The following is a 56,541-nucleotide window of genomic DNA, read 5'->3' on the forward strand; positions in this document are numbered from 1 at the left end:
TGGGGGTGAGCGGGTAGATGTCCTCCACCGCCCCGCCGTTCCCGGCCAGCCGGTCCACGGCGGCCTGGTCGAGGGCGGCGAGCGGGAAGTCGGACGGGGTGCGGCCGCCGGCGCCGGGCGCACTGCCGTGCCGGGCGATCTCGCACAGCGCCTCGCGGAACTCCCCGGCGAGCCGGGCGACCGTCTCCTCCCGGTGCAGCCGCGCGGAGTAGAACCAGGTGAACTCCAGCTCGTCTCCCTCGACCCGGCCCACCACCTCCAGCGGATGCGGGCGCGGCGAGGTGGGGTCGGCGTCCAGGGCCAGCTCCCGGTGCAGACCGCGGAAGAGCCCGTCGCCGCCGCCCGGTGCCTCGAACCGGCCGAGGTAGTTGAAGCTGATCCCGGCCGTGGGGCCGTCGGGGAGGCCCGCGCCGTCGAGCAGATGGCGGTGCACCCCGTAGCCCAGACCACGCCGCGGTACGGCCCGCAGCTGCTCCTTGACGGACTTGAGGACCTCGCCCCAGCCGCCGTCCGGGAGGTCGAGCGCCACTGGGAAGCGGGTGGTGAACCAGCCGACCGTACGGGACAGATCCAGGTCCGCGAAGAGCTCCTCGCGGCCGTGGCCCTCCACGTCCACCGGCACCCGGGCGCGCCCGGTCCACCGGCGCAGCACCTGGGTCAGTGCGCTCAGCAGCACATCGTTGACCTGTGTGCGGTAGACCTCGGGGAGCGTCTGGAGGAGTGCGGCGGTCTCCTCAGGGCCGAGCCGGACGGTGACCGACCGGGCCGAGGCATAGGTGTTCTCCGCCTCGTTCGCCCCGTTCAGGTCCGTCGGCAGCGAGGGGTCGCAGGCCCCGGCCAGGCCGGTCCAGTACGCCTCCTCGTCGGCGAACCCGCCTTCCCCGGCAAGGGTGGTGAGCCGCAGCGCCCAGCGGCGCAGCGGGGAGGACTTCGCGGGAAGCCCGGCGCCCTCGCCCCGGGCCGCCCGCCGGTAGGCGCTGTCGAGATCCTCCAGGACGACGCGCCAGGACACCCCGTCCACCACCGCGTGGTGGATGGTGAGGTGGAGGACCGGGTGCGGCCCGGCGTCCCGGTCGAGCACCGCCCGCAGCAGCGGCCCCTCGGCCAGGTCGAAGCGGCCCAGATGCCCGGCGCCGGTGGTCTCGAGCGGTACCCGGACGGCCGCCGCGTCCTCGATCCGCTGGTACCAGCCGCCGTCCCGGCGGTGGAAGCGGGAGCGCAGGGCGTCATGGTGGTCCACCAGCGCGTCCAGGGCGTGCCGCAGCGCGTCCTCGTCCACGTCCTCGGGCAGTACCAGCGAGATGGTCTGGTTGAAGTGGCCGGCCCGCTCGGGGTCGGTGGTGAACAGCCAGTGCTGAATGGGGGTCAGCGGCAGTTCCCCGGTGGCCGTCCCGTCTCCCTCGGAGGTGGGCCCGGCCGGGGCCGTGCTGGTGTCCAGGTGCAGGGCCAGCGCGGCGATCGTCTGATGGCGGTAGACATCGCGCGAGGTGACGGCGAGACCGGCCTGCCGTGCCTGGGAGACCAGCTGGATGCTGAGGATCGAATCGCCGCCGAGGGAGAAGAAGTTGTCCTCCATCCCCACGCGGTCCACCCGCAGGGTCCGGGCCCAGACCGCCGCCAGGGTCCGCTCGGTGGCGGTCCGGGGCGCCACATAGCCCGGTGCCGCGGCCTCGGCCCAGTCCGGCTCGGGGAGCCGGGCGCGGTCCAGCTTGCCGTTGGGGTTGAGCGGCATCCGCTCCAGGACGACGACGGAGGCGGGCACCATGTAGTCGGGCAGCGAGCGCCGCAGGAACCGCCGCAGCCCCGCCGGGTCGGACTCGGCGCCCGCGGTGGCCACCACATAGGCGATCAGCCGCTGATGGCCGTCCGTCTCCCGGGCGACGGCCGCCGCCTCGGCGATGTCGGGGTGGCGCAGCAGCGCGGTCTCCACCTCGCCCAGTTCGATGCGGAAGCCGCGGATCTTCACCTGGTCATCGGCTCTGCCCACGTACTCCAGCTGGCCCTCGCCGTTCCAGCGGACCAGGTCACCGGTGCGGTACATCCGGCTGCCGGGCGGCCCCAAGGGGTCCGCGAGAAAGCGGTGGGCGGTCAGCCCGGGCCGCCGCAGATAGCCCCGGGCCAGGCCCTGCCCGCCCAGATACAGCTCACCGGTCACCCCGGGCGGCACCAGCCGCAGCGTCGGGTCCAGGACGTACGCGCGGGCGCCCGCGACCGGGCGGCCGATGGGCGGGGCCTGCGCGGGCGCCGGGCCGTCGCAGAACCAGCCGGTGGCGTACACCGTGGCCTCGGTCGGCCCGTACAGATTGGCGATCCGGCAGGACGGCATGGCCTCCCGGATGTCCCGTACGGTCTGGGCGGGCAGCGCCTCGCCCGCCAGGACGACGGTCCGGGCCCAGTCCGCCGGGCGGTCCTCGCCCAGCAGCCGGGAGAACACCGAGGGCACCCCGCTGAGCAGCCCCGTCGCCCGCGGCCGCCCCTCGGGATCTATGAGGGCGAGCAGGTCGCGCACCACCTCGACGCTGCCGCCAGCCAGCAGTGGGCAGAGGATCTCGAAGACCGACACATCGAAGTTGAGCGAGGTCGAGGCGACCACATCGGTCAGCCGCTCCCGCCCCAGCTCCGCCTCGGCCCAGGCCGCGAGCCCCGCCACACCGCGGTGGGTGGCCACCACGCCCTTGGGCCGGCCGGTGGATCCGGAGGTGTAGATGACATAGGCGGGATGGGCCGGGTCCAGCGGCCGGAGCCGCTCGGCGTCGGTGATGTCGCCGTCCGCGAGCCCGGCCAGCCGGGCGCGCACCTCCGGGTCGTCCAGCAGCAGCGGTGCGGCGTCCGCGGGCAGGCAGCCGGCCGCCCCGGTGGTGGTGAGGACAGTGGAGGGCGCGGCGTCCGCCAGCATGAACGCGATGCGTTCGGCGGGGTATCCGGGGTCCACCGGCAGATATCCGGCGCCCGCCTTGAGCACCGCCAGCAGGACGACGACGAGCTCGGCCGAGCGGGGCAGGGCGAGGGCCACCAGCCGCTCGGGACCGGCCCCCCGGTCGATGAGCAGCCGCGCCAGCCGGTTGGCGCGCCGGTTCACCTCGTCGTAGGAGAGGCTGGTGTCCCCGCAGGTCACGGCGGTGGCGGTGGGCCGCCGCGCCACCTGGGCGGCGAACAGGCCGGGCAGGGTGGCGTCGACCGCGGGCCGCTCAGGACCGTTCCAGGCGTCGAGCATCGCATGCCACTCGGCGTCGGCCAGCATCCGCAGCTCGATCAGGGTGGCGCCGGGGTCGGCCACCATGGCGGTCAGCAGCCGGTGCAGATGCCCGGCCATCCGCTTGATCGTGGCCGCGTCGAACAGATCGGAGTTGAATTCCACGGTCAGCCCCAGCGAGCCGTCCTCGCGGGGCAGGAACTCCAGCACCAGATCGAACCGCGCGGCCGGGCGCGGCAGGGCGTGCTCGGTGATCCGCACGCCCCCCGCCTCCCGGCCGGGCACCATGGCGCTCTGCTGCACGACCAGCGCCTGCACCAGCGGATTGCGGCTGGGGTCGCGGCGCGGCGCCAGCTCCTCGACGACCCGCTCGAACGGCAGCCGGTCATGGCTGAAGGCGTCCAGCACCGTCTCGCGCATCGCGTCCAGGAACCGCTCGACCGTGCTGTCCCCGTCCACATCGGCGCGCAGCACCAGGGTGTTGACGAAGAACCCGGCGACCGACTCCAGCTCCTTGCGGTGGCGCCCGGCGGTCACCGTCCCGAAGGCGATGTCCCGCTGGCCCGAGTAGCGGGAGAACAGCACCGCGACGGCGGCCGCGAGCAGGGTGAACTGCGTGGTGTCCCGCTCCCTGCCGAGCCGCGCCAGCCCCGCCACCAGCTCGGCGGGCAGCTCACGCCGGTGCACCGCGCCCGCCGTGGTGCGCACCGGCGGGCGCGGGCGGTCGGTGGGCAGCTCCAGCGTCTGCATCCCGGCCAGCCGGCCCCGCCAGTACGCCAGATCGGCGTCCTCACCCGCGGTGGTGGTACGGCTCCGCTCCCACACCGCGAAGTCCGGGTACTGGAGGGCGGGTTCGGGGAGCGCGGCATCGGCGCCGGACACCTCGGCGGCGTAGAGCGCGGCCAGTTCGCGCACCAGCAGCCCGACCGACCAGCCGTCGGTGACGATGTGGTGCTGCGCCAGCAGCAGGATGTGCTCCCCGTCGGCGAGCCGGATCAGCAGCGCCCTGGTCAGCGGGCCCTGTCTCAGGTCGTAGGGGCGGTTCAGCTCGGCGGTCAGCGTGGCGTCCAGCTCCTCGGCGCGCCGCCGCGCCGGATGTCCGCCGAGGTCGAGCCGTTCGAGCGGTACGGTGCCGTGCGCGGCCACCTGCTGCACCCCGTGCCCGTCCACGGTGGCGAAGGTGGTGCGCAGGGCGTCATGGCGGGCGGTGAGCCGGTCCAGCGCCCGGCGCAGCGCGGCCGCGTCCAGCGGGCCGTCGAGCCGCAGCCCGGCCCCGGTGTTGTACTCGGTTCCGCCCGAGGTCAGATCGTCCAGGAACCACAGCCGCCGCTGGGCGGAGGACAGCGGCAGCGGACGGTCGCGCGGTGCGGGCGGGATCGGCGCCTCGGGCGCCTCGGCCGCCGCGGCGGGCAGTTTGCCGGCCAGCCGCGCCACCGTCCTGGCGTCGAGCAGATCGCGCAGCGAGAGCTCCACGCCCAGCTCGGCCCGGATCCGGGTCAGCAGCCGCACGCCGAGGATGGAGTCGCCGCCCAGGCCCAGGAAGTCGTCCTCCACGCCCACGGTGTCCACCGGCAGCACCTCGGACCAGATGCGGGCCAGGGCCTCCTCGGCGGGGGTGCGGGGGGCGATGTGGCGCGAGTCGCCGTCCGGCGCGGAGCGCGGGGCGGGCAGCGCCCGCCGGTCGATCTTGCGGTGCTGGGTGAGGGGGAACGCGTCCAGTACGACGTAGGCGGACGGCACCATATGGGCCGGTAGCACCCGGGCCACCGCGGCGCGCACCTCCGCGGCCTTCGGCGCGGTCCCGCCGCTCGGCGGCACCACATAGGCGACCAGCCGCTTCTGCCCGGGCTCGTCCTCCCGTACGGTGACCACGGCGGACCCCACCTGGGGGTGGCGGGCCAACGCGGCCTCCACCTCGCCCAGTTCGATGCGGAAGCCGCGTATCTTGACCTGGTGGTCGGCCCGGCCGAGGAATTCCAGTTCGCCGTCGGCACTCCAGCGGACCAGGTCACCGGTGCGGTACATCCGGGAGCCGGGCGGGCCGAACGGGCAGGCGGTGAACCGCTCGGCGGTCAGCCCCGGCCGGTCGAGATAGCCGCGGGCCAGGCCCGCGCCGCTGACGCACAGCTCTCCCGTGACGCCGACCGGCACCTGCCGCGCTGCCTCGTCCAGTACGAATGCCCGGGTGTTGGGCAGCGGACGGCCGATCGGCGGGGCGCCGGTCCCCGCCGTCAGGGCGTCCGTCCAGGAGGCCACGACCGTGGCCTCGGTCGGGCCGTAGGAGTTGACCATCCGCCGCCCGGGTGCCCACAGGTCCACCAGATCGGCGGGGCAGGCCTCGGCGCCGACGATCAGCGTACGGAAGTCGGGCAGCCCGTCGTGGAGCTCCTCCGGGGGCACGGTGGCGAGCGCCGCCGGGGGGATCAGGGCGTGGGTCACCCGCCTCTCCCGCAGGACCGCCGCCAGCTCGGCGCCCAGCAGCGGCCCTTCCGGGGGCACCACCAGCGCCGCCCCGGCCAGCAGGGACGAGCACAGCTCCAGCACGGAGGCGTCGAAGCTCGGCGAGGAGAACTGGAGCACCCGGTCGCCGGGCCGGACCCGGTAGTGGGCCGCCGTCGCGGCCGAGAAGTTCCCCAGACCGGCGTGCGGCACCAGCACGCCCTTGGGCACGCCCGTGGAGCCGGAGGTGTAGATGACATACGCGGGATGCTCGGGGCACAGCGGGCCGAGCAGCTCCCCCCGGCCGGGCGCGTGATCCGGGCCCGCCCCGGCCCCCAGCTCCCGGATCCGCGCCGGGTCGTCCAGCACGGCCACCGGCCGGGCGTCGGCCAGCATCATGGCCCGGCGCTCCTCGGGGTGCGCGGGGTCGATCGGGAGGTAGGCGCCGCCCGCCTTCGCCACCGCCAGCTCGGCCACCACCAGTTCGGCCGAGCGGGGCAGCACCAGCGCCACCACGCGCTCCGGTCCCACGCCCTGCCCGATGAGCTGGTGGGCCAGCCGGTTCGCCCAGCGCTCGACCTCCCCGAAGGACCACTCGCGCCCGTCCGCCACCAGGGCCGGCGCCTTGGGGGTGCGCTCCGCCCAGACGGCGAAGAGCTCGCCGAGCGGCGCGCGGGAGACGGCGCGGTCCGTGGCGTTCCACGCCTCCGGAGGGAGGGTCGGTACGGGTTGGGTCGCGGACACCGATGAGGTCTCGTAGTGGTCCGTCATGGTGGGTTGTGGCCCTTCAGAGCGGTTGAACGGGCGGATATGGGGGGCGGCTCGGGCCGGCCGGCGCCGAGCCGGTGCGCCCGCGCCCGGCCGGGGGAGATGTGGGGAGAACGGCCGTGTGCGGGGCGGTGGGACCTCAGACCAGGGCGCTCTTACGGGCCATCCGGCCCGAGAGCTGGATCCGGTCCACGGCACCGGTCCGCGGATCGCGGACGAAGCGTCCGCCGGGGAGCCGGCGTCCGGAGGAGGGGTCCACCAGATCGCAGGTGAGGTCCTCGTGGCAGACCAGCGGCGCGGGGAGGTCGCCGTCCACGGACAGGGCGAGACCGCCGCCGTCGCCGATGGTCACCTGGTACTCGATGTCGCCGTTGAGGTAGATCCCGGTGCACTGCGAGGTCGCGGCCATGGGGATGGCCAGGCGCCGTGGAGTGGGTGTGGGGGGCACCCGGACGCCGGTGATCTCGCCGAGGACATCGGTCAGTTCGTGCCACAGCTCGGTGCCGGTGCCCGCGTTGGCGGTGAGGCCGACCACCGTGCCCGTGGCGGGATCGGCCCGCAGGAAGCAGGAGGTGCCCTGGGCGTTGCCGTCGTGCCCGAACCACAGGGTGTCGCCCTGCCGGAAGAGCCCCCAGCCCAGGCCCCAGCCGTCGGCCAGCACACCGGGGTCGGCGCCGGGCACCGGGCGGCGCATCTCCTCCGCGAGCTCGCGGGGCAGCCATCCCGCGGCCCCGTCACCGAGATGGGCCCGGCCCAGCGCCACCAGATCGAGGGCACTGGCGCTCAGGGCGCCGGCCGCGGCCTCGGCGGGGGCGAGGTTCTGCCGCACCGGACGCGTTCTGCCGGTGGCCTTGTTGGCCGAGTGGCCGCGCGCCGTGGGCCGGTGCGGGGCGCCGGCCGTGTCGATGAAGGACGGCACGGTGCCCAGCGGATCGAGCAGCACGGACCGCATGGCCTCCTGCCAGCTCATCCCGGTGACCGTCTCGATCAGCCGGCCCGCGGCCACGAAGCCCGCGTTGGAGTAGGAGAAGTCCGTCCCCGGGGGCATCACCAGGGTGCGGTCGGTGCAGTGGTCCAGCAGATAGCGCGCGGCGGTCAGCGAGGCCACCTGGTCGGAGTCGGGTCCGGCCGGAAGCCCCGCGGTGTGGCTGAGCACCTGGCGCACCGTGCACGGCAAACCGGCCCGCCGCAGCTCCGGCACATGGTCGCCGAGCCGGTCGCCCAGCTCCACATCGCCGTCCGCCACCAGGAGCATCACCACGGTCGCGGTGTACGCCTTGGTGATGGAGCCGATGGGCACGGCCGCGTCGGCGGTGCACGGCTCGCCGGTGTCCACGTCCAGGACGCCGGTCTCCACGGCGAGGGTCAATCCGCCGCTGTGCACGGCGAGTTGGGCTCCGGGCACCTGATGGGCGCGGGCCAGGGCGGTCAGTCGGTCCTCGAGGACGCGGCGTATCTTCGACCGCTCCTCGACGGACGGTGCCGGGGTCGTACGTAACACGGTGCACTCCTTGCCGGGGGACGGGACGGGCGACGGGGGCCGGGTCATGGCAGCTGGCTCGTGGCCGTGACGTCCCGGGGCACGATCCTGAAGCCCTGCCAGTGGGTGGGCATGGGGTCCTGGTCCTCGTCCCTGGGCACATGGTGGAAGTCGACGCTGACCCAGGCCACCGGGTCGGTCAGCTTCTCGTCGCCGGTGTACTTGTCGACCGAGGTGGCGCAGTCCGGGGCGGTGTTGCCGTAGGCCAGCCGCTCGCACTCCCGGTACTGCGTGAAGTACATGTCGTGGTGGGTGAACTCCTCGGTCTCGCGCGGCCCCCGGTACTGATCGCTCTGATGGTTGTCGATCTCCCAGGACTTGGCGTGGCCGTCGGAGTTCTCGGTGGCGGGGTTCACCACCCGCCAGAAGCGGGTGGGCGCGAGGTCCGCCGCGGTCTCACGGGAGAACACGGTGCGCTTGGTGGTGCGCGCGGCCGTGCCGCTGCCCAGGTAGTCGTACTGCTCCACGGTGTTCTTCGACGCTCCGTCGACGTCGAAGTCCAGCCGCCAGAAGACGTTGTGCGAGTGGTTCTCGCTGAACCGGGTGGACCCCACCCCGGTCGGCCAGCCGCTGCTCGCGTCGGAGAACTGGAACGGGGAGAGGCTTCCGGTGGCGCCGGACCGGGGGGTGATGGAGCCGTCGTCCGAGAAGCGCCACTCGGTGATGTAGTCGTACCAGCCGATCTCGGAGACCGAGAAGACGGCCAGATCGGTGCCGTGCAGTACGCCCTTCTCCACCGCGCTCTTGTAGGCGAACGGTCGCGGCTGCTCCTCGACGCACAGCACCGGGGTGTCACGGAAGTCGCGCAGCCGTCCGTCGGGGCAGTCCTTGGCGCTGAGCGGGGCGAGCGTGCCCTGCTCCAGATCGCCGAAGCCGATGGACGAGACATCGTAGAAGCGCGGCTGACCGCTGTCGTAGGGCACATGCACCTCGGCCAGCGAGGCGCTCTTGAGGACCCGGGTGGGGGTGCCACGGTTCGGGGTGTAGATCACATCGCTCAGCACCGCGCCGGTGTTGCGGTCGATGTCCCAGCACATCTGCCACCGGGCGCCGTTCTTCAGGGTCGTGTCGATGCGATCCGCGGCGGGGCAGGACGGGTCCGCCGCGGCCCCCGCGCGTGCGGCGGAGGCCGGGCCCGGCACCCACAGGGCCAGCAATCCCACCACGGCGATCAGCACCCGGGCACGCCACAGTGGACGGGCCCGCCGAAACACTCGGGCACGCGGAAACACCCGGGCACGCCGAAACAGACTGGACACGGACAAGGCTCCCCTCACAGGCCGATGACGGCGGCGCGCCTGGCCGACAGATCGATGACGATCCGGCTGGTGTCGATCCACTTGCCACCCGGAATGCGCACGAACAGCTGCACACACCGGTGCTCACCGCACCGGGACACCTTCCGGGCGCCGTCCACCCCCTCGGCCCGTGAACCGAGGAACGACATGCTCTGGAGGCGCAGTTGGGCGGGCGAGGTCAGCCGCTTCCCGGTCTGCGAGGCGTAGGACTCGCGCATCCCCGGGCCGAGCCGGCGGTCGGCGAGGATGACCTTCACCGCCTCGCGGGCCTCGGCCAGGGTGGGAGGCGGCTGGACGCCGTGCCGGCGGGTGGAGTCGAGGACCTTCTTGGAGCGCAGATCGACCACCCTGGTGATGAGGGTGTCCGAGGCGTAGTCGTAGAGCTGGACCTCGGCCCGGCTGTCGGTGGCGGAGGACGCCGACTTGGCCCGGAGCGGACGGCGGGTGTCCAGTGGCTCGGCGCCGGGGCCGCCCGCGGCGTTCCGCTCCCCGTCGCCCTTCTCCGCCGCCTTCTGACGGTCCTTCGTGGTCCCGGGCCCGGTGGCGGCGTCGATGGCGATACGGGACGCCTCGCGCGATTCCTCCGATGTCAGCCGGCCGGAGTGTGAGGCGACGGCGGCCGCGGGCTCCGAGGCACCGGACGCGGGCGATCCGGCCGTCCGGAGGGCGGCGATCCCGCCGCCCGCCAGCACCGCCGTCAGACCCAGCGCCGCGGATGCGCGCCATCTCCGGTGATGGCGCCTCCTGGTGTCGGCCGCACCCTTGTCCGTCGCGTTGTCTGTCATCACCCAGCCGTTTCCGTTGTCGGTCAAATGAGCCCGGTGGGCTCGCGGTGACAGCACTCGGCCGGATACCGGATTGTCGCTGGTGCGTTCCCTGTCGTGCAGACGGGATTCAAGCCGATGACTACGGCTCGCGCGGACTCCCCCCGGACTCTTCGCTGTCCACTGTTGGCTCACGCTTTCACCACTCCGGGCGGCGTAACAGTCGCATTTGTCATCAAGCGGCTGTGAGAAACGCATGTCCCACGGGCGGTCGAGCGGCCGCAAAGCGATGACGGGGAAGGCTCTGAGGAAGGCTCTCTGCCATCATGCTCACATGAGCCATTCGATCACCATTCGATGTGACATCTGTGGCGCCACTCATTCCTCCTCAGCGGCCGACAGTGTCGGTGCGCTGCGTGAAGTCATCGTCCAAATGAGCTGGTCGAGGGCGCGATGGGATGGCCGGGTGATCGATATATGCGGTGGCTGCGGCGCCCGGGAAATGACGCCGAGCGCGCCCGGACGGCGCTGCGGCTCCTGTGAGGGAGGCGAACTCTTCGATGTCCTCGGACACGACAGAATCGGACATCGTTTGGCCAATGCATTGCTCAGGGCCGGTATTGACAATCTCGAACTACTCTCCGGTTTCTCCGCGCGTCAGCTTCGTGATCTGGACGGTATCGGTGCGGTGAGCGCACGTCACGCACTCAATCGTCTGCACTCCGCACCGAACGAAAGGCGATCGTGAACGAATATTCCACTGGAACATCCGCGCTGTTATTCCTCGACGCCGCCCGAAAGGGGATCGTGCCGCCCGCCGGTTGACCCCCGGGCGCGGAGCTCAGCTCTGCGCGGTGGGGCGGACCACGATCTCGCCGACGTCGACACCGGCCGGCTGCTCGATGGCGAACGCGATGGCGCGGGCGATGGCGTCCGGGGAGATCGCGATCTTGTCCATGTTGGCCTGGATCCCGCTCCTCGCGTCCGGGTCGGTGATGGAACCCGCGAGCTCCGTCCGGATGAACCCCGGCGAGACGGTGGTCACCCGCAGCGTCTCGCCGGCCTCCTGGCGCAGCCCTTCGGAGATGGCGCGCACGGCGTTCTTGGTGCCGGCGTAGACCGACATCGTCGGGACGATGGTCAGCCCGGCGGTGGAGAGGGTGTGCACGAAATGCCCGGAGCCCTGCTCCCGGAAGACGGGCAGGGCCTCGGCGATGCCGTACAGCACCCCCTTGATGTTGACGTCGACCATCGCCTCCCAGTCCTCGACGCGCAGATCGTCGAGGGCGGAGATCGGGCTGATCCCGGCGTTGCTGACCAGGACGTCCAGCTTTCCGTACCGTTCGCGTGCCGTCGCGACCAGCCGGGACAGATCCGCGCGCCGCTTCACATCCGTGACGACGGCGACGGCCTCGCCGCCCGCCCCGGCGATCCGGGCCGCCAGTGCCTCGATGCGGTCCGACCGCCGCGCCGCGAGGACGACCTTGGCGCCACGCTCGGCCAGCAGCAGCGCGGTCGCCTCGCCGATACCGCTGCTCGCGCCGGTAATGGCGACGACCTTGCCTTCGATACCCGATGTCATGGGGGTTCCTTCCAGGGAAATGTTGCCGGAGGGCAGGGGAAAGGGAGGGGTGGCGATGGCCTACAGTGAGAAGTGGAGGCGCCGCCACTTCCCCCCACACTAAGTGGGTGCGCCTCCACTTAGCAACCGGGGAATGTAAGCAACCGGGGAATGAGGAGAGCCGCCGATGGCCAGGGATCCAGGGCGCCCGCTGCGGGCCGACGCACAGCGCAACCGGGAGAAGATCCTCTCCGCCGCGGTGCGGGTGTTCGCTGAGGAGGGGCTGGACGCCCACCTGGAGCGCATCGCCAAGGAGGCGGGCGTGGGCACCGGCACCCTCTACCGGAACTTCCCGACCCGCGAGCTGCTGATCGAGGCCGCCTACCGCAATGAGCTGGCCAGGCTCTGCGACGCCGCCCCCGAACTGTTGGCGACCCTGCCCCCGCGCGAGGCCCTGCGGGCGTGGCTGGCCCGCTTCATGGACTACGCCAACGCCAAGCTGGGTATGGCGGACGCGCTGCGGGGCGTGGTCGCGTCGGGCGTCAATCCGTACGCCCAGAGCCACGAGATGATCCAGGACGCGCTCGCACGGCTGATGGACGCCGCCGTCACCGCCGGGGTGATCCGGTCGGACATCAGCGCCACCGACATGTTCGCCGCGCTCACCGGCATCGCCCTCGCCTCGGGGAAGCCCGAACAGCGGGAGCAGGCCGACCGCCTCCTCGACCTCACCCTGGACGGGCTGAGCGCCGGATCCGGCGCTCGGTAAAGATTTCTGAGTTTTCAGTTCAGACTCTTGTGCCACCCGCTCAGCGCTCTTAGCGTGTGCGGCCATGGAGAACGAACACGCCACGGACCGGACCGCGGGAACCGCCGACGAGTCCGTGGGCGACCGGACCGCGGGAACCGCCGACGAGTCCGTGGGCGACCGGTTGCGCGCGCTGCGCAAGGCGCGCCGGCTGACGCTGCGGACCGTCGCCGAGGCCGCCGGGATCAGTGAGGGCTATCTCAGCCAGATAGAGCGTGGGCAGGCCAATCCCAGCATCGCCACCCTCCAGCAGGTCGCCGCCGCGCTCGGCCTGAAGGTGGCCGATCTGTTCGGCGACGACTTCACCAGCGGCCCGAGCGTGCTGCGCGCCGAGGAGGCGCCCCGGCTCGCCCTCGGGGTGCTCGGCGGGCGCAAGTTCCGGCTGACCCCGGGGCCGCAGCACCATCTCGAAGTGTTCCTGGGGGAGTTCGACGCCCATGGCTCCACGGGAGAGACCCTCTACAGCCACGGCGACTCGGAGGAGTTCCTTTACGTCCTCGAGGGCACGGTCGGGCTCCAGCTCGGCGAGCGCTCCTTCACCCTCGGGGCCGGTGACAGCATCCGCTACTCCTCGGCCGTACCGCATCGGCTGAGCGAGACGGCCGGGGCGGCCGCCCGGGTGCTGTGGGTGATCAGCCCACCCAGCTACTGACCGCCCCGCTCATCTCACTCACCTCCTCGAGCCACTTCGATCCGCGACGAAACCGGGGCCATCCCAGGCCGCCCGACCAGCGGCCGTTCGACCACGATTGGCTGAGTGCCGCAGTGCTGAACGGAAATGTGTCCTTCTGGTACCGCCAGACCGGCTTCCCCGAACGGCGTCCGCCGCTCGACGGCGACCTCGACACCGATGTGTGCGTCGTGGGCGGGGGCTTCACCGGGCTGTGGACCGCGTACTACCTCAAACAGGCCGCCCCCGATCTCGACATCACCGTCGTGGAGCGGGAGTTCGCCGGATTCGGCGCCTCGGGGCGGAACGCCGGCTGGCTCAGCTGCAAGATCGCCGGGTCGGCCGGGACCTATGCGAGGAAGCGCGGGCGCGAGGCCGTGATCGCCCTCCAGCGGGAGATGATCCACACCGTGGACGAGGTGATCTCGGTGGCCCGTACCGAGGGCATCGAGGCCGACATCGTCAAGAGCGGCTATCTCACCGTCGCCCACGGCGCCGCCCAACTGCCCCGGCTGCGCGCCGCGTACGACCAGCTGCGCCACTGGGGCGGGCAGGACCTGGAGTGGCTGAGCGCACCCCGGCTCGCCGAGCGGCTGCGCCTGGACGGGGCGCTGGCCGGCTACCACAATCCGCACTGTGCCCGGGTCCACCCGGCCAAGCTGGTGCGCGGCCTGGCCGCGGCGGTGGAGGCGCGGGGCGTGCGGATCCTGGAGTCCACCCCGGTCACCACCATCGCCCCCGGCCGGGTCAGCACCCCGTTCGGCACCGTCCGCGCGGGCCGGATCGTCCGCGCCACCGAGGGCTTCACCAGCGGTATCGAGGGCGAGCGGCGCACCTGGCTGCCGATGAACTCCTCGATGATCGTCACCGAGCCGCTCCCCGACGAGCTGTGGAAGCGGCTCGGCTGGGAGGGGCAGGAACTCCTCAGCGACGCCACCCACGCATACACCTACGGACAGCGCACCGCGGACGGCCGTATCGCCATCGGCGGCCGCGGAGTGCCCTACAAGTTCGGCTCCCGCACCGACCGGGCGGGGCAGACCAGCCCGGACACCGTGCGCGCCCTGCGGCGGATCCTCACCGGCCTCTTCCCGGACACCGCCGAGGCCGCCATCGACCACACCTGGTCGGGGGTGCTGGCCGTGCCCCGCGACTGGTGCGCCTCGATCGACTACGACCCCGCCACCGGTATCGGCTTCGCGGGTGGCTACGTCGGCCACGGCGTGGCCGCCACCAACCTCGCCGGGCGCACCCTGAGCGATCTGCTGCTCGGCCGGTCCACCGAGCTGACCGCGCTGCCCTGGGTCGGCCACCGCACCCGGCGCTGGGAGCCCGAACCGTTCCGGTGGCTCGGGGTGCACGGCATGTACGCCGCGTACCGCGCCGCCGACCGCTCCGAGGCCTCCGGCCGCACCACCACATCGCCCATCGCCCGTCTCGCCGACCGCATATCTGGACGCTGACCATGAGCAAGCCCACCGCCACCGCCGCGGCCACGGACCGAGCCCCGGCCACCGACCGCGAGCGGACCGCCCGCAAGGCCGGTCTCGCCTCGTTCATCGGCACCACCGTCGAGTGGTACGACTTCTACATCTACTCCACCGCCTCCGCGCTCGTCCTCGGCAAGATCTTCTTCGGCGGCGGCGGTGACACCACCGGCGCGCTGGAGGCGTTCGGCAGCCTGTGGCTCGGCTTCCTCGCCCGGCCGATCGGCGGCATCGTCTTCGGCCACCTCGGCGACCGGATCGGCCGGAAGAAGACCCTGGTCACCACGTTGCTGATGATGGGCATCGCCACCACCCTGATCGGGCTGCTCCCCGGCTACGACGAGGTCGGCGTCGCCGCGCCCATCGCGCTGGTGCTGCTGCGCATGGTGCAGGGCATCGCGGTGGGCGGCGAATGGGGTGGCGCCGTCCTCATCGCCAGCGAACACGCGCCCAAGGAGAAGGCGCTGTCCTTCGGCGCCTTCGCCCAGCAGGGGTCCCCGGCCGGGTCGATCCTGGCCACCGGGATGTTCGCGCTGCTCACCCAGCTGCCGGACGACGACTTCGACGCCTGGGGCTGGCGTGTGCCGTTCCTCTTCTCCGCCGTGATGGTGGTCATCGGGCTGGTGGTGCGCCTCAAGGTCGAGGAGTCCCCGGAGTTCGCCCGGCTGCGCGACGAGAAGCGGGTGGCGAAGGTGCCCCTGCGGGAGCTGATCACCGGTCACCCCGGATCCCTCGCGCTCGGTGTGCTCGCCAGCTCCATCGGCATCGCCGCCACCTACTTCATCACCACCTTCGTCCTGTCCTGGTCCACCGACAGCCTCGGCATGGAGCGCTCCACCATGCTGAACGTGCTGCTCGTCTACAGCGTCCTTCAGTTCATCACCCAGCCCTTCGGGGTGGTGCTGGCCGCCCGCTTCGGCCCGCGCCGCACCGTGGCGGCCCTGCTGGGCCTCAACTTCCTGCTGGTGCCGGTGATGTACGCCTGTGTCTCGACGACCCAGCCGGTCGTCGTGGGGCTCGGCATCTCGCTGCTGGGCATCACCGGCGCGATGAACTACGCGATCCTGGCCGGACTGCTCGCCGCCGCCTTCCCGATCTCCGTGCGCTACACCGGTATCTCCCTCTCCTACCAGCTGTGCTCGGCGCTCATCGGCGGTACGGCACCTCTGGTCGGCGAGTGGCTGCTGCACTCGACCGGTGGATCGATCGTGCCGGTCGTGATCTACCAGATGGTGCTGGTGGCCGTATCCCTGGTCTGCTCCCTGGCGCTGCTGGGCCGCTCGCGGACGGTGTAGCCGCGGCCGGGCGTTGGCCGAATGGTCAAAGCCGCGGGCGGGTCTTTGGCCGATGCGTGCACCTCCCCGTCCGCTCCCTTCCGCATCATCAGGGGCCGTACAGCGCGGCGGCGCGGACAAGGGAGGCAATGTGAACGGTGTGCGAACACAACCGCACGGCCGGCGGGCCCCGGGCCGGGCCACCGGCCCGGTCGGCAGACTGACCCGCCGCCGGGAGGTGGCGGAGCTGGTCGCCGAGGCCGGTGGCGGACCGCTCCGCCGCACCCTGGGGCTGACCCAGCTCACCCTGCTCAGCGTCGGCGCCACGCTCGGCACCGGGATCTTCGTGGTGCTCGGCGAGGCGGTGCCCCAGGCGGGCCCGGCGGTGGTGCTCTCCTTCGTCCTCGCCGGGGTCACCGCGCTGTTCTCCGCCCTGTCCTACGCCGAGCTCGCGGGCATGATCCCGGGCGCCGGGTCCTCGTACAGCTACACCTACGCCACCTTGGGCGAGCTGGTGGCCTGGGTGTGCGGCTGGTGTCTGATCCTCGAGTACGGGGTCTCCGTGGCGGCGGTCGCGGTCGGCTGGGGTCAGTACGTCAACGAACTGCTCCAGTTGACCATCGGGTGGGCCCTGCCCGACGCGCTCGCCGCCCCACCCGGCGACGGCGGGGTGCTGAACGTACCCGCCGCCGCCATCGTCGTCCTCGCCATGGTGGTACTGCTGCGCGGCGCCCGGGAGAGCGCCGTGGTCAACACCGTGATGGTGGCGGTGAAGCTGGCCGCGCTCGTCATCTTCTGCGCGGTGGCCTTCACCGCCTTCCACGCCGGGAACTTCCGGCCGCTCTTCCCCCTCGGCACGGCCGGGATGACCGCGGGCGCCTCCTCGCTCTTCTTCTCCTACATCGGCTTCGACGCCGCCTCCACGGCGGGGGAGGAGGCCAAGCACCCGCAGCGCGATCTGCCGCGCGCCATCGTCCTCTCGCTCGGCCTGGTCACCGCCCTGTACTGCGCGGTGGCGCTGGCGGCGGTCGGCGCGATGCCCTGGCGGCGGTTCGAGGGCACCGAGGCCACGCTGAGCCAGGTTCTCGTGCGCTCCGTCGGCGGTGGCGAGCTATGGCCGGTCCTGCTGTCCATCGGCGCGGTCGTCGCCACCACCAGCGTGGTCCTCACCGTGCAGTACGGGCAGATCCGCATCCTGTTCTCGATGTCCCGCGACGGGCTGGTCCCGGGGCTGTTCTCCCGGGTCCACCGGCGCACCGGGGTGCCGCGCGCGGGCACCGTCATCGTCTCCGCCTTCGTCGCCCTCCTCGCCGCGCTCATCCCGCTCGGCGACCTCGCCGACGCCACCAGCATCGGCACCCTCTTCGCCTTCGCCCTGGTCAACCTGGCCGTGCTGATCCTGCGCCGGCGCACGCCGGACGCGCCACGCAGCTTCCGGGTGCCGCTCGCACCCGTGACACCCCTGCTGGGCGTGGCCTGCTGCGGGTATGTGATGTACGGGCTGGGGGCCGACACCTGGATCGCCTTCGGCGCCTGGATGGCGGTCGGACTCGCGGTCTACGGGCTCTACGGCATCCGGCACTCCACCCTCAACCGCCTCGCCCCCGAACCGGAGACCACCCCATGACCCCGCTCGATCCCACCGCCGATGTGCTCGCGCTCACCCGCGCCCTGGTCGACACCCCCTCGGAAAGCGGCCATGAGGCCCCGCTCGCCGACGCCGTCGAGAGCGCGCTGCGCGCCCTGCCGTGGCTGACCGTCGAGCGGATCGGCCACTCCGTCGTGGCCCGCACCCAGCTGGGCCGCGACCGGAGGGTGGTCATCGCCGGGCACCTGGACACCGTCCCGGGCGCGGGCAACCTCCCCTCCCGGCTGGACGGGGGACTGCTCTACGGCCTCGGGGCCTGCGACATGAAGGGCGGTGTCGCGGTCGCCCTCCGGCTCGCGGCGACACTCCCCGCGCCCGCGCACGACATCACCTATGTGTTCTACGAATGCGAGGAAGTGGCCGGCGACCGCAATGGCCTGGCCAGGATCGCCGCGGAACGCCCCGAGCTGGTCCGGGCCGATCTGGCGATCCTCATGGAACCCTCGGACGCCGGTGTCGAGGCGGGCTGCCAGGGTGTGCTGATGGCGGACATCGCCGTACGCGGCGAGCGGGCGCACACCGCCCGCGCCTGGAAGGGGGTCAACGCCGCCCACCGCGCCGCGGCCGTGCTCCGGCGCCTGGACGAGCACACCGCCGGGCGGATCACCATCGACGGGCTGGAGTACCGCGAGGGGCTGAGCGCCGTGGCGGTGCGCGCGGGCGTGGCCGGCAATGTGGTGCCCGACCTGTGCGTCATCACGGTCAACCTGCGGTTTGCGCCCAGCCGTTCACCGCGGGAGGCCGAGGCGTACGTGCGCGACCTCTTCCCCGAGTACGAGGTCGAGATCACCGAGAACACCCCGGGTGCCCTGCCCGGCCTGGACCAGGAAGCGGCCGCCTCGCTCGTGGCGTACCTCGGCGTGGCGCCCCGCCCCAAACTGGGCTGGACCGATGTCGCCCGCTTCGCCGCACTCGGCACACCGGCGCTCAACTACGGCCCCGGCGACCCGTCCCTGGCCCATACGGCGGGCGAGTACGTGCCGGTGGAGCAGCTGCGGCAGTGCGAGGCACGGCTCATGGGCTGGCTCGGCTGAGCCGTCCTCGTACGCAGGCGCAGCATCGACATGCGGCTCCGCCGCGTGGCCCGCCGCAGGCGTACGCGTACTACCGGACAACCCCCTAGGCGCCCGCGCCCCGCAGCCCCGCGAGCGTGCGCAGCTGGAGCCACAGCACCAGCCGCTCGTCCGGATCGTCCAGGTCGATGTCCAGCTGCGTCCGCGCCTGCCGCAGCCGGTAGCGGCAGGTGTTGGGGTGGACGGCCAGCAGCCGCGCCGCCCGCGCCATATCGCATCCGGCGTCCAGCCAGCACACCAGCGTCCGGGCGTAGTCCGTGCCGTGCCCGGCGTCGTGCGCCACGATGTCCCGCCAGGCTCCGGCCGCCAACTCCCGCCGCTCACCGAGGAGTTCGGAGAGCCGGAGCAGTACGGCGCGGGCCCGGACCTCCGCCATGGCGGCCACCGTCTCGTCCGGCCCGAGCACCCGCAGCACCAGATCGGCGTCCTCCCGCGAGCCGCGGACCTCCGCCACCTCCGGCACCACATCGCCGAGACCAGCCCGCACCGGCACCCTCAGCGCCTGCCCCGCGCGGCGCACGATGTCCTCGGCCAGCCGCCGCTGCCGCTCCCCGGCCCGCCCGTCGGCGACCGGCAGCAGCGCGTACACCACCCCGTCGACCAGCACACAGGCGTGCCGCCCGTACCGGGCCTCGCACTGTAGCCGTACGAGGTCCAGCAGCCGCAGCGCGGCCTGCTCCCCGTCCGGCGCGCCCGCCGCGCCCTCCAGCGCGAAGGCGGCCACCCGCACCGGGGTGCCGGGGGCGAGCCCCAGGCGCTCGGCGGCGGTGGCGGGCTCGGCGGTGCCGTCCAGGAGGTGGCGCAGCAGATCGCCGGTCATATGGCGGGACAGCTCCTGTGCCGCCCGCGCCCGCAGCAGGAGCAGCGCGGCCGTGGAGGCGCCCTGGGCCAGCGCCTCCTCGGCGTCCGGTGCGAGGGTCCCGTCGTCGACGACCCACAGCGAGCCGAGGGTCTCACCGCCCGCCCGTACGGCGACGGCCAGCCGCGGCAGTTCCTCGGCGCTGAGGGCGGGCAGGCGCACCGGCCCCTGGGAGGCGAACAGCACCCGGTACTGCTCGGTGTTCTCCGGGCTGCCCGGCACCTGACGGCCCAGGATGCCCTGGCGCCGGGGCTCGTCCACGGGCTGCCCGGGGATGGTGGAGTGGGCGAGGATGCGCTGGCGCGGATCCTCGATCACGGTGGCGCCGCCCACCGCCGTGGCCACGGCGCCCGCGAGCGAGAACAGATCGCCGAGCGCGGCGCCGCCCGCGGGGGAGGGCCGGGCCCCGACCGCACCGGCCAGCAGCAGATGGACATGGTGCCAGGCGGCGTCCTCGTCCACGGTGAGCAGGGCCAGCCCGCGCTCCCGCGCCCGGGCGACGGCGTCCGCGAGCCCCGGCCCGGGCCCCTGCCCCGACGAGGGTCCCCGCCCGGACGCGAGCCCCGGCCCGGATGAGGATCCCTGCCCGGGTGACGCCCCCTCCTCGCCGCGTACGACGAGACCCGCCATCCGCGCGGCCGCCGCCTCGTCCACCAGAGCCCCGGTCGCGTCCGCCCGCACCCCGACCGCCAGCAGCAGGGCGCCGGGCGCCCGGTCCGGGAACGGGGCGTGGGCGTCGTACAGCAGCACCTCGGTGACGGGCGCGGTGAGCCCGGAGGGTGCGGTGAGCAGCCGCAGCGCGGGCTCGCCCAGGGTGTCCAGAAGCTCCCCGAGGGTGCGGGTGTCCATGAGCGGTACCGGGCCTTCCAGGGGGCTGACACGCGAGGCGATTGGCTGATCGCAACAGGACCCTAGGCCGCGCTTGTCCGTCCGGACAAGCCGAGCGCGTGCGCGCCCCGCGAGACTCGGGCCCATGACATCAGTGACGATGGACGCCGAGGCGCTGGCCACCGCCGCCGCCCGCGCCGCCGGGGTCGCCGTCCGCACCGTCCACGACGTGGCCGGTGTCCAGGCGGTGGCCGACTTCTTCGCCGACGTGTGGCGGCTGCCGCGCAGCAACCCGCCCTATCCGGCCGAGGTGCTGCACAGCATCGTCCACGCGGGCGGCGCGGTACACGCGGCGTACACCACTGTGCCTGGCAGCGAGCGGCTCTCCGGCGCCGCGGTCGCGGTCTTCGGCCCGCCGGCCGACCGGGAGGTGTACTCGCTCGTGGCCGCCGCCACCGCCTCCGACCGGGGCGTCGGCCACGCCGTCAAACAGGCCCAGCGCGGCTGGGCGCTGGAGCGCGGGGCCCACACCATGCGCTGGACCTTCGATCCGCTGGTCGCCCGTAACGCCCGCTTCAACCTGGTCAAACTGGGTGCCGTCGGCGCCGAGTACCTGGTCGACCTCTACGGGCCCATGAACGACGGGGTGAACGACGGCGACGAGAGCGACCGGCTCACCGCCCGCTGGGACCTCCTCGCGGGGCCCGCCCCCGCCCCCGCCGATGACACCGGCGACCGGGCGGCCGCCCCGGTCCTCCGACTCGCCCCGGACGGCGGCCCGCTCGCCGCCCGCGACGGGGACCGGCTGTGGTGCAGGGTGCCCGGGGACGTCGTCGCGCTGCGCACCGCCGACCCGGCGCTGGCGCTGCGCTGGCGGCACGCCGTGCGCGAGGTCTTCACCGAGGCGTACGCCGAGGGCTTCCGGGCCACCGCGATGTCCCGCGACGGCTGGTACCGGCTCACCCGGAACCCCGCCCCGACCACCCCAGGAGAGGACCCGCGGCCATGAGGCTCGAACGCGCCGAACTGCTCCATGTCGCCCTTCCGCTGATCACCCCCTTCCGCACCTCCTTCGGGACGATGACCAGCAAGGACACCTTTCTGCTGCATATCGTCACCGACCGGGCCGAGGGCTGGTCGGAGTTCGCCGCCGACCCGGAGCCGCTGTACTGCGCGGAGTTCATCGCCGGTGCCGAGATCGTGATCCGCGACTTCCTGCTGCCGAGGGTGGCCGCACTCCCCACGCCCACGACCGCGGCCCTCGCCCCCGCCATGGCCGCCGTCAAGGGCCATGAGCTGGCCAAGGCGGCCCTGGAGACCGCGCTGCTCGACGCCGAACTCCGCGCCCACGGCATGCCGCTCGCCACCTTCCTCGGCTCGGTCCACGAGCGGGTGCCCGCCGGGGTGTCCGTCGGCATCAAGGACTCCCTCCCCGAGCTGATCGACGACGTCGAGCGCTATCTCGCCGAGGGCTATGTGCGCATCAAGCTGAAGATCGAGCCGGGCTGGGACGTGGCGCCGGTGCGCGCCGTACGGGAACGGTTCGGCGAGGCGCTGCCGCTTCAGGTCGACGCCAACACCGCGTACACCCTCGCCGACGCCGAACACCTCAGGAAACTCGACGAGTTCGGGCTGCTGCTCATCGAGGAGCCACTGGAGGAGAACAACCTCCACGCCCACGCCCGGCTCCAGCGGCGGCTGACCACCCCGGTCTGTCTGGACGAGTCCATCCACAACGCGCGCGACGCCGCGTCCGCGATCGCCCTGGACGCCTGCCGGGTCATCAACATCAAACCGGCCCGGGTCGGCGGCTATCCGGAGGCCCGCCGCATCCACGACCTCGCCGCCGCCCACGGCGTCCCGGTGTGGTGCGGGGGCATGCTGGAGACCGGTATCGGCCGCGCCCCCAACCTGGCCCTCGCCGCCCTGCCCGGCTGCACCCTGCCCGGTGACACCTCGGCCTCCGGCCGGTACTTCGCCGAGGACATCACCGAGCCGTTCGTCCTCCGGGACGGCCACCTCCCGGTGCCCACCGCGCCCGGTATCGGCATCGACCCGCTCCCGGACGCCCTCGCCCGCTTCACCACGGCACGGCGGCAGCTGTACCCGCGCTGAACCCCACGCCCGCCACCGACCGGTCAGGTCCGGCCGGTCAGGTCCCTCGTCAGGTCCGGCCGGTCAGCACCACCGTGCAGCCGCGCAGCTCGTAGCTGTCGATCCCGTCCTTGAAGCCGACCCTGGGCGGGGCGGCCATACGGATGCCGGGCAGGGCGAACAGCCGGCTGAGGAAGACATCCGTCTCCAGGAGCGCGATGGTGGCCCCGGGGCATTTGTGCGCACCGTCCCCGAAGGACAGCCCCGGCGCCCCCGCGCCCGCGGCCATCGGGCGGCCCGGACACAGCCGCTCCGGCCCCTCGCCCACCGTACGGGCGTCGAGATTGGCGCGGTGCAACAGGATGTCGACCAGCTCCCCGGCCGGGACCGTCACCTCGGCGCCCGGGTCCTGGCCGCCGCCGGGCAGCCGGAGCGGTGCGGTGGTACGGCGGCGGAGCCGGCCGATGACCGGTTCGAGCCGGAGGATCTCCTGGAGGATCGCGATCCGGCCGGGCTCGTCGGCGGCCCGGTACCGCGCCAGCAGGGCGGCGTCGCCGAACAGATGCCACGCGGCCATGTTGACGAACTCCCGGGTGGTGACCATGCCCGCGGCGGCGAAGGTGAGGCATTCCCCCAGGATCTCGCCGGACGAACACCCCTCGTCCAGCAGATGGGAGATCAGGTCGTCGCGCCGCCGTCGCCGCCGGGCCCGTACGGCAGGGCGGACATCGCCCCAGTAGACCCGCAGCCAGTTGGAGTTCTGCCGCACCAGCCAGCGGATCCCGTGGAGGCTGGTCAGCCCGGGCGTGCCGAACTTCTCCGGGAAGAAGCGCTCCAGCCGCCCCTGGATCCCGGGCCGGCTCTCCGTCAGGCCGATCACGGCACCGGCCACCTCGATGGCCAGATGGAAGCTCAAGTCGGCGAGGTGGCCGCGGCCGGTCTCCCGGACGGTGTCGAGCTGTGCCTCCGCCACCCTGACCATGACCTCGCGGTAGTGCTCGTCGACCCGGCGCGGGGTGAAGAACCGGGCGGTCTGCCGGCGGTCCTCGCGGTGCTCCGGACCGTCCCGGTAGAGCACCGGCCGCCGGAACCGGGACGGCAGCTTCTCCACCGTCTCGACGCCGAGTCCAGCCTGCACGGTGGCGGTGGCGCGCAGTACGGCGCGGGCCTCCTCGTAGCCGGACACCCGCCAGATCCCGTCGGGCCCCCGCCGCACCGGGCAGCCGCCTCCGTCCGGCCCCCGGTCGACCCTGCGCTCCCCGTAGTGGTCCATGGGCGGCACCTCCCGGCCCAGGGTAGGAGTAGTGCGGCCACCTTACGAGGCCCTGACCGCGCTTTCCCCCGTCTACGCTCGCTTTCATGGACAGCGAGAACCCCCTGGGGCGCTTTCTGCGCGCCCGCCGTGAACGGGTGCGGCCCGAGGACGTGGACATCCCGCCCGCCGGCCGGCGCCGGGTGGCGGGGCTGCGCCGGGAGGAGGTCGCCCTGCTGGCCGGGGTCAGCACCGACTACTACATACGGCTGGAGCAGGGCCGGGAGCGGCATCCCTCGGCGCAGGTGGTCGAGGCGCTGGCCCGGGCGCTGGTGCTGGAGGAGGACGCGGTCGGCCATCTGCACCGGCTGGCCCGCCCGGCCCCCCGCCGGCGCCGCCCGGCCGCACGGCGGGAGCGGGTGAGCCCGACCCTGCTGCGGATGATGGAGGGCTGGCCGCGGACCCCGGCCGTGGTCCTGGGCCGCTGTCTGACCGTACTGGCCCACAACACCCTGGGCGGGGCCCTGTTCGACGGGCACACCCACAGCCGGGATCTGATGCGGCTGGTCTTCCTCGACCCGGACGCGCGGGAGTTCTACCCGGACTGGGACCGGGTGGCGGTCAACACCGTCGCCGGGCTCCGCGCGGCGGCCGGAATCGACGCCGAGGACCCCGAACTGATCGCCGTCGTCGGTGAGTTGTCGCTGAAGAGCGAGACGTTCCGGCGGCTGTGGGCCCGCCATGACATCCGCCAGAAGACCCATGAGACCAAGCGCTTCCGGCACCGGCTGGTCGGTGAGCTGACGCTGGAGTACGAGGCGCTGACCGTGAACGGCGCCCCCGGTCAGCAGCTCATCGTCTACCAGGCCGAGCCGGGCAGCCCGTCCGAGCAGGCGCTGGCCCTGCTGGGCAGCCTCACCGCCGATGTGGTGGAGGCGCCCCACGACCCCATGAGCACCACGAAGAAGGACTCTTCCGCATGACCGTCAATGACATGACCGCCAATGAGTCGCCCGTCTGGTTCATCACCGGCTGTTCCACCGGTCTGGGCCGGGCACTGGCCACCGCCGTCCTCGGCCAGGGCCACCGCGCGGTGGTCACCGCCCGCGACCCCCGGCAGGTGGCCGACGTCGTGGCCGGGCACGGGGACCGCGCGCTGGCCCTGGCGCTCGACGTCACCGACAAGGACCGGGTGGCGGAGGTGGTGAAGGAGGCGGAAACCGCCTTCGGCCGTATCGACGTACTCGTCAACAACGCCGGTTACGGCTATCTCGCCGCGCTCGAGGAGGGCGAGGACGAGGAGGTCAGGGCCCTGTTCGACACCAATGTCTTCGGCCTGGTGGATGTCACCCGGGCGGTGCTGCCGGGCATGCGCGCCCGCCGGGCCGGCCACATCGTGAACATCTCCTCCCTCGGCGGCCTGGCCGCCTTCGGCGCCACCGGCTACTACCACGCCACCAAGTTCGCCGTGGAGGGCCTGTCCGAGTCGCTCGCCGCCGAGGTGGCCCCGCTGGGCATCAAGGTGACGATCGTCGAGCCCGCCGCCTTCCGCACCAACTGGTCCGGCCCCTCCATGCGCCAGTCCGCCATCACCATCGACGACTACGCCGGGACCGCCGGCGCACGGCGCGCCGGCACCCTCGCCACGTACGGCCACCAGCCCGGCGACCCGGTCCGCGCGAGCGAGGCCATCATCGGCGCGGTGCAGGCGGCGGAACCCCCGTTGCGGCTGCTGCTCGGCAAGGCCGCGTACGACATCGCCCAGGCACGGCTGGACTCCCTGAGGGCCACCTTCGACACCTGGCGCGAGGTGACCCTCGGCGCCGACTACCCCACGACTGCGACGTCGTAGGGGCGCCCATCGGCCGGTGACGCCTGCGGCGGGCTGTTCCCCTCCCCGCCCCTTCCCGAAACTGGGGCTCCGCCCCAGCCCCCGCACTGGGGATCTGCCCCAGCCCCCGAACTCGGGGCTCCGCCCCAGGCTCCGGACTCCGGGCTCCGCCCCAGGCTCGGGAGTCGGGGCTCTGCCCCAGGCCCGGACTCGGGGCTAAGCCGCCTCATTGAAGTCCGGTGCGGTTCGGGTGCGCCCCGAAGGGGCGCGGGGAACTGCGCGACCAGCCACGACGGCGCCGCGGACGATCGACGACAGGTCAGGGCACTTCCCGCGGAGCGCTTAGGCCTCAGGCCCCGGACGGGGGCTCGGCCTCAGGCCCTGGACCGGGGCTTTGCCCCAGGCTCCGGACCGGGCCTTCGCGTCAGGCTCCGGACCGGGGCTCTGCTTCAGGCCCCGAAACCGGGGCTCCGCCCCTTCCCGTGGCATCGGTATGCGGCTCCGCTGCGTGGCAGGGGCGGGGAGGGGAAAGCCTCGCTATGCGGCCCCGCCGGACGCCCCGCCGCCCCACCGGGCCCTCAGTGCCTTCGCGCCCGGCGGCTCCACCGGCGCAGCAGACCCCGCCGGGGCCGGGGCGCTCGCGACCCGGAGGACCGGTGGCCCGCCGCGCCCGCCAAAGTGTGGCTCGGCGTCCACTGGCCGTCGGGGGACAGGATTGGCGCCTTGCGCTCCGCCTGCGCCACGATCTCGTGGTGGGAGTCGTACGCGGTCACCCGGAACGCCTCGTCGTGGGAGGCCAGAGCCGCCCGCAGGGCCGCCCCGGTGGCGCCACGGCGCCGGGCGAGGGACGCCACCCAGCCGACGAAGCCCATGAGCGCGGCGAGCACACCGGCGACGATCAGATACGGCAGTGAATCACCCATGGGCCGAGGCTACGTGCGGCCGTACGTCGTCGAGGAGGCCCAGTTCCAGACGGCTCAGCCGCGCCGGGTCGGCGATCACCTCGTACGCGGCGATCCTCCCGTCCTCGACGGTGACGGTCAGGGCGAGGAGCAGCCGGCCGCGCGGGGCCACGACGACCCCCACGGACCCGTTCACCAGCGCGGGCTCCGCGAACCGCGCCCTCGGCGCGAACCCGGCGGTCTCCTCCGCCACCGCCCGCGCACCGCGGGCCCGGTTCGCGCTGGACCGCGAGCTGGCGGCGGGCGACCCGGGCACGTACTACACCGGCGGGGCGGGCGGCTATGTCGACTATCCGGCGAGCCGCTGGGGCGACGGCGTCAGGCGTTGAGGGCACCCGCGCCGAGCAGCCCGAACAGCGCCACGCCGATCACGATCCGGTAGATCACGAAGGCGTTGAACGAATGCTTGGCGACGAACTTCAGCAACCAGGCGATGGAGGCGTAGGCCACCGCGAAGGACACCACCGTGCCCACCGCGAGCGGCATCGTGCCCACGCCACCGCCCATGGCGTCCTTGAGCTCGTAGAGCCCCGCGCCGGTCAGCGACGGAATGCCCAGGAAGAACGAGAGCCGGGTGGCGGCCACCCGGTCCAGGTCGAGCATGAGGCCGGTGGCCATCGTGGCGCCCGCGCGGGAGAAGCCGGGGAAGAGCAGCGCGAGGATCTGCGAGGAGCCGACCAGCATCGCGTCCTTGAAGCTGGTGTCGTCCTCCCCGCGCTTGTGGCGGCCCATCCGGTCGGCCAGCCACATCAGCCCGCTGCCCACGATCAGCGAGGCGGCCACCACCCACAGGGAGGCGAGCGGGCCCTCGATCAGCGGTTTGGCCGCCAGGCCCACGACCACGATGGGGATCGTGGCGTAGATGACCCACCAGGCGAACTTGTAGTCGTGGTGATACCGCTCCTCGCGGTTGACCAGCCCCCGCGCCCACGCGGTGGCGAACCGGCGGATGTCGCTGAAGAAGTACAGCAGCACGGCGGCGATGGCGCCGACCTGGATCACCGCGGTGAAGGCCACGACGGACTTGTCGTCCACCGGGATGTCCATCAGCCCCTCAGTGATCTTGAGATGGCCGGTGGACGAGACCGGGAGGAATTCCGTGACCCCCTCCACGACGCCGAGAACGACGGCCTGTCCGATGTTGATCGCGCTCACGTGGTCCGTCCCGCCGGTCTCGTTCCGTGATCAGTTGTCCACGGGACGGTAGACGATGAGCGGGGACGGTGGCCAATTGCGGTGGCCAATCACGGTGGCCGATTACGTGGCCAATCAGCGAACGGCCCGCCGAGATCGGGCATCGCCGCGGCCCGTGCCCGTACGAAGCGGGGACACGGGCCGCCGCGGGAGGGTCAGGCGGCCGGGCCGGAGCCGCTGAGCAGGCTCCGCACGCCGGTGGCCGAGAGGGTGACCGCCTCCGGGGCGCCCGCGTCGATGGTCAGCGAGAGCTCCTCGGAGGGCCATCCCTGGGCCAGCGCGCCCAGCGGCACCAGGTGGTACCGCTCGATCTGGGGCAGGGCCTGGTGCATCCGGGCCGGAGTGGTGAAGACCGGTACCAGCTGCGCGCCGTCCTCCTGCTGGAACACGGGCAGGGTCACGGCCTGCGGGTCCGTCTCCTCTCCGGTCTCGGCGGAGGGGAGGAGGACCTCACTGTTGGCAAGGGTGTTCAGCGCCGACTCGTCCGCCCGGTCGGCCGCCAGTTCGCCTAGGGCCTGCTGGGTGGCGGAGACGTTTTCATCGGAAGGGCTGGTCATGATTCCGTCCATGGATCGGGTTTTGGGTCTTCATGGGTTTCTGGGTCCCAGAGCGGCTCGAGTGAACAGCCGCGGCTGGCTCGAATACCCCGCCTCAGGGAACTCACACGTCCCGTTCCGCCTCGATTCCCGCGCAGACCGTGGAGGAATATGCCCCGGGCTATGACCTGGCCCAGCCCAGCGACCTCTCGACCGCCCGCCGCCAGCTCTCGTACTCCGCATCCCGCCGCGCCGGGTCCATCGTGGGCATCCACTGGGCCGCGCGGTGCCAGTTGCGGCGCAGCCCCTCCAGATCCGGCCAGTAGCCGGAGGCGAGCCCGGCGGCGTAGGCGGCGCCGAGGGAGACGGTCTCGGAGACCATGGGGCGCACCACGGGCATGTCCAGGACATCGGCCAGGAACTGCATCAGCAGATTGTTCGAGGTCATCCCGCCGTCCACCTTCAGCTGGCGCAGCGGCCGGGGCGAGTCGGCGTTGACGGCGTCGACCACCTCCCGGGTCTGCCATCCGGTGGCCTCCAGGACGGCCCGGGCCAGATGTCCCTTGGTGATGTACGAGGTGAGCCCGACGATCACCCCGCGCGCGTCGCTGCGCCAGTGCGGGGCGAAGAGACCGGAGAAGGCGGGGACGATGTAGCAGCCGCCGTTGTCCTCGACGCCGCGGGCGAGGGTCTCGATCTCCGGTGCGCTGTGGATCAGCCCCAGACGGTCGCGGAACCACTGCACCAGCGAGCCGGTGACGGCGATCGGGCCCTCCAGGGCGTAGACCGGCGGCTCACCGCCGACCTTGTAGCCCACCGTGGTCAGCAGTCCGTGCCGGGACCGTACGAGCTCGGTGCCGGTGTTGACCAGGAGGAAGCTGCCGGTGCCGTAGGTGCACTTCGCCTCGCCGGGGGCGAAGCAGGTCTGCCCGAACAGCGCCGCCTGCTGATCGCCGAGGGCCGCGCAGATCGGGACGTCCGGCAGCAGGGCGCGGGCCATGCCGTAGCACTCGGCGGAGGAGCGGATCTCCGGCAGCATCGCCCGGGGCACATCGAAATAGGCCAGCAGTTCATCGTCCCAGGCCAGGCCGCGGATGTTCATCAGCATGGTGCGGCTGGCGTTGGTGGCGTCGGTCAGGTGCAGTCCGCCGTCGGGCCCTCCGGTGAGGTTCCAGATCAGCCAGCTCTCCATCGTGCCGAACAGCACCTCGCCGCGCTCCGCGCGCTCGTGCAAGCCGTCGACATGGTCGAACAGCCAGCGCAGCCGGGGCGCGGAGAAGTAGGTCGTGGGCGAAAGACCGCAGCGTTCCAGGAAGAAGTCGTCACCGGTGGTGCGCCGCAGCTCCTCGACATAGCCGCTGGTACGGGTGTCCTGCCAGGTGATGGCGTGGCCCACCGGAACGCCGGTGCGGCGGTCCCAGACCACCGTGGTCTCGCGCTGATTGGCGATGCCGATCGCCGCGATCTGCTCGGGCCGGATCCCCGCGCCCTCCAGGGCCCGGGGGACGACGACCCGGCGCAGATGGGACCAGATCTCGGTGGGGTCGTGCTCGGCCCAGCCGGGCCTGGCGAAGTACTGCTCATGTTCTCGCTGGCCGACCGAGACCAGCCGTCCCTGGTGGTCGAAGAGGATGCACCGGGTGGACGTGGTGCCCTGGTCGATGGACATCACATAGCGTTCAACCATGGCCTGGCCTGCCTTCGGGCGGGTTGGAGCAGGGCATGGGGCATCACCAGCGGGTCGCGCCGAGATCGCGGGAGATCGCCCGGGCGGCGTCGCGCGTCAGCCCGACCAGCGAGCCATGCGGCCGTCCCTTGCTGTCGCAGAGGCGGTCCACGGCGCCGGAGACGCCGACGGCGCCCACCACCAGGCCGCCCTGTCCGCGGATCGGCGCCGCGATGTCCGCCTCGCCCATCATCATTTCCTGTGCCGCGAACGCCCACCCGGTGTCGCGGATCTCGGCCAGCGCCCGGCTCAGCTGCTGGCGGGAGTCGAGCGTGTGCCGGGTGTAGCTCTCCAGTTCGGTTTCCATGAGCGGCTCCAGGGGAGTCGCCCCGTACGCCAGCAGGATCTTGCCCAGCGCGCTGGCGTGCAGGGGCAGCAGCGAGCCCACGTCCAGGGTCTGGAAGGTGTCATCGGGCCGGAAGACGTGGTGGACGATGAGGACCTTGCCCTCCAGGGGCACTCCGAGGCGGACCGCCTCACCGCTGCGCGCGGCCAGGGCGTCGGTCCAGTTGATGGAGCGGGACCGCAGCTCGTTGATGTCGAGATAGCTGGTCCCCAGGTGCAGCAGCGCCGCGCCGAGCTGGTACTTCCCCGTCGCCTTGTCCTGTTCGACGAAGTCGACGCTCTGCAAGGTGCGCAGGATGCCGTGCGCGGTGCCTTTCGCGAGGCCGAGCGAGGCCGCCACCTCGCCCAGACTGAGCCGACCGGACCCCTGGGCGAGCAGCCGCAGAATCGCCGCCGCACGCTCGATGGACTGCACCGGGCCGGCCATGTCGCGATCGTAGCTCTTCGGCCAGTGGCACAGCCTGTCGGCGAGGACGCCAAACGTTCGGCAATGCCGACCCGTATTCGTTGACCCCGGCCGTTGGTACCCATAGCGTCCGTATCGGGACAAGAAGACCAGTATGCCGAAAGGTGACCCGAAGGGTGCCCGGCAGAGAGACACAACCCGTCTTGGAGAGGAGGAGACGTGGCGGAACAACTGAGCCTGCCCACGCCCGGCGTCGCCGGGCCCGGTATCACCAGGCACAGCGTGACCGGGCAGGCCGCGGGGACCGTCGATCTCACCGACGTCCGTCTCATCGGCTCCCAGGCGCCGGACCCGGACTCCCTGCTGGCGTCGCGGGCCGCCCTCGGCGACATCCCGGACCGATCGCCCGCGGCGACGCGCGATGAGGCACAGGACCGGCTCTCGGCGGACGAGGCCGACGACCATGTGCTGCCCGTCCCGCACATCTGCGAGGCCGTCGCCACCGTACGGCGGCGGGCGCACGCGCTGCTGTCCGAATGGGAGCTGCCCGCCGACCGGCTCGACGAGGCGCTCATGGTGATCTCGGAGCTGGTCACCAACGCGATCCTGCACGCCCTGCCCCCGGCCGTGCTGCGGCTGAGCTGGACCGAGTGCGAGGGCGGGGCCGGTCTGCGCATCGAGGTCACCGACGGGGGCCCGATCCCCGCCGATCAGCGGGCGGACGAGGACATCGAGCCCGATGAGCACGGCCGCGGACTCGGCATCGTCACCGCGCTGTCCTCGCGCCACGGCAGCCGCACCTGCCATGAGGGCATCACCTGGTGGGCCGACCTGCCGGCCGCCTAACCGACGGCCCGGTCCCAGGTGACCGGGAGCCGGTGGACTCCGTAGATCAGCATGTCGTGGCGGAGCGGCACCTCGTCGGGCGGCACCGCCAGACGGAGCGTGGGGAAGCGCCGCAGCAGTGCGGGGTAGGCCGTCCGCATCTCCATCCGCGCCAGATGCTGGCCCAGGCACTGGTGAACGCCGTGGCCGAAGGCGAGCTGATCGCCCGGCTCGCGGGCGATGTCCAGGGTGTCCGGGGCGGCGAAGCGCGCGGCGTCCCGGTTGGCCGAGGCCAGCGCCCCGACCACGGTCTCCCCGGCCCGTACCCGCGCCCCGGCGATCTCGAGGTCCTCCCGGGCCACCCGTACGATCCCGAACTGGACGATGGTCAGATACCGCAGCAGCTCCTCGACCGCGTGGTCGATCAGCTCGGGCCGCTCGCGCACCCCGCGTGACTGCTCGGGGTGGCGCAGCAGCGCGTAGGTGCCCAGGGCCAGCATGTTCGCCGTCGTCTCATGGCCCGCGACGAGCAGCAGCAGCCCCACACCGGTCAGCTCCTCGTCGGTCAGCCCGGCCGCCGTGGCGCTGCCGGGCGCGCCGTGCTCACCGCCCACGAGGCGCGAGAGCAGCGCCTCGTCCGGCCGCCGCCGCTTGGCGTCGATCAGCCCCCGCATGTACTCCCACAGCGCGTCCCGGGCCGCGTAGACCTCCTCCTCGCTCCGGGCGAGCCGGAGCAGAACGGTGGCCCACCGCTGGAAGTCGGCCCGGTCCTCGTACTCCACCCCCAGCAGTTCGCAGATCACCAGCGACGGGATCGGCTGGGCGAAGGCGGTCACCAGGTCGGCCGGGGGACCGGCGCGCTCCATCGCGGCCAGGTGGTCCTCGACGATCTCCTCGATCCGCGGTCGCAGCCCCCGCAGCCCCCGGGCGGTGAACCACTTGCTCAGCAGCCGCCGGTAGCGGGTGTGCTCGGGCGGGTCCATACCGATGAACGAGCCCAGCATCCGGCGGTCGTCCGGGCGGACCGGGAACGCGTGCACCGGTGAGGAGGTGCGGCGGCGGTCCGAGCTGAAGCGGTCGTCCGCCAGCAGCCGCGTCACGTCCTCGTGCCGGGTGAGCAGCCAGCCCACCTTGCCGTCCGGAAAGGCCAGCCGACTGGCCCCGCCGTCCTCCCGCAGCTCCGCGTAGGCACCGGGCGGATCGAAGGGGCATTCGCGATCTCTGGGCAGCGGCGCCGGAGCCGACGCGCGAGATGTGACGGACACGGAAACGCTCCCTTCGAAAGCGACGAAGGCGAACCGAGTCCCTCCCTTTCGAGCGTAGCTCCGCCCGGTGGGCCGGGCGACGCGAGCCTTACGGCACCCTGTCCGGAGACCGGCCTTCGGAGGTTCTGGGGGTCACGCCGGTCGGGCTCCTCGGTCGGGGAGAAGGGCGGCCGCGTGGCGGAGCAGTGCGTTCAGGGCCGGGTTGTCGTTGTTCTTGCGCCACACGAGGTTGAGTTCCACCGGCTCCGGAGTGGTCAGCTCCACCGATTTGAAGACGATGTTCGGGTAGCGCGGCCGGGCGGCGGTCTCCGGGACCAGGGCCACTCCCCAGCCGCCGTTCACCAGCGCCAGGATGGTGTGGACCTGGCTCAGGTACTGGGCGAAGACCGGGGTGGCGTGGGCGGCGCGGAAGATGCTGATGAGGAGTTCGTTGAAGTAGCGCGCCTCGATGGGCGAGTACATCAGCAGCTCCTGCCCGTCGAAGTCGGCCACCTTCAGCGGCCCCGCGCCCGTCGCCAGCGGGTGTCCGGTCGGCAGGGCGGCCAGCAGCCGCTCCCGGGCCGCGGGCCGGGAGCGCAGATCGGGGCCGGTCACCGAGGGCCGCACCAGGCCCAGGTCCAGGCTCTGCTCGGTGACGGCCTCCAGTTGGTCACGGGTGACCATCTCGCGCAGGGTGATCTCCGCGCCCGGCATGGCCGCACGGGCGATCTCCAGCAGTGTGCCGAGCACGGAGTGGGCGCTGGCCGCCGTGAAGCCGATGGCGATGCTCCCCGCCTCGCCCGTGGCCACCTGCTGGGCGGCGAGCACGGCGTGCTCGGACTGGCGCAGGATGCGACGGGCCTCGGTGAGGAAGGCGCGTCCCGCGGGGGTGAGCCGCACCGAGCGGTTGGTGCGCTCCAGCAACTGGACCCGCAACTCGGTCTCCAGCAGCTGGATCTGGCGGCTCAGCGGCGGCTGGGTCATCTTCAGCCGCTCCGCGGCCCGGGTGAAATGCAGCTCCTCGGCGACCGTCACAAAGCTGGTGAGTTGCATGAGCGTGAACAACGATGCTCTCCCGGTATCAACGCATGCCAATTTTAAGTTAGACGTAGATCGTCCGGCGACCTTAGCTTGCAAAGGAGCTCGTCGGCCGCCCGGGGGCGGTTCCGATGACATCCACTCGCCCCGCATACGGGCCCCACACACAGGGACAACACGTGGTGACCACATCGCATACGGCAACGCACGCCGCGCAGCAGGCAGGTGAGGCAACCCTCGACCGGGTCTCCTGGATCCGAGTGTCCTCGGTCGTCCTTCCGCTGGCCACTCCCATCAGCGACGCCAAGGTGCTCACCGGGCGCCAGAAGGCGATGACGGAAGTGGCCTTCCTCTTCGTCGAACTCGCCACCGAGGAGGGGCACGAGGGCATCGGCTTCAGCTACTCCAAGCGCGCGGGAGGGCCCGGCCAGTTCGCCCACGCCCAGGAGATCGCGCCCACCCTCCTCGGCGAGGACCCCAGCGACATCGCCAAGATCTGGACGAAACTGGTGTGGGCCGGCGCCTCCGTGGGCCGCAGCGGGCTGTCCACCCAGGCGATCGCGGCCTTCGACATCGCCCTGTGGGACCTCAAGGCCAAGCGGGCCGGGCTGCCGCTGGCCAAGCTGCTGGGCGCCCACCGCGACACCGTCCGCTGCTACAACACCTCCGGTGGCTTTCTGCACACGCCGACCGAGCAGCTGCTGGAGAACGCGACGGCCTCCCTGGCCAGTGGAATTGGCGGTATCAAGATCAAGGTGGGCCAGCCGGACGGCAAGGAGGACCTGCGCCGGCTGACCGCCGTACGGGAGCACCTGGGCGACGACGTACCGCTCATGGTGGACGCCAACCAGCAGTGGGACCGGCCCACCGCACAGCGCATGGGGCGCGCCTTCGAGGAGTTCGGCCTGGTCTGGATCGAGGAGCCGCTGGACGCCTATGACGCGGCCGGCCATGCGGCCCTCGCCGCCTCGCTGGACACCTCCGTGGCCACCGGGGAGATGCTGGCCAGCGTGGCAGAACACTGGGAGCTGATACGCCACAACGCGGCGGACATCATTCAGCCCGACGCACCGCGCATCGGCGGCATCACCCAGTTCCTCAAGCTGGCCACCCTCGCCGAGCAGCACCATCTCCAGCTCGCCCCGCACTTCGCGATGGAGATCCACCTCCATCTCGCCGCCGCCTATCCGCAGGAGCCGTGGGTGGAGCACTTCGACTGGCTGGAGCCGCTGTTCAACGAGCGGCTGGAGATCCGCGACGGCCGGATGCGGGTGTCCGCACGGCCCGGTCTCGGCATCACCCTCAGCGAGCAGGCCCGCGCCTGGACGGGCGCCGAGGCGGAGTTCGGCGCCCGATAAGGCCCGTTTCGGCCCGACGCCGGTCATGGCTCCATGGCCATACCCATTGACCGGCGGTGTTCACCCCTCTAGCCTCCATCTGCATATATAGACGGAGTGCATGTACGTGGACTCCTTGGCCCGTCTGGCGGCCGTTCGAGTCTCCGGCTCGACCGGCCGCAGTTCAAAGGGGAACTGAAGACATGCCTCTAGTCGTCGTCGGAATCAGCGTGGCGATCCTGCTGTTCCTCATGACCAAGCTGAAGCTCAACGGCTTCATCGCGCTGCTCCTCGTGGCCGTCGGCGTCGCGCTGGTGCAGGGGGTCGAGATGGAGAAGATCCCCGATGTCCTCGGAGAGGGCGTCGGGGGTCAGATCGGCGACACCATGCTCGTCGTCGGTCTGGGCGCCATGGTCGGCCGGGTCATGGGCGACTGCGGCGCGGCCCAGCGCATAGCCAACACCCTCATCGACACCTTCGGGCTGCGCTGGGTCCAGGTGGCGATGGTGGTCACCGCCATGCTCATCGGCGTGACCATGTTCTACGAGGTGGCCTTCGTCATCATCGTGCCGGTGGCGTTCACCATCGTCCGGGTCACCCGCAAGAACCTGCTGTGGGTCGGACTTCCGATGTCCATCGCCCTGTCCACCATGCACAGCTTCCTGCCGCCCCACCCCGGGCCCACCGCGGTGGCCTCGACCTTCCACGCCTCGGTCGGCCTGACCCTCTTCTACGGGCTGTTCATCGCCGTTCCGGCCGGTGCGCTGATCGCCCTGGTGTGGCCGCGCCTTCCGTTCGTCCGCCGGATGGACCCCGAGATCCCCAAGGGCCTGGTCAGCGAGCGCACCTTCACCGAGGACGAGATGCCGGGCCTCGGCTGGTCGCTTTCGGTGGCCCTGGTCCCGGTGGTGCTGATCGCGGGCGCCGCGGTGACCGACATGGCCGTCTCCGGCGACAGCCCGGTCCTGCACTTCATCACCTTCATCGGATCGGCGCCGATCGCCCTGCTGCTGACCCTGCTGCTGGCGGTGTGGGCGTTCGGTCCGCGGATCGGCCGGAGCCTTTCCGAGGTCAGCGCCTCCTGCAACTCCGCCGCCCAGGCGATGGCGATGATCCTGCTGGTCATCGGGGCCGGTGGCGCGTTCAAGAACGTCCTGGTCGAGGGCGGGATATCCGACTACATCAAGGACCTCACCGACGGCTGGTCCATCTCGCCGATCATCCTCGCCTGGCTCATCGCCGTCGTCCTGCGGATCGCGCTCGGATCCGCCACGGTCGCCGTGGTCACCGCCGCCGGTGTGGTGCAGCCGCTCCTGGAGAACAGCGGAGTCCACCCCGAGCTGATGGTCCTCGCCGTCTCCTGCGGATCGATCGCCTTCAGCCATGTGAACGACCCCGGCTTCTGGATGTTCAAGGAGTACTTCAACCTCTCCGTCATCGACGCCATCAAGGCGCGTACCACCTACACCACCGTGCTCGCGGTCCTCGGCCTCGGCGGCGTGCTGGCCGTCGAGGCCGCCCTCGAAGCACTCAATGTCTGACACTCGAGGTCCGACACTCGAAGTCCGACCCTCACGGTTCGACCGCCCCCGACCCAAGGACGCCACGATGAGCCAGCCGACCGTCACCTCGTTCTCCGTCTATCCGGTCGCCGGACGGGACAGCATGGAGCTGAACCTCTCCGGCGCCCACGGCCCCTACTTCACCCGCAACGTGGTGGTCCTCGAGGACTCCGAGGGCCGTACCGGACTGGGCGAGGTGCCCGGCGGTGCGAAGATCACCCAGACCCTGCGGGACGCCGAATCCCTCGTCGTCGGGGCGCGGGTGGGCGACTACAAGCGGGTGCTGAGCGAGATCGGGCGGCGGTTCGGCGACCGCGACGCCGGGGGCCGGGGCACCCAGACCTTCGATCTGCGCACCACCGTGCACGCCGTCACCGCCGTCGAATCGGCCCTGCTGGACCTCCTCGGGCAGCATCTGGAGGTGCCGGTCGCGGCGCTCCTGGGGGACGGGCAGCAGCGCGATTCGGTACGGGTCCTGGGCTATCTGTTCTACGTCGGCGACCCGGACCGGACCGACCTGGAGTACGTCCGCGAGCCCGACGCCGACGCCGAGTGGTACCGCATCCGCCACGAGGAGGCGCTCACCCCCGAGGCGATCGTCCGTCAGGCCGAGGCCACCTACGACCTCTACGGCTTCGCGGACTTCAAGCTCAAGGGCGGGGTCCTGGAGGGAAACGAGGAGGTCAAGGCGGTGCGGGCGCTCAAGGAGCGGTTCCCCGAGGCCCGTATCACCCTCGACCCCAACGGTGCCTGGTCGCTGCGCGAGGCCATCGAACTGTGCCGGCCGCTGCTCGGTACGCTCGCCTACGCCGAGGACCCGTGCGGCGCCGAGGAGGGCTACTCCGGCCGGGAGATCCTGGCCGAGTTCCGGCGCGCCACCGGACTGCCCACGGCCACCAACATGATCGCCACGGACTGGCGGCAGATGACCCACGCACTGGCGTTGCAGTCCGTCTCCATCCCGCTGGCCGACCCCCACTTCTGGACCATGCAGGGGTCGGTACGGGTGGCCCAGCTCTGCCATGAGATGGGACTGACCTGGGGCTGCCACTCCAACAACCACTTCGACATCTCCCTGGCGATGGTGGCCCACTGCGGAGCCGCCGCCCCGGGCGCGTACAACGCCCTGGACACCCACTGGATCTGGCAGGAGGGGCTGGAGCGGCTCACCGTCGAGCCGCCGCGGATCGCCGGCGGTGAGATCGCCATCCCGGACGCCCCCGGGCTGGGCATCCGGCTCGACCGCGACCGGCTCCTCGCCGCCCACGCCCTCTACCAGGAGAAGGCGCTGGGGGCGCGGGACGACGCGGTCGGCATGCGCTATCTCATTCCGGGCTGGACCTTCGACAACAAGCGGCCCTGCCTGGTCCGTTAGCGTGCCGCCGTCCGGTGGGCCGGACCGGCCCACCGGATGCGCGGCGCATGGTTCGGGGCCGTACGGCTCAGACCTCCAGGTCGGCCTCGATCTTGCGCAGCTGGTGGCGTGCCATCGCCAGATTGGCCCGGTTCTTGTCCAGCGCCAGGTAGAGGAAGAGGCCCTGGCTTTCCCGGCTCCTCAGCAGCCGGATCAGGTGGTACTGGCTGCCGAGGGTGATGAGGATGTCCTCGATGCTGTCCTGGAGGCCGAGCTGCTCCATGGTCCGCACCTTGGCGCGCACCACATCGGTGTTGCCCGCCGCGGCCACCGTCAGGTCGAGATCCTTTCCTCCGCCCACGGTGCCGAGGGCCATCCCGCTGGAGTAGTCGACCAGCGCGGCGCCGAGGGTGCCCTCTATGGACGTCATCGCCTCTTTGAGCGCGGTCTGGGTGTTCGCCATGATCGTGGCTGTTCCTTTCGGTGTCAGTGATGTCCGGTCGGTTCTCGGCGCGCGGTGTGCGCGCCGGGCGGGGGAGGTTGTGGGATCAGGGCTGCTCGGCCCTGCTGAGGGCGACGCCCACCAGATCGGCGAGACGGGCGCCCGAGCGCCGGGCCTCCATATGGAGGCGGCCGACGTTGGTACGGTCACCGGCCAGTACGGTCAGCACGGCCGTGGAACCCGCGGAGTAGGTGGCCACATAGCCGTTCTCGCCGCGGACCAGCAGCTCACGGAAGGCGCCCCGCCCGGTGGCACCCGCCAGCGACTGCGCCACCCCGAGGGCCGCGGCGGTCAGCGCCGCCACACCCTCGGGCTCGACGGTGGCCGTGTCATGCGCCAGCACCACACCGTCGCTGGTGGCGGCGAGGGCGCCGGTCACATGGGTCACCCGGGCCCGCAGCCGGCGCAGCTCCTCCAGCACTTCGGGCTCGGCGGCCAGTAGCCACTTACGCTCCGTGCGCTGCCGCAGGGTGAGCCTCATGACGCCGCGCACGGGGCGGGCGGGTCGGTCGGGGGAATCACAGGCTTGCCTCCAAGGCATCGCGGAGCCGGCGCAGCAGGTCGATATCGGGATCGGTGAAGGCCACCGCGCCGGGACCGCGGTCCGGGGCGGGCGGCGCGGAAGCGGCGGAAGCGGCGGAACCGGCGGGCGGGCCAGGGCGGCCCGGATGTTCCGGACGTGTGGCGCGTGGGGTGGCGACATGGCCCGCGGCCGCCAGCCGCCGTATGTCGATCAGCGTGTGGAAGGCGGGACGGCCCAGCTCGCGGGCGATACGGGCCGGGGTGCGGACCCCGTCGGCCAGCGCCAGCACCGCGCGCTGACGGGGGGTGACGGCCGGGGCGCGGCCATCGGGGCGGCGCAGCACCACCGGCGCCGTGTCCACTTGCGGATACGGCCACAAGGCGTCCAGCAGCTTGCCGCGGCGCCGGGTCTCGCGCTCGACGGCCACCGCGCCGACCGGGCGCACCGGCCCGAGCCAGTGGGCCGCGCCCCGCTGGAAGCCGCGCGGCCCGCTGCCGTGCCCCAGCGCGAAGTACGCCGCGTCGAACAGCGCGCCCAGATGGCAGATCTCCAGCTCCGCGTCCGACAGCCGGCCGCTGTCGACGAGGAACCGCCCGACCCCACCGGCCCGGCCGGTCCGCCCCACCGCCTCCCGCCAGCTGTCGGGGGTCAGCCGCCCACCGGTGGTGAGCAGCACCTCGATCCCGGGGGCCACCGGGCTCTCGGCGTGCACCACCTGGCCGTCCCGGAGATAGACCGTGCCCGCGTCGCACAGCAGGGCGCCGCTGGCCCGCTCGTCGGCGAGCCCGGTGAGGCTGGGGGCGTGCCCGGCTCGGGCCACGGTCCGGTGAGGCAGGCTCATATCAGCGCCAGCCGCCCGCACATGTCGCGCAGCCGGATCCGGGCGAGCGCCAGATTGCCCTCCCGGCGGTCGAGCCACAGATAGAAGAAGACGCCGCTGTCAAAGGCCGTGTCGACGAAGCGCAGCAGGTGGTAGCAGGTGCGGGTGGTGACGATGACGTCCTCGACGGCGGGCTCCCCGTCCCCCTCGTCCGGGTCGGCGCCGCTCTTGCCGCTCCCGGGGCCCAGCGCGGCGAACGCCCGCTGCTCGGCGGCCATCCGGGCCAGCTCCGCCGTCTCCGCCGCGGTGGCCTCGGGGTCCTCGTCGCGCACCTCGCCGACCATGCCGAGCGCGAGTCCGCTGGTCCACTCGATCACGGCGGCTCCGCGCGCGCCGTTCACGGTCATCGCTTCCAGTAAGCACTCGTCGATTCCGGGCATGCGGCCTCCCCTCCCTGCGTCACCCATGGCGGGCGCCCACCGGTGGCGCTTCGCCAGTGACGGTGAGGTTACGCAGGGTTCAGCTATTGGGGGTCAAATCCAGTAATGCTCGGAAATGGTGGGCGGCGCGTAGTAGGGTCCGCCGCCCCATGGGCCCCGGAGGTCCCGGCAGCCCCCGCCCGGGGCCGTGCCGGGCCCGGTCATCGGCCCTCTGAACGATTCCTAGCGGGTGCGGGGCCCACCGGGCCACAGAGGGGTGGGCGCATATTCCACCGTCCTATTGCAGGCATGGTGGATGGGTCAGTAGACGGTCGTGCGATGGTCGAGTACGCATACGCGTGGAGCCGGGGCGCGGCACGGTGCCCGCCGGGGGTGGTCATGAGGCTCTCCGGGGGTGGTCATAAGGCTCTCCCGGAGCCGTTTCGCACCCTCGCGGCGCACAGAGTGGCGTGATTTGACGGTACCGATGTGGCGGAAACCGCCCGCGTTTCACCCGGCTTGTACGCGCTCTCCTGACGGTGTGTTACGGAGCGGCGGGCGCGGCGGGGGAGGAGGTGGCGCCCGGACTGGTCGGGGAGGCCGAGGAGCCCGGCGCGTCGTCGACCGGGGCGGGCGGGGAGGCCGTGGGCGGTTCACCCTTGCCCTCGAGCGAGGCCGGCTTCTTCAGGACGACCATGGGCTCACCGGGCTTGGGCATCACCGGCTTGGTGAAGTTCGGGCCCTGGGTCGGGGTCGAGGTGATCTGGGCGGGAAGCCGCTCGTAGTCGACCATCCCGGTGTTCTCCATCTGCGTGATGTGGTCCAGCACCGTGTTGTTGGCCTGGGTGGCGAGCTGACGCACCAGGGTGTTCTTGCTGGTCGCCCGGATCTTGGCGATGGAGCTGAAGATCTGGCCGTGGGTGATGCGCAGGATCTGGGCCATCTGGCTGTCGAAGTTCTTGCCCGTGGCGGCCGTCAGGGTGTCCAGGAACCCCTGCTGCTGTGGCGTGGGCTTGTTGGGCAGGGTGATGCCGAGTTTGGGGGCGATGTCGCGCGCGGCGTCGTCCAGTTGGGCGTGCCCCACGATCAGATGTTCACCGGCCGTCTTCACCGCCGCCGTGGTGCCCTTCTTGAGGGCCAGCTGACCGACGGGGTACTCCCACAGCCCGGCGAGCCGGACCTTGACCACGAAGTCCCGGTCGGCGCCGGTGAGCGGTCCGTACTGGGTCGAGCTCGTCTTCGCCAGGTTCGCCTGGTTCGTCTGCTGCACACCCGTCAGGACGGGCGACATGATCACGCCGAGGGTGACCACCACGGAACCTATGAGGAGGGAGGTACCTGTGATGAAGTACCGGGATCGCATAGAGCCTCCTGGCGGGGACGCCGGTCGTTGTGCGGAGCAGTGTGTCCGCCCGTGCTTGCACCGGCGAATACGGATCACGAAGGGCCTCTGCTCAATGGCCCGGCGGCTGTTTATCTATCTTTGGACCGTTACTTACTGTCCGCTATGGCCTATCTCACAGCCGCCTCCCGGGCGCTCCTGGTTGAGGACGTCCACCAGCCGCTGGAGGGCCGGGTTGGGGCTGTCCGGGCTCCAGCAGGCGTGGAGGGTGACGGAGTGGGCGTCGGCCGGGGCCAGTTCGCGGTAGCGGACACCGTGGACGCCCATGGTCATGATCGAGCGGGGGATCAGGGCGCAGCCCAGGCCCGCGCGGACCAGGGCGAGCATGGTGGGGACCTGGGAGGTCAACTGGCTGACGGCGTAGCGGTCCACGCCGATCATCGCGGCGCAGATGTCGTGCAGATAGCGCGAGCCCTCGGGGCTGTACCCGATGTAGTCGTCGGCCACGTCGGTCAGGGCGACGGGGGTGCCGTCGTCATGGGCCAGCGGATGGCCGGAGGGGACCGCGAGGACGAGGTCTTCGGAGTGGACCAGGAGCGAGGCGTACCCCTCGGGGATGGGCGGCCGCACCAGACCCAGGTCGATGCGCAGCTCGGAGAGGGCGGCGAACTGATCGGGGCTGACCAGTTCGGTCAACTCGACGGTGACATCGGGGAGATGCCGTTTCACCAGGTCCAGCACATCGGCCAGGATGGCGTACGCGCCGATCGCGGTGAAGGCCAGCCGCAGGGTGCCGGTGCGGCCCTCGGCGGCGCGGCGGGTGGCGGTCGGCGCGGCGTCCAGCAGCGCCAGCACCCGGTGGCAGTGGTCGAGGAAGACCCGGCCCGCCGCGGTGATCCGGGCGCCTCGTCCGGTGCGCTCGAACAGGACGACGTCCAGGGAGCGTTCCAGCGCCTGGATCTGACGGGTCAGCGGGGGCTGGGTCATATTGAGGCGGGCGGCGGCGCGGCCGAAGTGCCGCTCCTCCGCCACCGCCACGAAGCCGCGGAGTTGCTGAAGGGAGAGGTTCATGCCCTCACGGTATGGGGCGATGCGAAAGTGGGCTTGGACGGGCATGGCGGCGCACCCCTACGGTCATGACGACCGCCACAGGGCAGATCCGCGCCGATCCCGTCCGAGGAGCCAGGTTGTCCAGACTCGCCGTCGCCATGACCCCCCAGCGTGCCGCCGATGTGATCAGCCCCGAGGCCCGGCGGCTGATGGCGAAACGTTACGAAGTGAGCTGGGCCGATGAGCCGCTGACCGCGGACGCGGTGGCCCGGCTCGCCGCCGGCAGCGATGTGCTGCTGACCAGCTGGGGCACACCCCGTCTTGACCGGGCGATCTGGGCCGGTGGCGATGGCCCCCGGGTGGTGGCGCACGCCGCCGGGACGGTCAAGAAGCTCATCGACCGCGAAGTGCTCGACCAGGGCGTCGCGGTCTTCTCGGCCGCCGGGCGGATCGCCTGGTCCGTGGGGGAGTACTGCCTGGCGGCGATGCTCACCCTGGCCCGCAGGCTGCCGCTGTTCGACACCGCGGTCCGCGCCGGAGGCTGGAAGCAGAGCGGCTTCCGGGGCGGTGAACTCACCGGCCGCCGGGTGGGCGTTCTCGGCGCGAGCTCCACGGCCCGCGCCCTGATCACTCTGCTCAGGCCGTTCCGCTGCGATGTGGTGGTGTACGACCCGTATCTGGACCAGGAGGCGGCCGCCGCGCTGGGGGTGCGGACCGCCACGCTGGAGGAGGCGCTCGGCTGTCCGTTCGTCTCCGTCCATGTGCCCGACCTCCCCTCCACCCGTGGCCTGGTGAGCGCCCGGCTCATCGAGCGGATCCCCGATCACGCCGTGGTCGTCAACTCCGCCCGGGGACCGGCCGTCGACCAGGCCGCGCTGCTGGAACACGTCCTGGCGGGGCGGCTGTTCGCCGCGCTGGACGTCTTCGACCCCGAGCCGCCGCGGTTCGACGAGTCCGTGCTGAGCTGCCCCAATCTGCTGCTCACCCCGCATATCGCCGGGGACACCGTGGACGGGCATCTGGCGCTGGCCGGATATGTGCTGGCGGATGTGGCCGACTGGCTGGACAAGGGCGTCCGCGGTCCGAGCTTCGTGGACCCCGCCTCCTGGCCCATCGCCGCCTGACCGGCCCCCGCGCTCCGCATCCGGCCGTGTCCGTCATCGACCTTATGTCAGGAGTCACTTCACCATGTCGCGTATCACGGCGGTCGAGGTCTTCCCCGTGGCCGTGCCGTTCGCCCGGCGGTTCGTGCTGGGCAGCGGCGCCGTCGGCACCCCCGACCAGGCGGGGTCGGTGATCTTCGTCAAGCTGACCACCGAGGACGGGGTGGTCGGCTGGGGCGAACAGCGGGCCCTGCCCAGCTGGAGCTATGAGACCGCCGAGACGATCGCCGTCGTCATCAAGCGCCATCTGGCCCCCATCCTGCTCGAACTCACCCCGTTCGACGTGGAGTTGTTCCACACCCGGGTGAGCCGCCGGCTGAGCCCCGCGGTGTCCAACGGGTTTCCGTTCGCCCGCGCCGCGGTGGACATCGCCCTGCACGACGCGGCCGGCAAACTGGCCGGGCTGCCGGTCCACGCCCTGCTGGGCGGCAAGCTCCGGGACACGGTGCCACTGTGCTCGGCCATCGGGGTGGGCGACCCCGCCGCCGTCCGCGAGCACGCCCGCCAGTCCTCGGACTACACCGCCTACAAGGTGAAGATCGGCGGCGATCCCGTGGCGGACACCGCGGCCATCACCGCCGTCGCGGAGGTCGCCGCGGGCAAACCGCTCTGGCTGGACGCCAATCAGTCCTACCGGCCGACCGCCCTCGTCCGCCTGATGGACGCGGTGCGCGAGGTGCCGCACCTGACGTGCGTGGAGCAGCCCGTGCCGGGCACCGACACCCTCGCCCTGCGCCGGGTCCGGGACCTGATCGGCCTGCCGGTGGCCATCGACGAGGGCAGCTTCACCGCCCAGGACCTGGCCCGCACACTCCGCCTCGACGCCGCCGATCTGGTGGTAGTGAAGATCTGCAAATCCGGCGGGCTGCGCAACGCCCTGAAGACCGCCCAGGTCGCGCTGGCGGGCGGCCTCGAGGTGCTGGCCAGCGGGCTGACCGACTGCGGTATCGGCTTCGCGGCCGCGCTGCACCTGTTCAGCCAGCTGGAACTGGCCCTGCCCGCCGAGCTGAACGGACCGGAGCTGCTGGCCGACCTCTACGTGGAGAACCTGGACATCGTCGCGGCCACCGCCACCGTCCCCTCCGGCCCCGGCCTCGGCGTCGAGGTCGACGAGGAACGCATCCGCGCCGAATCCATGGACCTGGCCTGGTCCTGAACGTCTGCGCACCCAGCCCCAGCAGCGAGGAGACGACGATGTCTTCCAGCTTTTCCCGGCGTGCCCTGCTCAAGGGGGCGGCCCTCGGCGGGCTCGCCACCACGGGAGCCCTCAGCGGCTGCTCCTCCGGCCCGCCACCTGGCACGGCCACCTGGTCCATGTGGTCCAGCAGCCCGGAGGAGAACCGGGTCTGGGCCGACTTCGGACGCTATGTCGAGCGGCGCATGCACATCAGATCGGCCTCGACCCTCACCCCCTCCGACGGCTATCCCACCAAGCTCGACCTCCAGCTCGTCAGCGGAACGGCCGGTATGGTCACCGCCCTCAACGGCTGGCTGATCCCCACCTACGCCTCACGCGGCGCACACCGGCCGCTGGACGATCTCATCGCCGCGGACCCCGACTTCGACCTCGACGACTTCTACCCCGCCATCCGGTCCATCTCCACGTTCGCCGGCCACACCTACGCCATCGGCTTCGACGTGGCACCGACCGTGCTCTACTACAACAGGACGCTGCTGGAGCGGAACGGCGTCGATCCGCCGTCCCCGACCGAGCCCATGAGCTGGGACACCTTCCGGGAACTTGCCATCGAGCTGAGCAAGCCGAAGGACCAGTACGGCTTCACCTGCGCCCCGACCATCGACGACCTGGTGTCCTGGATCTACTGCGCCGGTGGCGATGTCCTCGACGGGGACCGTGACACCAGCCCGCTGGACGCCCCCGAGGCCCTTCAGGCGATCCACTACGTGGTCGACCTGTTCGTCAAGGACCGGGTCACCCCGCCGATCGACAACCTGGTCGCCCAGAACGCCTCCGGCGCCTCCCTGGCCAACTTCCTCCAGGGCAATGTGGCATTCATGCAGAACGGCCCGTGGCAGGTGCTCAATGTCCGCAAGGCCCCCTTCACCTGGGACATCGTGCCCTTCCCCGCGGGACCGGCCGGATCCACCCCGCGGGTGTCGGGCTCCAGCTTCGCCATTCCCTCAGGGGTCAAGGACGACGACCTCGACCTGGCGTGGCGGCTGCTGAAGACCCTCACCAGCACGGGCGCGCTGAACATCTACGCACGGGCCGGGCGCAACAACCCCGCACGGCTCTCCGCCGCGAGCGCCTTCGAACCGCCGCCCGCCAACCTCGGCATCGTCCAGCGGATCCTGAAGGGCGAGGTGGCCGGCGGCCATCCCTTCAACGTCACCACCAACTGGAACCGCGTCCGGCTGCTGCTGGGCCAGGACCTGCCCCGGGCCTTCCTCGGCCAGGTGAGCGTGCGCGACGCGATCGACGGTGTGATGCCACGGCTGAACGCCCTGATGCGCCAGCACCGGGACGCCGTCCGCCAGGCCACCTGAGGAGGATCACGATGGCTGTCGAAACCCCCGCCGCGGCGACCGCGGCCCCACGGCGCCCCCCGCGTGGCCCGCTGCGCCGCCCCCGGTTCTGGCGGCACGGCTCGGAGACGCTGGCCGCCTGGCTGTTCCTGCTGCCGAGCCTGGCCGGATTCCTGGTCTTCACCGCCGGTCCGGTGGTCGCGGCCGGGGTGATCTCGCTGCTGGACTGGAACCTGTTCAGCCCGCCCCACTTCATCGGGCTGGACAACTTCGCCCGGCTCGGCCCGGACACCACCTTCTGGTCGGCGCTCGGCAACACCGCGTACTTCACCTTCGTCAGTGTGCCGCTGACGCTGCTGGTCAGCCTGGGCCTGGCGCTGCTGCTCAACCAGGGGCTGCGGCGCATGGCGGTGTTCCGGTCGCTGCTCCTGCTGCCCTACGCGACGATCACCGTGGCGGTGGCCTTCGTCTGGGTCTGGCTCTACATCCCGCACGACGGGCTGATCAATGCGGTGCTCGGCGCCTTCGGGATCGACGGCCCGGCCTGGCTGATCTCGGACGACTGGGCCATGCCCGCCCTCATCCTGATGAGCGTCTGGAAGAGCTTCGGCTTCGGCATGGTGATCTTCCTCGCCGGGTTGCAGGCCATTCCACAGCAGCTCTACGAGGCGGCCCGGGTGGACGGCGCCTCGCCCTGGCGGACCTTCCGCGCCGTGACGCTGCCCCTGCTGTCGCCCTCGGTGTTCTTCACCGTCGTCACCTCGATCATCGGCTCCTTCCAGGTCTTCGACCAGGCGCTGGTGATGACGGACGGCGGGCCGGGATCCAGCACCACCACGCTCGTGATGTACATCTACCGGACCGGATTCCAGAACTACGAGCAGGGCTACGCGGCCGCGCAATCGATGGTGCTGTTCGCCTTCATCGTCGTCATCACCGCGGCACAGTTCCTGCTCCAGCGGAGGCTGGTGCACTATGACCTCTGACGTGCCCGCGCTCGCGGCCCTCCGCCGCTCGCCCGTGGCGGCCCGCCGGCTGCTGGTGTTCACCTGTTTCCTGGTCACCGCGGTCACCCTCACCCCCATCGTGATGATGGTGCTGGTGGCCTTCCAGTCCGACGCCGAGTCGATGGCGGCACGGCCGTCGTTCTGGCCCGGCAGCTGGCATCCGGAGAACATCGGCCGCGCCTTCGACCTCGTCCCGCTGGGCCGCTACCTGCTGAACACCGTCTTCTTCGCCGGGGGTACGGCGCTGCTGGAGACGGTCACCGCGGCGCTGGCCGCGTACGCCTTCGCCCGGCTGCGCTTCCGGGGCCGGAGCGTGCTGTTCGGCGTCTATCTGACCACCTTGATGATCCCCTCGCAGGTCACCCTGATCCCGCAGTTCATCCTGGTGGCGAAGTTGCACGGGGTGGACACCTGGCCGGGGATGATCCTGCCGCACGCCTTCACCGCGCTCGGGGTGTTCCTGCTCCGCCAGTTCTTCCTGGGAGTGCCACGCGACTACGAGGAGGCCGCCCGGCTCGACGGGGCGAACCGCTGGCAGACGTTCATCCGGGTGATCGTCCCGCTCGCCGTCCCGGCCATCGCCACCCTGGCGGTGTTCAAGTTCATCAGCCAGTGGAACAACCTGCTCTGGCCGCTGGTGATCTCCAACAGCGACTCCACCCGGACCGCGGCGGTCGGCCTCCAGGTGTTCCAGTCCACCAACGGCACCCAGTGGAATCTGCTGCTGATGGCGGCCGCCATCACCACCGTGCCACTCATCGTGCTCTTCTTCCTCACCCAGCGCTGGTTCGTCAAAGGCATCACCATGAGCGGGCTCGGAGGCCGCTGACACCATGACATTTCTCTGGTCCGTGTTCACCAAACCGTGGTCCACGCTGCCCGGTGACGCCCTGGGCCGGCTGGTGTCCGGCCTCGGCTTCACCGGCGCCGAGGTCCCGGTCCGGGACACCGCGTACGTCACCCCCGGCGAAGCCGGACGGCTGCTGCCGGAGTTCACCGCGCGGCTGCGGGCCGAGGGCGTCGAGGTGATCAGCGTCGCGAGCGATCTCCGCGAACCCGTCTTCGCGGCCTGCCGGGAGGCGGGCGTGCCGATGATCCGAGTCATGGCCGAGCTGGGCCCGGACGGCTACGCCGCCTCGGTCCGGCGGGCGCGGCGACGGCTGGAGGACGCGGCGCCCCTCGCCGAGGGATATGGCGTCCAGATCGGGGTGCAGCCGCACCACGGGCGCTATGTGTCCTCCGCGCTCGGGGTGATGGACCTCCTCGACGGTCTGCCGGTCCAGCACTTCCGGGTCGTCTGGGACGCCGCCCATGACGCGCTGGCGGGCGACGATCCGCGGGTCACCCTGCCCCTGGTCGCCGAGCGGCTCGGCATCGTCAACCTCAAGAACGCCGTCCATGTGCGCACCGAACCGGCCGGTGAGGCCGTCGGCGGGCACTGGAAGCCCTGGTTCGTGCCAGGGCCCGAAGGGCTGGCGGACTGGTCGGCGGCGCTCGGCCAATTGGCGGAACTCGGCTTCACGGGCCCGGTGTGTCTGTCCGGGCAGTACTCCGACCCCGGTGTCCCGGTCGAGAAGCGCCTGGTGGCGGATCTGGCCGCGGCACGCGGCGCCGCGGGCGCCGCTTGACCGAACGTATCCCGGGGGGAGCGGGAGAACCCCGCGCCCCCGCTCCCCCCCGGCTCCTCCTCCCAGAGGCTCCTACGGCAGACCGCCCGGCTCCGGGCCCCGGTAACCCGGGCGGGACGAGGCGTCGATGCCCACCTCGTAGCGGATACCGGGATGGAGGGTGTTGCCGTCGACCCGGGCGCCGGTCGAGTGGTCGGCGAGGCCGATGGCGTGGTGGGTGGGGGCGGCGAACTCATTGCCGGTGATGGTGGCGTTCCGTACGTCCTCGAACATCAGGGCCTGGGAGGCGCGCAGCGTCTCGCAGTGGTTGCCCCTGATGGTGAAGTCGCCGGTGGTGCCGTGGCCGTCGCCCTCGCCGTCGTTGGGGCCCTCGGCCATCAGGCACATGTTGTCGATGTCCTCGCAGCGGTTGTTCTCGATGCGGACACGGTGGCTGGGCGGGGTGTCGCTGGCGAAGGTCTGCATGCAGTCGGCGTGCCGGCCATGGCTGTTGTCGGTGTCCCGGACCGTGTTGTGCGCGATGGTCAGATCGTCGCCGAAGAACCGGATGCCGTCGCCGTCCCCGCCCCTCGGGCCGACCACGGTGTTGTTCCGCACGGCGACGCGGTGGCCGGTCAGCTCGATCCCGGGCGCCTCCGGCCGGACGGACCGGAACCCGTCCACGATCACATCGTCGGCCTCGATGGTGATGCCGTCCACGGCGTCCCCGCCCCCGGCGTAGGTGATCGGGTGCTCCCGGCTCCCGCCCTTGGAGATGACCAGCCGCCGCCGGGACAGATCGCCGTCGAAGCAGACGGTGTCCCCCGGCTTCGCCCGGCGCGCCGCCTCCCGCGGGGTGGCGGCGCGCAGGGTGCAGCGCTCGCTCCCGTTCCCGGTGGTGAGCGACGCCGTCGGCCCGGCGGCGCCGCGCTCCTGAGGCCATGACGGACGCGCCAGGGCGGCCAGGAGGGCGAGGACCGAGACGGCGAGAAAGCCGAGGACGAGTCTCCAAGTGATCCGCATGGCGGGAACCGTAGAGCGGGATCCCGGGGACCGGTCCCGCCGTCAGCCGTGTGTCGCCGGCCTCCGGTTCACCCCACCGTCACCGTACGCCCCTAGGTTCGCTCCGACACATGGAAGGGCGTGATCCCCGATGGAGACGCACAGCACGCAGCGAAAGAGACGTAAGAGCCGATCGGCGCTGGTCGGCGGGGGAGTGGCGGTGGCGGTCGGCGCGCTGCTCGCCCCGCTTGTCGAGGCCCCCGCGGCGAGCGCGGCGGCACGGGCCGACGAGGTACGTCACCCCGTCACCTATGTGGACCCGCTGATCGGCTCCGCGGGCGGTGGCAACACCTACCCGGGCGCCAACCTGCCGTTCGGCATGATCGCCTGGTCCCCGACCAGCACCACCGGCGACCAGACCAACACCGCGGCGGCCAATGGCTATTCGTACGACACCACCCGGGTCCGGGGCTTCAGCCTCACCCATGTCAACGGCGCGGGCTGCCACCCCGGAGCCGCGGGCGATGTGCCGATCATGCCGTTCGTGGGCGAGGTGGACAGCTCTCCCACCGCCGACACCAAGGACCAGAAGTACGCCGCCACCTTCTCGCACGAGAAGGAGAAGGCCGAGCCCGGCCACTACCGGGTGGGGCTCGACTCGGGCGCGTCCGCCGATCTCGCGGTCAGCGAGCGGGCCGGTGTCGGCGACTTCTCCTTCCCCCAGGACGCCCCGGCCCGGCTGCTGTTCCGCACCTCCAACTCGCTCAACGGCAGCGAGAACGCCCACATCGAGATCGACCGGGAGCGGCACAAGGTCACCGGCTGGGTGCTCACCGGCGCGTTCTGCGGACGGCGCGCCAACGGCGGGGCGAACAACCGCAAGACCTACTACCGTCTCTACTTCAGCGCCTCGTTCGACCGCGCCTTCTCCACCGTGGGCACCTGGGAGAACGACCGGCTCGCACCCGGCGCCACCACCGCCGACGGCGGCGAGGGCTATCTCACCGGCGCCGACCGGGCCGGGCGCGGCTCCGGCGGATACGTCGGCTTCGACACCGCGCGGGACAACGATGTCCGGATGCGGCTCGGCATCTCGTACGTCTCCCTCGCGGGCGCCGAGGCCAATCTGCGCGCCGAGATAGCGCCCCGGGCGAGCGTCGCCGACGTGGCCGCCGCGGGACGGGCCGCCTGGGACCGCCGGCTGCGCGCCATCCGGATCAGCGGCGGCAGTGAGCCGCGCCGCACCGCGTTCTACACCGCCCTCTACCACTCGCTCCAGCAGCCCGACCTGATCAGCGACACCGACGGCCGCTACCCGGGCATGGACGGCACACCGCACCGCGTCGAGCGCGGGCAGACGGCGCAGTACAGCAACTTCTCCGGCTGGGACCAGTACCGCGCCCAGGTGCAGCTGCTCGCCCTGCTCCAGCCCAGGGTCGCCGGGGACTTCGCCCAGTCGCTGCTCAACTTCGCCCGGCAGAACGGCGGGGTGTGGGACCGCTGGGTGCACATCAGCGGCGCCACCCATGTGATGACCGGCGACCCCTCCGCCGCCACGCTCGCCACCTTCTACGCCATGGGGGTGCGGAACTTCGACGCCAAGGGCGCCTTCGACTCCCTCTACCGCCAGGCCACCGTCCCCCACCCCGACGGGCTCTCCGACAAGGGCTGCCCGGGGCAGTGCGAGGGCCAGCGCCCGAACCTCGCCCAGTACCTGGAATCCCGGTACGCCGCACAGGACGCCTGCCACTGCTGGGGCGGCGCCGCGGAGACCCTGGAGGACTCCGTCGCCGATGACGCGCTCGCCCGCTGGGCCCGGCTGCTCGGCCGCGCGAAGGAGGCCGACGAGCTCGGCGCGCGCGGCGGCTACTGGCGCAATGTGTTCAACCCCCAGGCCACCGGCGCGGCGGGCTACATCCAGGCCAGGAACCGGGACGGCTCCTGGGTGACCCCCTTCGACCCGGCGTCCGACCGGGGCTTCGCCCAGGGCAGCGCGGCCACCTACACCTGGATGGTGCCGCAGGACGTCCAGGGGCTCGCCGAGGCCATGGGTGGCCGCGACAAGGCGGCGGCCCGGCTGGACGGCTTCTTCCACAAGCCCGACGGCTCCTGGTCGGTCCGCGGCGGCGACCCGCTCCGCTACGACCCCACCAACGAACCCGGCATCCACGCCCCCTGGCTCTACAACGCCCTCGGGCAGCCCTGGAAGACCCAGGAGACGGTGCGCCAGATCGTCACCACCGTCTACGGCACCGGGCCGAAGGGGCTGCCCGGCAACGACGACCTGGGCACGATGTCCGCGTGGTACGTGTTCGCGGCGCTCGGCCTCTATCCGCAGGCCCCGGGGCGCGCCGAGGCGCTGCTCACCGGTCCGCTCTTCCCGCACGCGGAGATCGCCCCGGCGGGGCAGCGGCGCGCCCTGACCATCGACGCCCCGAACGCGTCCGACACCCGCCCCTATGTGCACGCGGTGCGGGTGAACGGCCGGCCGCACGACACCTCATGGCTGGACGGCTCCGTGCTGCGCCAGGGCGGTTCGCTCTCCTTCGACCTGGCCGACCGGCCCGACACCGGCTGGGCCACCGACCCGGGGCGGCTGCCCCACTGACGCGTTAGGCCGTCGCGTCGGCGAACGTGTCGGCGCGGATGTGGGTCATGGGCCGGCCCGCCACCCGGTACCTGCCGTTGGGCACCCGGTCGGACCGGGACACGTGCACGGTGAGCGGGCCGGCCCACTCATAGCCCTTGTCCTCCGCGTGGCGCATCAGCTGATCCGTCAGCTCCTGCCCCACATGACAGCCACGCCGGGTGAGCTCCTCGTGGACCGCGTGGGCGAGCTCGACGTCATAGACGTTGGGCACGACCACCCTGGTCGGTCCGCACACCACGGTGTGGCTGTCGCATTCACGTTTCAGCGCGCCGAGGAGTTCGACGGGCTCGCTGCGGACCACCTTGGCGAGCAGCGATGCCTCCCAGCGCTCAATCGCCCGTTCCCATCGGTTCAGCGTCTGCATGCCCTCCCGCGTTCCCGAAATGGATCACCTCATGCCCTTATCGGCGCAGCTCACCGTCATCGGCGCGGTTCACCGTCGCTACGGGTCCGCCGGAGCGTGAAGGTGTCCACGGGCTCGATACGGCCGTAGAGCCCGGTGACCGCGTAGTAGGTCACCGACATGGTGGTGGGGCCGCCCGGCCTGGTGCCGGGGTCCACGGTGAACGCGGCGAAGCCGTACGGGTTCACCCGGTCGCGCACCGCCGACCACGGGGCCGCCTCCGCCACATAGACCGGGGTCTTCCGGCCGTTCGCACCGGCGGCGCCGACCCCGGTGATGACATTGCACCGCGGGGTGTCGAACAGGACGTCCATCGACGGGATCGAGGTGCCACCGCCACCGATGACCATGTGCACCGTTCCCTCGCCGGTGTCCACCAGATCGGTACGGGTGGCGGCGGGGGTCGGCGTCATCGTGTCGTTGGGCTCCCGGCCGCGGATCGGGTGGGAGCGCTCGTAGTGGTGTTCATGGCCGCAGACGACCAGGTCGACGCCGTAACGGTCGAAGAGCGGCAGCCACTCCTGGCGGATGCCGAGGTCGGCGCCGTTGCCCGGGTGGTCGGCCGTGGAGACGACCACCTGGTGCATGACGACCACGATCCAGTCGATGTCCCGGTCGGCCCGGGCCCGGGTGAGCTCGGCCTCCAGCCAGCGGCGCTGGGCACCGCCGGAGTAGCCCCGCACATAGGTGTTCCCGGCGTCCTGGAGGGCCACGTCGTCATTGGCCAGGCTCACGACGCGCACCGAGCCGACGGTGAAGGCGTACCACAGCCCCTGGGTCTCGTCGTCGCCGCCGTTGCCGGGCAGTGAGAAGTACGCCTGGTAGGCGGCGAATCCGATCGGCCCGTTGCCCAGCTCGTTCTCGTGGTTGCCGGCCGCGGGCATCCACGGCCGGAACCGCGAGGACCGGCTGGTCATGTCGAACCAGTCGGCCCAGGTGCGCAGCCGGTCCTCGGACAGATTGGCGTAGCACAGATCGCCGTTGATGAGGTGGAACAGGGGCGCGACCCGCTCGACGGCGGTGGTCACGTCGTTGGCGTACGGCGAGCCGAGGTTGTCGTTGAGATAGGTGAGCTTCTCGGTGATCTTCGGCGGCTTGGGCCCGTTCAGCTTGCCCACCGTGGGCGTGCCCTGGTCGCCGAAGCTGGTGAAGGTGAACGGCGCCCGGCCGCCCGGCCCGGTGCGGAACGACCCCGCCTCCGGCGTCGCCCCGTCGTGGACGGCGGCGTAGACGTAGTCGGCGCCGGGGCGCAGCCGGCTCAGCCGGGCGTGGTGGACATACATGCTCTGCTGGGACTTGGCGTCCCGGTAGAAGGTGGTCCGCGCGGTGACCTCGGTGCCCATGCCATGGGCCGGGGTGCCGAGCATGACCCGCGGCCGTTTCACCGGCACCGGTGTCTGCCAGGACACCACGACCTCCCGGGCGGCGTCGGCCCCGAACTGTAGGTGCAGCCCGCTCACCGGCGGCATTCCGGACCCCTCCGGCCGGGTCCACAGCACCGGCGAGGCCGCCACCGCCTCCTGCTGGGACAGATATGTGCCCGCACCGGCCGCCGCGGCGCCCGCCACGCCCAGCAGCCCCCGGCGGCTCACCCGGGACGTGGTCGATGTGGTGGCCGCCGTCGCCGGTCTGGTGGCCGACGCTGCCGATGTGGTGGCAGTGTTCTTCGGTGTCGTCGTCATGGGGCGAAGCTCCCACGCACCCGTTGTCGCCGGACACCGTGGCGCCGTGAACACCACGGCACGGCGGGCTACCGGCGGGCGACCGGACGGCGAACCCCGACAACCATCTCGGTGCACGGTGGCGGATGTGCGTTGCCAGGGGCGGTGGCGGCGCCGCACGCTGGTGTCCGTGAGCGATCGGGACGAGGAGCTGCGCGGGCTGGACGCGGTGCTACAGGAGCTGCGCCACGCCCGCCACGGGCTGTACGGACCGCTGGTGCGGGAGCGCTTCCTGGGCGGGCTGCCCGCGGGTGTCACCCCGACCGGCTACCGGGTGCTGCGCTTCGTCGAGGCCAGCACCCCGCCGCCGCCCACCGTGTCCGACATCGCCGCCCTGCTGCTGTCCGACCGGGCTCGCGCCGTGCGCGTCGTGGACCGGCTGGCGGCGGCGGGGCTGGTGACCCGGGTGCGGGACACCGTGGACCGGCGGATACGGCGGGTGGCGCTGACCGACACCGGGCGCCGCCATGTCGCCGTGGCGGCCGCCCGGCGGACCCGGCTGCTGGGCGAGGCCATCGCCGACTGGCCGGACGAGGACCTCGCCCGGCTGACGGACTACCTGGAGCGGCTCAACGCCTCCGTGGCCCGTCATCTGCCGGTGTCCGGGGCGCCCGAGGTGTCCGGCGATCGGTGACGCGGGGCCGGGGCGCCACCGGCCCCGCGTCACCGCCGCGGGTGCGCCGCGCCGCGAGATGGCCCGTCGGCTACGCCTTGGACGCCCGGAAGTTCCGGAACAGCAGATAGGTGTCGAGGATGTCCGACGAGGCGCTCTCGACCGAGCGGTAGATGCCCCACTTGGGCCGCTGGTAGTCGTCCTGGTCGGGCATCTTCACATTGGACATGCTGCCCTGGACCGCCACCGGGGCACCGGACCCGGTGCCGTTGCGCACCACGCAGGCCGCCTTGCCGTTCGAGCCGATGGTGAACGTCCACTCGATGGTGATCCACTTGTTGCGCAGCGGCGCGAGGCTGGTCGAGGCGATGTCCGGTGAGCCGGAGTTGGCGTACGCACGGGCCCGCAGCGTCTCCGTGCTGCCGCTGCGGCCCAGGTCCAGGGTGATGTACGGACCGCCGTTGTCCACCGGGGTCTTGGTCTGGAAGATGTGGGTGAACTTGCTGGTGCCGTGCAGCGAGGTGGGCATGAACATCTCGTAGCTGAGGCTCCAGGTCTCACCATCACGCATCTTCACGGTGGAGCCGCCCTGCACCATGCCCTTGGACTCGGTGCGCTGGCGGTCGCCGCCCCCGGTGGTGTCCCGGTCGTCCTTCCAGATGTTGAAGCGGTAGTGGTCACCGCCCTCGACGATCACGTACTTCCGGTCGGGGTGGGCTCCGCCGCGGTCCGCCTCGATGCCCTCGAACGCCTTGAGCCCGTCGCTGGACGGGTCAGGATGCCAGAGCAACTGCGCGGCCGCGGCGCGCGAGGCGGCGGAGGCCGGGGTGGCGCCCGAGGCCAGCTGCCCGAGGGCGATCGGTGTTCCGACGGCTGCCGCGGCCATCGAACCGAGGACCCGGCGGCGGCTCAACGGGTGGGGAGGGGGGAGTTCTGCCATGGTCGTTGACTTCCTTCCTGATCCGGTAAAGGAGTGGCGTGCTCATGGCGCACCACGCAGATTGGACCGGACCAAATCGACCGTCAAGGCGCGAGGACGGTTCTTTACCTGAGAATTGGTTCAGGTAGCTGAACAGAATCGGTCACTTACTGGGGCATAGGGTGGCATCTCCGTCCCTCATTTTGAGCGTTTGTTCGTTCTTGTGAACCCGTAGACAGTGTCTACGGGTGTCTGGTAGACAGTGTCTATGGCTGAGGGTGGGCAGGACACAGGTCTCCGGTCCCGGTTGGTGGACGTCGGGGTGGAGCTGGTGGACGAGGAGGGGGCCGGGGCCCTCTCGCTGCGGGAGATCGCCCGTCGGGCCGGGGTGTCGCAC

General features: G+C 71.9%; 49 protein-coding genes (2 of these 49 running past the window's edge). 24 read left to right on the forward strand and 25 right to left on the reverse strand.

Annotated features, from left to right (window positions below; translation table 11 throughout):
- The 4 genes from ACT2CW_RS29130 to ACT2CW_RS29145 all read right to left on the reverse strand — a co-directional run.
- Positions 1 to 6,403, reverse strand: partial view of a non-ribosomal peptide synthase/polyketide synthase gene (locus tag ACT2CW_RS29130; protein ID WP_445518765.1) — the start only. 12,242 nt of this gene lie to the left of the window's left edge; 6,403 of the gene's 18,645 nt are visible here — the first part of the coding sequence; the start codon lies at positions 6,401 to 6,403; the stop codon falls past the left edge of the window.
- A 136-nt stretch (positions 6,404 to 6,539) separates the two neighbouring features.
- Complete coding sequence (locus tag ACT2CW_RS29135; RefSeq protein WP_445518766.1) at positions 6,540 to 7,901, reverse strand: serine hydrolase domain-containing protein; 1,362 nt, start codon at positions 7,899 to 7,901, stop codon at positions 6,540 to 6,542.
- Positions 7,902 to 7,945: 44 nt separating this feature from the next.
- The gene (locus tag ACT2CW_RS29140; RefSeq protein ID WP_445518767.1) at positions 7,946 to 9,118 is read right to left on the reverse strand and encodes a copper amine oxidase; all 1,173 of its coding nucleotides are present in this window, start codon (positions 9,116 to 9,118) and stop codon (positions 7,946 to 7,948) included.
- Between the two features lie 95 nt (positions 9,119 to 9,213).
- Complete coding sequence (locus ACT2CW_RS29145) at positions 9,214 to 10,023, reverse strand: hypothetical protein (RefSeq protein WP_445518768.1); 810 nt, start codon at positions 10,021 to 10,023, stop codon at positions 9,214 to 9,216.
- 313 nt (positions 10,024 to 10,336) lie between these two features.
- On the opposite strand from ACT2CW_RS29145, the gene ACT2CW_RS29150 reads away from it, so the two are divergent.
- Positions 10,337 to 10,750, forward strand: coding sequence for a helix-hairpin-helix domain-containing protein (locus tag ACT2CW_RS29150; protein ID WP_164423365.1), 414 nt, complete (start codon positions 10,337 to 10,339; stop codon positions 10,748 to 10,750).
- A 93-nt stretch (positions 10,751 to 10,843) separates the two neighbouring features.
- Here the strand turns inward: ACT2CW_RS29150 and ACT2CW_RS29155 are convergent, their stop codons facing one another.
- Entirely contained in the window at positions 10,844 to 11,584 is a 741-nt protein-coding gene (locus tag ACT2CW_RS29155; protein ID WP_445518769.1) for an SDR family oxidoreductase, read from the reverse strand.
- A 166-nt stretch (positions 11,585 to 11,750) separates the two neighbouring features.
- Between ACT2CW_RS29155 and ACT2CW_RS29160 the strand changes: the two genes are divergently transcribed.
- From ACT2CW_RS29160 to dapE, 6 genes are all read left to right on the forward strand, one after another.
- Positions 11,751 to 12,332 carry a TetR/AcrR family transcriptional regulator gene (locus ACT2CW_RS29160; RefSeq protein ID WP_445518770.1) on the forward strand — a complete coding sequence of 194 codons (582 nt, stop codon included), beginning with the start codon at positions 11,751 to 11,753 and terminating at the stop codon, positions 12,330 to 12,332.
- Between the two features lie 64 nt (positions 12,333 to 12,396).
- Positions 12,397 to 13,023, forward strand: coding sequence for a helix-turn-helix domain-containing protein (locus tag ACT2CW_RS29165; RefSeq protein ID WP_445518771.1), 627 nt, complete (start codon positions 12,397 to 12,399; stop codon positions 13,021 to 13,023).
- Between the two features lie 113 nt (positions 13,024 to 13,136).
- On the forward strand, positions 13,137 to 14,504 hold the full coding sequence (locus tag ACT2CW_RS29170; RefSeq protein WP_445518772.1) for an NAD(P)/FAD-dependent oxidoreductase: 1,368 nt from the start codon (positions 13,137 to 13,139) through the stop codon (positions 14,502 to 14,504).
- 2 nt (positions 14,505 to 14,506) lie between these two features.
- Positions 14,507 to 15,823 (forward strand): MFS transporter, encoded by a 1,317-nt coding sequence (locus ACT2CW_RS29175; RefSeq protein ID WP_445518773.1) that lies wholly within the window; start codon positions 14,507 to 14,509, stop codon positions 15,821 to 15,823.
- 139 nt (positions 15,824 to 15,962) lie between these two features.
- Positions 15,963 to 17,429, forward strand: a complete 1,467-nt coding sequence (locus ACT2CW_RS29180) for an amino acid permease (protein WP_445518774.1) — start codon at positions 15,963 to 15,965, stop codon at positions 17,427 to 17,429.
- Positions 17,426 to 18,484 carry a succinyl-diaminopimelate desuccinylase gene (gene dapE / locus ACT2CW_RS29185; protein ID WP_445518775.1) on the forward strand — a complete coding sequence of 353 codons (1,059 nt, stop codon included), beginning with the start codon at positions 17,426 to 17,428 and terminating at the stop codon, positions 18,482 to 18,484. The genes ACT2CW_RS29180 and dapE overlap by 4 nt, the downstream gene beginning before the upstream one ends.
- 85 nt (positions 18,485 to 18,569) lie before the next feature.
- Here the strand turns inward: dapE and ACT2CW_RS29190 are convergent, their stop codons facing one another.
- Complete coding sequence (locus ACT2CW_RS29190; protein ID WP_445518776.1) at positions 18,570 to 20,231, reverse strand: PucR family transcriptional regulator; 1,662 nt, start codon at positions 20,229 to 20,231, stop codon at positions 18,570 to 18,572.
- Positions 20,232 to 20,355: 124 nt separating this feature from the next.
- Between ACT2CW_RS29190 and ACT2CW_RS29195 the strand changes: the two genes are divergently transcribed.
- Positions 20,356 to 21,219, forward strand: a complete 864-nt coding sequence (locus ACT2CW_RS29195) for a chorismate synthase (protein WP_445518777.1) — start codon at positions 20,356 to 20,358, stop codon at positions 21,217 to 21,219.
- Complete coding sequence (gene menC / locus ACT2CW_RS29200; protein WP_445518778.1) at positions 21,216 to 22,325, forward strand: o-succinylbenzoate synthase; 1,110 nt, start codon at positions 21,216 to 21,218, stop codon at positions 22,323 to 22,325. The genes ACT2CW_RS29195 and menC overlap by 4 nt, the downstream gene beginning before the upstream one ends.
- Positions 22,326 to 22,374: 49 nt before the next feature.
- On the opposite strand, the gene ACT2CW_RS29205 is transcribed toward menC, so the two are convergent.
- Positions 22,375 to 23,577: a cytochrome P450 gene (locus ACT2CW_RS29205; RefSeq protein ID WP_445518779.1), complete on the reverse strand. Its 1,203-nt coding sequence runs from the start codon at positions 23,575 to 23,577 to the stop codon at positions 22,375 to 22,377.
- Between the two features lie 86 nt (positions 23,578 to 23,663).
- Between ACT2CW_RS29205 and ACT2CW_RS29210 the strand changes: the two genes are divergently transcribed.
- On the forward strand, positions 23,664 to 24,539 hold the full coding sequence (locus ACT2CW_RS29210; RefSeq protein WP_182472643.1) for a helix-turn-helix transcriptional regulator: 876 nt from the start codon (positions 23,664 to 23,666) through the stop codon (positions 24,537 to 24,539).
- Positions 24,536 to 25,408: an oxidoreductase gene (locus ACT2CW_RS29215; RefSeq protein WP_445518780.1), complete on the forward strand. Its 873-nt coding sequence runs from the start codon at positions 24,536 to 24,538 to the stop codon at positions 25,406 to 25,408. The genes ACT2CW_RS29210 and ACT2CW_RS29215 overlap by 4 nt, the downstream gene beginning before the upstream one ends.
- Before the next feature lie 557 nt (positions 25,409 to 25,965).
- Here ACT2CW_RS29215 and ACT2CW_RS29220 read toward each other — a convergent pair.
- The 6 genes from ACT2CW_RS29220 to ACT2CW_RS29245 all read right to left on the reverse strand — a co-directional run bounded on the left by ACT2CW_RS29220 (position 25,966) and on the right by ACT2CW_RS29245 (position 30,577).
- Complete coding sequence (locus ACT2CW_RS29220; RefSeq protein ID WP_445518781.1) at positions 25,966 to 26,310, reverse strand: hypothetical protein; 345 nt, start codon at positions 26,308 to 26,310, stop codon at positions 25,966 to 25,968.
- Positions 26,303 to 26,542 carry a hypothetical protein gene (locus tag ACT2CW_RS29225; protein ID WP_445518782.1) on the reverse strand — a complete coding sequence of 80 codons (240 nt, stop codon included), beginning with the start codon at positions 26,540 to 26,542 and terminating at the stop codon, positions 26,303 to 26,305. The genes ACT2CW_RS29220 and ACT2CW_RS29225 overlap by 8 nt, the downstream gene beginning before the upstream one ends.
- A gap of 125 nt (positions 26,543 to 26,667) precedes the next feature.
- Entirely contained in the window at positions 26,668 to 27,504 is an 837-nt protein-coding gene (locus ACT2CW_RS29230) for an undecaprenyl-diphosphate phosphatase (protein WP_445518783.1), read from the reverse strand.
- Positions 27,505 to 27,698: 194 nt separating this feature from the next.
- Positions 27,699 to 28,100, reverse strand: a complete 402-nt coding sequence (locus tag ACT2CW_RS29235) for an SseB family protein (RefSeq protein ID WP_037964666.1) — start codon at positions 28,098 to 28,100, stop codon at positions 27,699 to 27,701.
- 160 nt (positions 28,101 to 28,260) lie between these two features.
- Positions 28,261 to 29,766 carry a glycerol kinase GlpK gene (gene glpK, locus ACT2CW_RS29240; protein WP_182472647.1) on the reverse strand — a complete coding sequence of 502 codons (1,506 nt, stop codon included), beginning with the start codon at positions 29,764 to 29,766 and terminating at the stop codon, positions 28,261 to 28,263.
- 43 nt (positions 29,767 to 29,809) lie between these two features.
- The gene (locus ACT2CW_RS29245; RefSeq protein WP_445518784.1) at positions 29,810 to 30,577 is read right to left on the reverse strand and encodes an IclR family transcriptional regulator; all 768 of its coding nucleotides are present in this window, start codon (positions 30,575 to 30,577) and stop codon (positions 29,810 to 29,812) included.
- A gap of 198 nt (positions 30,578 to 30,775) precedes the next feature.
- On the opposite strand from ACT2CW_RS29245, the gene ACT2CW_RS29250 reads away from it, so the two are divergent.
- Positions 30,776 to 31,402 (forward strand): ATP-binding protein, encoded by a 627-nt coding sequence (locus ACT2CW_RS29250; protein WP_311766632.1) that lies wholly within the window; start codon positions 30,776 to 30,778, stop codon positions 31,400 to 31,402.
- Here ACT2CW_RS29250 and ACT2CW_RS29255 read toward each other — a convergent pair.
- Both ACT2CW_RS29255 and ACT2CW_RS29260 read right to left on the reverse strand, forming a co-directional pair.
- Positions 31,399 to 32,646: a cytochrome P450 gene (locus ACT2CW_RS29255; RefSeq protein WP_445518785.1), complete on the reverse strand. Its 1,248-nt coding sequence runs from the start codon at positions 32,644 to 32,646 to the stop codon at positions 31,399 to 31,401. The two genes, ACT2CW_RS29250 and ACT2CW_RS29255, sit on opposite strands and share 4 nt — an antisense overlap.
- A 132-nt stretch (positions 32,647 to 32,778) precedes the next feature.
- On the reverse strand, positions 32,779 to 33,690 hold the full coding sequence (locus ACT2CW_RS29260; RefSeq protein ID WP_445518786.1) for a LysR substrate-binding domain-containing protein: 912 nt from the start codon (positions 33,688 to 33,690) through the stop codon (positions 32,779 to 32,781).
- 152 nt (positions 33,691 to 33,842) lie between these two features.
- Here ACT2CW_RS29260 and ACT2CW_RS29265 point away from each other — a divergent pair, with 152 nt between their 5' ends.
- From ACT2CW_RS29265 to ACT2CW_RS29275, 3 genes are all read left to right on the forward strand, one after another.
- A complete protein-coding gene (locus ACT2CW_RS29265) occupies positions 33,843 to 35,021 on the forward strand; it encodes an L-talarate/galactarate dehydratase (protein WP_037964644.1) in 1,179 nt (392 codons plus the stop codon).
- Between the two features lie 182 nt (positions 35,022 to 35,203).
- On the forward strand, positions 35,204 to 36,541 hold the full coding sequence (locus ACT2CW_RS29270) for a gluconate:H+ symporter (protein ID WP_445518787.1): 1,338 nt from the start codon (positions 35,204 to 35,206) through the stop codon (positions 36,539 to 36,541).
- A gap of 67 nt (positions 36,542 to 36,608) precedes the next feature.
- Entirely contained in the window at positions 36,609 to 37,937 is a 1,329-nt protein-coding gene (locus ACT2CW_RS29275; RefSeq protein ID WP_182472651.1) for an enolase C-terminal domain-like protein, read from the forward strand.
- Positions 37,938 to 38,004: 67 nt separating this feature from the next.
- Here ACT2CW_RS29275 and ACT2CW_RS29280 read toward each other — a convergent pair whose 3' ends face one another.
- The 6 genes from ACT2CW_RS29280 to ACT2CW_RS29305 all read right to left on the reverse strand — a co-directional run bounded on the left by ACT2CW_RS29280 (position 38,005) and on the right by ACT2CW_RS29305 (position 42,593).
- The gene (locus ACT2CW_RS29280) at positions 38,005 to 38,379 is read right to left on the reverse strand and encodes a hypothetical protein (protein ID WP_164423405.1); all 375 of its coding nucleotides are present in this window, start codon (positions 38,377 to 38,379) and stop codon (positions 38,005 to 38,007) included.
- Positions 38,380 to 38,464: 85 nt separating this feature from the next.
- Positions 38,465 to 38,899: a roadblock/LC7 domain-containing protein gene (locus ACT2CW_RS29285; RefSeq protein ID WP_445518788.1), complete on the reverse strand. Its 435-nt coding sequence runs from the start codon at positions 38,897 to 38,899 to the stop codon at positions 38,465 to 38,467.
- Between the two features lie 37 nt (positions 38,900 to 38,936).
- The gene (locus ACT2CW_RS29290) at positions 38,937 to 39,782 is read right to left on the reverse strand and encodes a transcriptional regulator (RefSeq protein WP_445518789.1); all 846 of its coding nucleotides are present in this window, start codon (positions 39,780 to 39,782) and stop codon (positions 38,937 to 38,939) included.
- Positions 39,779 to 40,201, reverse strand: coding sequence for a hypothetical protein (locus ACT2CW_RS29295; RefSeq protein ID WP_445518790.1), 423 nt, complete (start codon positions 40,199 to 40,201; stop codon positions 39,779 to 39,781). The genes ACT2CW_RS29290 and ACT2CW_RS29295 overlap by 4 nt, the downstream gene beginning before the upstream one ends.
- 523 nt (positions 40,202 to 40,724) lie before the next feature.
- Entirely contained in the window at positions 40,725 to 41,543 is an 819-nt protein-coding gene (locus tag ACT2CW_RS29300) for a DUF4142 domain-containing protein (protein WP_164423411.1), read from the reverse strand.
- A gap of 132 nt (positions 41,544 to 41,675) precedes the next feature.
- Positions 41,676 to 42,593: a LysR substrate-binding domain-containing protein gene (locus tag ACT2CW_RS29305; protein WP_233362061.1), complete on the reverse strand. Its 918-nt coding sequence runs from the start codon at positions 42,591 to 42,593 to the stop codon at positions 41,676 to 41,678.
- Between the two features lie 116 nt (positions 42,594 to 42,709).
- Here ACT2CW_RS29305 and ACT2CW_RS29310 point away from each other — a divergent pair, with 116 nt between their 5' ends.
- The 6 genes from ACT2CW_RS29310 to ACT2CW_RS29335 all read left to right on the forward strand — a co-directional run bounded on the left by ACT2CW_RS29310 (position 42,710) and on the right by ACT2CW_RS29335 (position 48,857).
- On the forward strand, positions 42,710 to 43,696 hold the full coding sequence (locus ACT2CW_RS29310) for a hydroxyacid dehydrogenase (protein WP_445518791.1): 987 nt from the start codon (positions 42,710 to 42,712) through the stop codon (positions 43,694 to 43,696).
- A gap of 64 nt (positions 43,697 to 43,760) precedes the next feature.
- Positions 43,761 to 44,891 (forward strand): mandelate racemase/muconate lactonizing enzyme family protein, encoded by a 1,131-nt coding sequence (locus ACT2CW_RS29315; protein WP_445518792.1) that lies wholly within the window; start codon positions 43,761 to 43,763, stop codon positions 44,889 to 44,891.
- 38 nt (positions 44,892 to 44,929) lie between these two features.
- Positions 44,930 to 46,243 (forward strand): ABC transporter substrate-binding protein, encoded by a 1,314-nt coding sequence (locus ACT2CW_RS29320; protein ID WP_445518793.1) that lies wholly within the window; start codon positions 44,930 to 44,932, stop codon positions 46,241 to 46,243.
- Between the two features lie 11 nt (positions 46,244 to 46,254).
- Entirely contained in the window at positions 46,255 to 47,208 is a 954-nt protein-coding gene (locus ACT2CW_RS29325; protein ID WP_037964628.1) for a carbohydrate ABC transporter permease, read from the forward strand.
- The gene (locus ACT2CW_RS29330) at positions 47,198 to 48,058 is read left to right on the forward strand and encodes a carbohydrate ABC transporter permease (RefSeq protein ID WP_044580054.1); all 861 of its coding nucleotides are present in this window, start codon (positions 47,198 to 47,200) and stop codon (positions 48,056 to 48,058) included. The genes ACT2CW_RS29325 and ACT2CW_RS29330 overlap by 11 nt, the downstream gene beginning before the upstream one ends.
- A 4-nt stretch (positions 48,059 to 48,062) precedes the next feature.
- Positions 48,063 to 48,857 carry a sugar phosphate isomerase/epimerase family protein gene (locus ACT2CW_RS29335; RefSeq protein WP_445518794.1) on the forward strand — a complete coding sequence of 265 codons (795 nt, stop codon included), beginning with the start codon at positions 48,063 to 48,065 and terminating at the stop codon, positions 48,855 to 48,857.
- Positions 48,858 to 48,929: 72 nt separating this feature from the next.
- On the opposite strand, the gene ACT2CW_RS29340 is transcribed toward ACT2CW_RS29335, so the two are convergent.
- The gene (locus ACT2CW_RS29340; RefSeq protein WP_445518795.1) at positions 48,930 to 49,859 is read right to left on the reverse strand and encodes a right-handed parallel beta-helix repeat-containing protein; all 930 of its coding nucleotides are present in this window, start codon (positions 49,857 to 49,859) and stop codon (positions 48,930 to 48,932) included.
- A gap of 130 nt (positions 49,860 to 49,989) precedes the next feature.
- On the opposite strand from ACT2CW_RS29340, the gene ACT2CW_RS29345 reads away from it, so the two are divergent.
- Positions 49,990 to 52,446 carry a GH92 family glycosyl hydrolase gene (locus ACT2CW_RS29345; RefSeq protein ID WP_445518796.1) on the forward strand — a complete coding sequence of 819 codons (2,457 nt, stop codon included), beginning with the start codon at positions 49,990 to 49,992 and terminating at the stop codon, positions 52,444 to 52,446.
- Positions 52,447 to 52,450: 4 nt separating this feature from the next.
- Here the strand turns inward: ACT2CW_RS29345 and ACT2CW_RS29350 are convergent, their stop codons facing one another.
- Together ACT2CW_RS29350 and ACT2CW_RS29355 are read right to left on the reverse strand one after the other, a co-directional pair.
- Positions 52,451 to 52,852, reverse strand: coding sequence for a DUF3662 domain-containing protein (locus tag ACT2CW_RS29350; protein WP_445518797.1), 402 nt, complete (start codon positions 52,850 to 52,852; stop codon positions 52,451 to 52,453).
- Positions 52,853 to 52,908: 56 nt separating this feature from the next.
- Positions 52,909 to 54,573 (reverse strand): purple acid phosphatase family protein, encoded by a 1,665-nt coding sequence (locus tag ACT2CW_RS29355; RefSeq protein WP_250852664.1) that lies wholly within the window; start codon positions 54,571 to 54,573, stop codon positions 52,909 to 52,911.
- A gap of 169 nt (positions 54,574 to 54,742) precedes the next feature.
- On the opposite strand from ACT2CW_RS29355, the gene ACT2CW_RS29360 reads away from it, so the two are divergent.
- Positions 54,743 to 55,246 carry a MarR family winged helix-turn-helix transcriptional regulator gene (locus ACT2CW_RS29360; RefSeq protein ID WP_164423432.1) on the forward strand — a complete coding sequence of 168 codons (504 nt, stop codon included), beginning with the start codon at positions 54,743 to 54,745 and terminating at the stop codon, positions 55,244 to 55,246.
- Between the two features lie 70 nt (positions 55,247 to 55,316).
- Here ACT2CW_RS29360 and ACT2CW_RS29365 read toward each other — a convergent pair whose 3' ends face one another.
- A complete protein-coding gene (locus ACT2CW_RS29365; protein WP_445518798.1) occupies positions 55,317 to 56,165 on the reverse strand; it encodes a hypothetical protein in 849 nt (282 codons plus the stop codon).
- A gap of 247 nt (positions 56,166 to 56,412) precedes the next feature.
- On the opposite strand from ACT2CW_RS29365, the gene ACT2CW_RS29370 reads away from it, so the two are divergent.
- Positions 56,413 to 56,541, forward strand: the 5' end (the start) of a protein-coding gene (locus ACT2CW_RS29370; RefSeq protein ID WP_445518799.1) for a TetR/AcrR family transcriptional regulator. Its footprint extends 462 nt past the window's final position; 129 of the gene's 591 nt are visible here — the first part of the coding sequence; its start codon is at positions 56,413 to 56,415; its stop codon lies off the right edge, out of view.

Source organism: Streptomyces sp. NEAU-174 (assembly GCF_052665095.1).

Excerpts from the sequence above, each read along its gene's own strand:
- ACT2CW_RS29145 (WP_445518768.1), bottom strand. The coding sequence starts at position 10,023 with ATGACAGACAACGCGACGGACAAGGGTGCGGCCGACACCAGGAGGCGC.
- ACT2CW_RS29150 (WP_164423365.1), top strand. The coding sequence starts at position 10,337 with ATGAGCCATTCGATCACCATTCGATGTGACATCTGTGGCGCCACTCAT.
- ACT2CW_RS29155 (WP_445518769.1), bottom strand. The coding sequence starts at position 11,584 with ATGACATCGGGTATCGAAGGCAAGGTCGTCGCCATTACCGGCGCGAGC.
- ACT2CW_RS29160 (WP_445518770.1), top strand. The coding sequence starts at position 11,751 with ATGGCCAGGGATCCAGGGCGCCCGCTGCGGGCCGACGCACAGCGCAAC.
- ACT2CW_RS29165 (WP_445518771.1), top strand. The coding sequence starts at position 12,397 with ATGGAGAACGAACACGCCACGGACCGGACCGCGGGAACCGCCGACGAG.
- ACT2CW_RS29175 (WP_445518773.1), top strand. The coding sequence starts at position 14,507 with ATGAGCAAGCCCACCGCCACCGCCGCGGCCACGGACCGAGCCCCGGCC.
- dapE (WP_445518775.1), top strand. The coding sequence starts at position 17,426 with ATGACCCCGCTCGATCCCACCGCCGATGTGCTCGCGCTCACCCGCGCC.
- ACT2CW_RS29190 (WP_445518776.1), bottom strand. The coding sequence starts at position 20,231 with ATGGACACCCGCACCCTCGGGGAGCTTCTGGACACCCTGGGCGAGCCC.
- ACT2CW_RS29195 (WP_445518777.1), top strand. The coding sequence starts at position 20,356 with ATGACATCAGTGACGATGGACGCCGAGGCGCTGGCCACCGCCGCCGCC.
- menC (WP_445518778.1), top strand. The coding sequence starts at position 21,216 with ATGAGGCTCGAACGCGCCGAACTGCTCCATGTCGCCCTTCCGCTGATC.
- ACT2CW_RS29205 (WP_445518779.1), bottom strand. The coding sequence starts at position 23,577 with ATGGACCACTACGGGGAGCGCAGGGTCGACCGGGGGCCGGACGGAGGC.
- ACT2CW_RS29210 (WP_182472643.1), top strand. The coding sequence starts at position 23,664 with ATGGACAGCGAGAACCCCCTGGGGCGCTTTCTGCGCGCCCGCCGTGAA.
- ACT2CW_RS29215 (WP_445518780.1), top strand. The coding sequence starts at position 24,536 with ATGACCGTCAATGACATGACCGCCAATGAGTCGCCCGTCTGGTTCATC.
- ACT2CW_RS29220 (WP_445518781.1), bottom strand. The coding sequence starts at position 26,310 with ATGGGTGATTCACTGCCGTATCTGATCGTCGCCGGTGTGCTCGCCGCG.
- ACT2CW_RS29235 (WP_037964666.1), bottom strand. The coding sequence starts at position 28,100 with ATGACCAGCCCTTCCGATGAAAACGTCTCCGCCACCCAGCAGGCCCTA.
- glpK (WP_182472647.1), bottom strand. The coding sequence starts at position 29,766 with ATGGTTGAACGCTATGTGATGTCCATCGACCAGGGCACCACGTCCACC.
- ACT2CW_RS29245 (WP_445518784.1), bottom strand. The coding sequence starts at position 30,577 with ATGGCCGGCCCGGTGCAGTCCATCGAGCGTGCGGCGGCGATTCTGCGG.
- ACT2CW_RS29270 (WP_445518787.1), top strand. The coding sequence starts at position 35,204 with ATGCCTCTAGTCGTCGTCGGAATCAGCGTGGCGATCCTGCTGTTCCTC.
- ACT2CW_RS29275 (WP_182472651.1), top strand. The coding sequence starts at position 36,609 with ATGAGCCAGCCGACCGTCACCTCGTTCTCCGTCTATCCGGTCGCCGGA.
- ACT2CW_RS29280 (WP_164423405.1), bottom strand. The coding sequence starts at position 38,379 with ATGGCGAACACCCAGACCGCGCTCAAAGAGGCGATGACGTCCATAGAG.
- ACT2CW_RS29285 (WP_445518788.1), bottom strand. The coding sequence starts at position 38,899 with ATGAGGCTCACCCTGCGGCAGCGCACGGAGCGTAAGTGGCTACTGGCC.
- ACT2CW_RS29290 (WP_445518789.1), bottom strand. The coding sequence starts at position 39,782 with ATGAGCCTGCCTCACCGGACCGTGGCCCGAGCCGGGCACGCCCCCAGC.
- ACT2CW_RS29295 (WP_445518790.1), bottom strand. The coding sequence starts at position 40,201 with ATGCCCGGAATCGACGAGTGCTTACTGGAAGCGATGACCGTGAACGGC.
- ACT2CW_RS29300 (WP_164423411.1), bottom strand. The coding sequence starts at position 41,543 with ATGCGATCCCGGTACTTCATCACAGGTACCTCCCTCCTCATAGGTTCC.
- ACT2CW_RS29305 (WP_233362061.1), bottom strand. The coding sequence starts at position 42,593 with ATGAACCTCTCCCTTCAGCAACTCCGCGGCTTCGTGGCGGTGGCGGAG.
- ACT2CW_RS29315 (WP_445518792.1), top strand. The coding sequence starts at position 43,761 with ATGTCGCGTATCACGGCGGTCGAGGTCTTCCCCGTGGCCGTGCCGTTC.
- ACT2CW_RS29320 (WP_445518793.1), top strand. The coding sequence starts at position 44,930 with ATGTCTTCCAGCTTTTCCCGGCGTGCCCTGCTCAAGGGGGCGGCCCTC.
- ACT2CW_RS29325 (WP_037964628.1), top strand. The coding sequence starts at position 46,255 with ATGGCTGTCGAAACCCCCGCCGCGGCGACCGCGGCCCCACGGCGCCCC.
- ACT2CW_RS29330 (WP_044580054.1), top strand. The coding sequence starts at position 47,198 with ATGACCTCTGACGTGCCCGCGCTCGCGGCCCTCCGCCGCTCGCCCGTG.
- ACT2CW_RS29335 (WP_445518794.1), top strand. The coding sequence starts at position 48,063 with ATGACATTTCTCTGGTCCGTGTTCACCAAACCGTGGTCCACGCTGCCC.
- ACT2CW_RS29340 (WP_445518795.1), bottom strand. The coding sequence starts at position 49,859 with ATGCGGATCACTTGGAGACTCGTCCTCGGCTTTCTCGCCGTCTCGGTC.
- ACT2CW_RS29345 (WP_445518796.1), top strand. The coding sequence starts at position 49,990 with ATGGAGACGCACAGCACGCAGCGAAAGAGACGTAAGAGCCGATCGGCG.
- ACT2CW_RS29350 (WP_445518797.1), bottom strand. The coding sequence starts at position 52,852 with ATGCAGACGCTGAACCGATGGGAACGGGCGATTGAGCGCTGGGAGGCA.
- ACT2CW_RS29355 (WP_250852664.1), bottom strand. The coding sequence starts at position 54,573 with ATGACGACGACACCGAAGAACACTGCCACCACATCGGCAGCGTCGGCC.
- ACT2CW_RS29365 (WP_445518798.1), bottom strand. The coding sequence starts at position 56,165 with ATGGCAGAACTCCCCCCTCCCCACCCGTTGAGCCGCCGCCGGGTCCTC.